Annotated in this window: 30 protein-coding genes and 1 rRNA gene (1 of these 31 cut by a window edge); 26 read left to right on the top strand and 5 right to left on the bottom strand. The window is 56.3% G+C overall.

Features of this window, described 5'->3' with window-relative positions:
- From FE784_RS34180 to FE784_RS34170, 3 genes are all read left to right on the top strand, one after another.
- Window positions 1-1,728 (top strand): 23S ribosomal RNA (locus tag FE784_RS34180) (it extends 1,213 nt beyond the left edge of the window).
- 323 nt (window positions 1,729-2,051) lie between these two features.
- A complete protein-coding gene (locus tag FE784_RS34175; RefSeq protein WP_139606734.1) occupies window positions 2,052-3,725 on the top strand; it encodes a ribonuclease J in 1,674 nt (557 codons plus the stop codon).
- Between the two features lie 64 nt (window positions 3,726-3,789).
- Window positions 3,790-4,689 (top strand): SDR family oxidoreductase, encoded by a 900-nt coding sequence (locus FE784_RS34170; protein WP_139606733.1) that lies wholly within the window; start codon window positions 3,790-3,792, stop codon window positions 4,687-4,689.
- A 444-nt stretch (window positions 4,690-5,133) separates the two neighbouring features.
- Here FE784_RS34170 and FE784_RS34165 read toward each other — a convergent pair whose 3' ends face one another.
- On the bottom strand, window positions 5,134-8,346 hold the full coding sequence (locus FE784_RS34165) for an ATP-binding protein (RefSeq protein WP_139606732.1): 3,213 nt from the start codon (window positions 8,344-8,346) through the stop codon (window positions 5,134-5,136).
- A complete protein-coding gene (locus FE784_RS34160; protein ID WP_139606731.1) occupies window positions 8,336-9,007 on the bottom strand; it encodes a response regulator transcription factor in 672 nt (223 codons plus the stop codon). Before FE784_RS34160 ends, FE784_RS34165 begins: the two co-directional genes overlap by 11 nt.
- Before the next feature lie 213 nt (window positions 9,008-9,220).
- Between FE784_RS34160 and FE784_RS34155 the strand changes: the two genes are divergently transcribed.
- Entirely contained in the window at window positions 9,221-12,877 is a 3,657-nt protein-coding gene (locus FE784_RS34155) for a glycoside hydrolase family 44 protein (RefSeq protein WP_139606730.1), read from the top strand.
- Between the two features lie 110 nt (window positions 12,878-12,987).
- Here the strand turns inward: FE784_RS34155 and FE784_RS34150 are convergent, their stop codons facing one another.
- Entirely contained in the window at window positions 12,988-13,875 is an 888-nt protein-coding gene (locus tag FE784_RS34150; protein ID WP_246132315.1) for an AraC family transcriptional regulator, read from the bottom strand.
- Window positions 13,876-14,067: 192 nt separating this feature from the next.
- On the opposite strand from FE784_RS34150, the gene FE784_RS34145 reads away from it, so the two are divergent.
- From FE784_RS34145 to FE784_RS34115, 7 genes are all read left to right on the top strand, one after another.
- Window positions 14,068-14,877: a sugar phosphate isomerase/epimerase family protein gene (locus FE784_RS34145; protein ID WP_139606729.1), complete on the top strand. Its 810-nt coding sequence runs from the start codon at window positions 14,068-14,070 to the stop codon at window positions 14,875-14,877.
- A gap of 129 nt (window positions 14,878-15,006) precedes the next feature.
- Complete coding sequence (locus FE784_RS34140; protein WP_139606739.1) at window positions 15,007-16,350, top strand: LLM class flavin-dependent oxidoreductase; 1,344 nt, start codon at window positions 15,007-15,009, stop codon at window positions 16,348-16,350.
- A 39-nt stretch (window positions 16,351-16,389) separates the two neighbouring features.
- Entirely contained in the window at window positions 16,390-17,694 is a 1,305-nt protein-coding gene (locus FE784_RS34135) for an ABC transporter substrate-binding protein (protein WP_139606728.1), read from the top strand.
- Between the two features lie 13 nt (window positions 17,695-17,707).
- Window positions 17,708-18,727, top strand: a complete 1,020-nt coding sequence (locus FE784_RS34130; protein WP_176706713.1) for a Gfo/Idh/MocA family protein — start codon at window positions 17,708-17,710, stop codon at window positions 18,725-18,727.
- Window positions 18,728-18,757: 30 nt separating this feature from the next.
- On the top strand, window positions 18,758-19,636 hold the full coding sequence (locus tag FE784_RS34125) for a sugar phosphate isomerase/epimerase family protein (protein WP_139606726.1): 879 nt from the start codon (window positions 18,758-18,760) through the stop codon (window positions 19,634-19,636).
- A complete protein-coding gene (locus tag FE784_RS34120) occupies window positions 19,633-20,664 on the top strand; it encodes a Gfo/Idh/MocA family protein (protein WP_139606725.1) in 1,032 nt (343 codons plus the stop codon). Before FE784_RS34125 ends, FE784_RS34120 begins: the two co-directional genes overlap by 4 nt.
- 240 nt (window positions 20,665-20,904) lie before the next feature.
- Window positions 20,905-21,522: a 3-keto-disaccharide hydrolase gene (locus FE784_RS34115; protein WP_139606724.1), complete on the top strand. Its 618-nt coding sequence runs from the start codon at window positions 20,905-20,907 to the stop codon at window positions 21,520-21,522.
- A 203-nt stretch (window positions 21,523-21,725) separates the two neighbouring features.
- On the opposite strand, the gene FE784_RS34110 is transcribed toward FE784_RS34115, so the two are convergent.
- Window positions 21,726-23,324 carry an AraC family transcriptional regulator gene (locus FE784_RS34110; protein ID WP_176706712.1) on the bottom strand — a complete coding sequence of 533 codons (1,599 nt, stop codon included), beginning with the start codon at window positions 23,322-23,324 and terminating at the stop codon, window positions 21,726-21,728.
- Window positions 23,325-23,518: 194 nt separating this feature from the next.
- Between FE784_RS34110 and FE784_RS34105 the strand changes: the two genes are divergently transcribed.
- The 5 genes from FE784_RS34105 to FE784_RS34085 all read left to right on the top strand — a co-directional run bounded on the left by FE784_RS34105 (window position 23,519) and on the right by FE784_RS34085 (window position 28,701).
- Window positions 23,519-24,553 (top strand): ABC transporter substrate-binding protein, encoded by a 1,035-nt coding sequence (locus tag FE784_RS34105; protein WP_176706711.1) that lies wholly within the window; start codon window positions 23,519-23,521, stop codon window positions 24,551-24,553.
- A gap of 32 nt (window positions 24,554-24,585) precedes the next feature.
- Window positions 24,586-25,599, top strand: a complete 1,014-nt coding sequence (locus tag FE784_RS34100) for a FecCD family ABC transporter permease (RefSeq protein WP_425465582.1) — start codon at window positions 24,586-24,588, stop codon at window positions 25,597-25,599.
- Window positions 25,599-26,642, top strand: coding sequence for a FecCD family ABC transporter permease (locus tag FE784_RS34095; protein WP_139606737.1), 1,044 nt, complete (start codon window positions 25,599-25,601; stop codon window positions 26,640-26,642). The genes FE784_RS34100 and FE784_RS34095 overlap by 1 nt, the downstream gene beginning before the upstream one ends.
- Window positions 26,643-26,714: 72 nt before the next feature.
- Entirely contained in the window at window positions 26,715-27,287 is a 573-nt protein-coding gene (locus FE784_RS34090) for a nitroreductase family protein (RefSeq protein ID WP_139606721.1), read from the top strand.
- Window positions 27,288-27,657: 370 nt separating this feature from the next.
- Complete coding sequence (locus FE784_RS34085) at window positions 27,658-28,701, top strand: Gfo/Idh/MocA family protein (RefSeq protein WP_139606720.1); 1,044 nt, start codon at window positions 27,658-27,660, stop codon at window positions 28,699-28,701.
- Here the strand turns inward: FE784_RS34085 and FE784_RS34080 are convergent.
- Window positions 28,651-28,941, bottom strand: coding sequence for a hypothetical protein (locus FE784_RS34080; RefSeq protein ID WP_246132313.1), 291 nt, complete (start codon window positions 28,939-28,941; stop codon window positions 28,651-28,653). The two genes, FE784_RS34085 and FE784_RS34080, sit on opposite strands and share 51 nt — an antisense overlap.
- Before the next feature lie 343 nt (window positions 28,942-29,284).
- Between FE784_RS34080 and FE784_RS34075 the strand changes: the two genes are divergently transcribed.
- The 10 genes from FE784_RS34075 (at window position 29,285) to FE784_RS34030 (ending at window position 46,183) form a co-directional block, all read left to right on the top strand.
- Window positions 29,285-29,764: a hypothetical protein gene (locus FE784_RS34075; protein WP_139606719.1), complete on the top strand. Its 480-nt coding sequence runs from the start codon at window positions 29,285-29,287 to the stop codon at window positions 29,762-29,764.
- Window positions 29,765-29,898: 134 nt separating this feature from the next.
- Complete coding sequence (locus tag FE784_RS34070; RefSeq protein ID WP_425465583.1) at window positions 29,899-31,527, top strand: ABC transporter substrate-binding protein; 1,629 nt, start codon at window positions 29,899-29,901, stop codon at window positions 31,525-31,527.
- 270 nt (window positions 31,528-31,797) lie between these two features.
- Window positions 31,798-32,592, top strand: coding sequence for an alpha/beta hydrolase (locus tag FE784_RS34065; RefSeq protein WP_176706714.1), 795 nt, complete (start codon window positions 31,798-31,800; stop codon window positions 32,590-32,592).
- 21 nt (window positions 32,593-32,613) lie between these two features.
- Window positions 32,614-33,399, top strand: coding sequence for a 2,3-dihydro-2,3-dihydroxybenzoate dehydrogenase (locus tag FE784_RS34060; protein ID WP_139606717.1), 786 nt, complete (start codon window positions 32,614-32,616; stop codon window positions 33,397-33,399).
- A gap of 21 nt (window positions 33,400-33,420) precedes the next feature.
- Window positions 33,421-34,656 carry an isochorismate synthase DhbC gene (gene dhbC / locus FE784_RS34055; protein WP_218103861.1) on the top strand — a complete coding sequence of 412 codons (1,236 nt, stop codon included), beginning with the start codon at window positions 33,421-33,423 and terminating at the stop codon, window positions 34,654-34,656.
- A gap of 29 nt (window positions 34,657-34,685) precedes the next feature.
- On the top strand, window positions 34,686-36,311 hold the full coding sequence (locus tag FE784_RS34050) for a (2,3-dihydroxybenzoyl)adenylate synthase (protein WP_139606715.1): 1,626 nt from the start codon (window positions 34,686-34,688) through the stop codon (window positions 36,309-36,311).
- A 47-nt stretch (window positions 36,312-36,358) separates the two neighbouring features.
- A complete protein-coding gene (locus FE784_RS34045; RefSeq protein WP_139606714.1) occupies window positions 36,359-37,300 on the top strand; it encodes an isochorismatase in 942 nt (313 codons plus the stop codon).
- Window positions 37,301-37,312: 12 nt separating this feature from the next.
- Window positions 37,313-44,524 (top strand): amino acid adenylation domain-containing protein, encoded by a 7,212-nt coding sequence (locus tag FE784_RS34040; protein WP_139606713.1) that lies wholly within the window; start codon window positions 37,313-37,315, stop codon window positions 44,522-44,524.
- On the top strand, window positions 44,508-44,732 hold the full coding sequence (locus FE784_RS34035) for an MbtH family protein (protein WP_139606712.1): 225 nt from the start codon (window positions 44,508-44,510) through the stop codon (window positions 44,730-44,732). Before FE784_RS34040 ends, FE784_RS34035 begins: the two co-directional genes overlap by 17 nt.
- Complete coding sequence (locus FE784_RS34030; RefSeq protein ID WP_139606711.1) at window positions 44,729-46,183, top strand: MDR family MFS transporter; 1,455 nt, start codon at window positions 44,729-44,731, stop codon at window positions 46,181-46,183. Before FE784_RS34035 ends, FE784_RS34030 begins: the two co-directional genes overlap by 4 nt.
- Window positions 46,184-46,282 lie beyond the last annotated feature (99 nt).

Raw genomic sequence — 46,282 nt, 5'->3', positions numbered from 1 at the left:
AGCTATGACTGGCACAACTTTGGTTGTGCTTGGGTAGGGGAGCGTTGTGTATACCTTGAAGCCAGACCGGAAGGACTGGTGGAGCGTACACAAGTGAGAATGCCGGTATGAGTAACGAAAAGATCAGTGAGAATCTGATCCGCCGAAAACCTAAGGGTTCCTGAGGAAGGCTCGTCCGCTCAGGGTAAGTCGGGACCTAAGGCGAGGCCGAAAGGCGTAGTCGAAGGACAACAGGTTGACATTCCTGTACCACCGTAAGCCGTTACGAGCAATGGGGTGACGCAGAAGGGTAGTGACGCAGACTGATGGATGTCTGTCCAAGCAGTAAGGCTGGTGCGTAGGCAAATCCGCGCATCGCAAGGCTGAGCTGTGATGGGGAGGGAACATTGCAGTACCGAAGGTCATGATCTCAAGCTGCCGAGAAAAGCCTCTAGCCAGGCGAAGGTGCCCGTACCGCAAACCGACACAGGTGGGTGGGCTGAGAATGCTAAGGCGCGCGGAAGAACTCTCGTTAAGGAACTCGGCAAAATGACCCCGTAACTTCGGGAGAAGGGGTGCCTCGGTAGGGTGAATAGCCCGAGGGGGCCGCAGTGAAAAGGCCCAAGCGACTGTTTAGCAAAAACACAGGTCTGTGCGAAGCCGCAAGGCGAAGTATACGGGCTGACGCCTGCCCGGTGCTGGAAGGTTAAGGGGAGCGGTTAGGGGCAACCCGAAGCTGTGAACCGAAGCCCCAGTAAACGGCGGCCGTAACTATAACGGTCCTAAGGTAGCGAAATTCCTTGTCAGGTAAATTCTGACCCGCACGAATGGCGTAACGACTTGGGCGCTGTCTCAACGAGAGATCCGGTGAAATTTTAGTACCTGTGAAGATGCAGGTTACCCGCGACGTGACGGAAAGACCCCATGGAGCTTTACTGCAGCTTGATATTGGACTTTGGTACGATCTGTACAGGATAGGTGGGAGCCAGAGAAGTCGGAGCGCCAGCTTCGACGGAGGCGCCGTTGGGATACCACCCTGATCGTATCGGAGTTCTAACCTGCTACCGTAACCCGGTAGAGGGACCGTGTCAGGTGGGCAGTTTGACTGGGGCGGTCGCCTCCTAAAGCGTAACGGAGGCGCCCCAAGGTTCCCTCAGAATGGTTGGAAATCATTCGAAGAGTGCAAAGGCATAAGGGAGCTTGACTGCAAGACCCACAAGTCGAGCAGGGACGAAAGTCGGGCTTAGTGATCCGGTGGTACCGAATGGAAGGGCCATCGCTCAACGGATAAAAGCTACCCTGGGGATAACAGGCTTATCTCCCCCAAGAGTCCACATCGACGGGGAGGTTTGGCACCTCGATGTCGGCTCATCGCATCCTGGGGCTGAAGTAGGTCCCAAGGGTTGGGCTGTTCGCCCATTAAAGCGGTACGCGAGCTGGGTTCAGAACGTCGTGAGACAGTTCGGTCCCTATCTGTCGTGGGCGTAGGAAATTTGAGAGGAGCTGTCCTTAGTACGAGAGGACCGGGATGGACGTACCGCTGGTGTACCAGTTGTCTCGCCAGAGGCATAGCTGGGTAGCTACGTACGGAAGGGATAAGCGCTGAAAGCATCTAAGCGTGAAGCCCCCCTCAAGATGAGATTTCCCAATTCGTAAGACCCCTGGTAGACGACCAGGTTGATAGGTTCGAGGTGGAAGCGCGGCAACGCGTGCAGCTGACGAATACTAATCGGTCGAGGGCTTATCCAAACGCCCAAGAAAGTGAAGCATAGGCTGTCGAAGCGTAGGCAGAATACTTTCTCGGGGCCCGGTAAAGACCCTTATCGGGTAAACTCGATTCCGCTTTACACTCGATTCGTTTCGCATCCAGTTTTCAGGGAATAACAATTCCCCTTTAGGGGGGCGTTATAACCAAAGAAGACGTATTTCATCTTATGGATGAAGTACGTCTTCTTTGGTTATTCGTACAACATGCGGGCTGGGCGGATTTGACTCGACAGGTCCGAATTCATATTTCATCTGCAATGTGGAAACCTAATCGATACAGAAAACCGATACGGAGGAGATGGAGCATGAGTTCGGTCCACAACAAGCTATCCATATTCGCATTGGGTGGCGTAGGCGAAATCGGGAAGAACATGTACGTACTCCAATATGAAGACGATATTATCGTCATTGATTGCGGATCTAAGTTTCCGGATGAGGATCTGCCAGGCATCGATCTTATCGTGCCGGATATTACTTATTTGTTGGAAAACCGCGACAAAGTACGAGCGCTTATTCTCACACACGGTCATGAGGATCATATTGGCGGTCTGCCTTATATTTATAAACAGCTTCGCATGCCGATTTACGGAACAAAGCTCACTTTAGGGCTCGTAGAAGGCAAGCTGAGAGAGGCCAATTTGCTAAAGGAGGCCGAGCTTACCGTCATCACTCCGGAATCGGATATTCAGCTGGGTACGGTCTCGGTATCGTTTTTCAAAACGAATCATAGCATTCCCGATTGTCTGGGCATCGTTTTTCAAACGAACGAAGGGACTGTCGTGCATACCGGTGACTTCAAGTTCGATTTGACTCCGGTTAGCGAGGAAGCCGCTGACTTGCATCGTATGGCGGAAATAGGTAAAAACGGAGTACTGGCTTTATTATCGGAAAGCACGAACGCGGAACGGGTCGGGTTTACCCCTTCCGAGCGTAAAGTAGGGGTTCACCTTGAAGAAATTATGCGAAAAGCCCGTCAAAAAGTGTTCATCGCCACATTCGCTTCGAATGTACATCGACTGCAGCAGGTCATAGATGCAGCCGACAGCATGAATCGTAAAGTTGCATTAATCGGAAGAAGCATGGTGAATGTAGTAACGATCGCCAAGGAGCTCGGGTATCTTCAAGCCCGGGAAGAAATTTTCATTGAGCCGGGTGATGTGCATAAGTATCCGGCCGATCGAGTAGCCGTTCTATGTACGGGAAGCCAAGGGGAACCGATGGCCGCTTTATCGCGGTTAGCCCGCAATAACCATAGACAAGTAGAGGTGCTGCGCGGCGATACGGTCGTCATTTCCGCGACCCCGATTCCCGGGAACGAAAGGAATTTGTCCCGAACGGTCGACGACTTGTTTAAGCTCGGGGCGAATGTGATCTATGGCCCCGGTTCTGCGACGGGAGTCCATGTCTCGGGACACGGCAGTCAAGAGGAGTTGAAGCTGATGCTTCATCTGATGCGTCCGAAATATTTTATCCCGATACATGGCGAATATCGGATGCTGCACCAGCATCGATTGTTGGCGGAAGCAGTCGGAGTAGATCAAGATCATATATTCATTGTTGAGAACGGAGATGTAGTCGCTTTTCAGAATGGAGAAGCGCGATTGGCCGGAAAGGTTCCGTCAGGAAGGACGCTTGTGGATGGGTTGGGGATCGGCGATATCGGCAACATCGTACTGCGGGACCGCAGATCGTTGTCACAGGACGGCATCCTTATAGTGATCATTACGATCAACAAATCGCATGGAACGATATTGTCGGGGCCGGACATGGTATCGCGAGGGTTCGTATACATTCGCGAGTCCGAAGGGCTGTTGGAGCAGGCGAACGAAGTAGTCGTTGCGAGTATTGCCAAATTTCAAGAAGACAACATGAAGCAATGGAGACTGCTGAAACAGTTGGTTAAAGAAAACCTCGGTAAATTTCTGTACGAGCGGACAAAAAGAAGACCGATGATCTTGCCGATCATAGTGGAGGTTTAAGCGTAACGTTTCCGGCCTGGGTGAATATCATGCCTTATGCGATTTCATCGTGGGAGGAAAAGGCATGTATCCTGTATACCCTTATTATGGCATGGAAACGACTTGCAAGGAGACCCCGGTCTCCTTTCCGGCCCAGCATCAGGATCGACAGCCGGGCTTCGAGTACCTCATGGTACCGCAGCCGATATCGGACAATCCGGCTTATGTCGGGAGCGGCAAGCTGATGAATAAAGTGGCAGTCATTACGGGAGGCGATAGCGGAATCGGGCGTGCAGTCGCCATAGCGTTTGCCAAGGAAGGCGCGGATGTCGCTATCCCGTATTTGGACGAACATGCAGATGCGGAAGCTACCCGCAACATGGTTGAAGGCTATGGTCGTCGCTGTCTGCTCTTGCCTGGAGATTTGCGGGAGGAAGAGTGGTGCCGCGAAGTTATTTGCAAGACGGTGGCCCATTACGGAAAACTCGATGTGCTTGTAATTAACCAAGGCGTCCAGTTCCCTCAGACGAGCATTCGGAATATTTCCCGCCGGCAGTTGGAGGATACGTTCCGTACGAATATTTTTCCGAACTTCTTCCTGACCCAAGAAGCGTTAAACCACCTGAAGCCGGGGAGCTCGATCATTAGTACGGCTTCCGTCACCGCCTATGCGGGTGCTCCTTTGCTAATCGATTATTCTTCGACGAAGGGTGCCATCGTCTCTTTTACGCGGTCGTTGTCGCTTCAGCTGGTCGAATGCGGAATTCGGGTCAACGCAGTTGCCCCTGGTCCGATCTGGACCCCTTTGCAGCCGTCAAGCTATACGGCCGAGTATATTAAAACGTTGGGTGTGAATACCCCTATGCGCCGTGCCGGTCAGCCGTTCGAGCTTGCTCCGACCTACGTATATTTGGCTTCAGACGATTCTGGGTACGTAACGGGTCAAGTGCTGCACGTGAATGGGGGAACGATGACCGAGACATAATGGACAAAATGGCCAGCGGCGCCGCAAGTCCGATCCCATTAAATATTCAATTGAACGGCCGCATGATAGGATAGGCGAAGGCCGATTGCCTCTGCTGGAGCCATGCGGGACCGCGAATCCAAAAAATAGCGGAATTGTAGTATGCTATTGTCCCGAGCACTCGTGCTGATGGCAACATAGCGGAAAACCGTTCCGCTATTCCGTGATTCACGATCATATTTACCCCGAAAAATCGAGATACCGGAAGTCTGTTCCGTTATTTTCAGACGAATGACGGAATTCGGGACAATAGCGGAATATAGTTCCTTTATTTAAGAAACACTTTGCACCCGCTCCATCAAGGAGCCTCCGGGCTGCATGCGGGTTCTACTGTCGCAGAAAAAAACCTTGTCCGGGAAATTATCCGCTTATCCCGAGCAAGGTTTTTCTGCGTTTTCATGTCTTTCAACCTTGAAAGTTACCGGCGTATTCCGGTACAGGCAATGTGACGGAGAGCTTGCAGCCGCTCGCGGGGGAGTCCGGCCGGATCTCGACTGTCCCTCCGAGCAAATGAACACGCTCCATCATCGCAGTCAAGCCGAAGCCGGGCTTTGCATCCGCGAAAGGGATGCCGTCGTTGACCAGCATCAAGCGGATTTCCGCATCCGTGGCAGTCAGCCCGAATCGAAACTTTTGACACCGGCCGTGACGGATACCGTTGGTCAAGCCTTCCTGAAGAGCGTGATACAGCACTCGCCGGGTCAAGCCGTTCATATCAGGCAGGTTGCCGATTGTTGTATCGACAGACACGCCCGTCGAGTCTTCCGTCTCGCGGATCAGCTCCTTCATGGCCGGAACGAGCTCGAATGCAGCTCCTTCGTCCTTCAACAACCGAACGGACACGCGGATATCGTTCAAGCCTTTGCGGACGAGCTGCTGAGCGTTCTCCAGCTTCTCTTTCGATCTCGCGATATCCCTCTCGGCCAGCTTGTACGCCGCCTCCAGCTGCACGATTGCCGCGGTCATCGTATGGCCGACTACGTCGTGAATTTCGTGGGCGATCCGGTTGCGTTCCTCCATAACGGACAGTTCGGCCAGAGCCGCAGCCGTTTCCCGCACCGAGCCGGCCAATAACCGGTTCGTGTCTTCCAGCTCTTTTGTCCGCTTTTCCACAAGCTGCTCGAGGGAGCGGTGAAATTGGAGCAGGCGCAACTGGATCGCTACCCGGGCAAATAGCTCGCGCTGGGCGAACGGCTTCGGCAAGTAATCGTTCGCGCCGGCGTCGAAGCCTTCCTCCAGGTCCGCAACCCGGTTGCGCGCGGACATGAGAATAACGGGCAGCTCGTTCCCGTTCCATTTGCCGCGTATTCGACGGCATACTTCGTAACCGGTCATTTTGGGCATCATCACGTCCAACAGGACAAGATCGGGACGGATGCCCGATTCGAGCAGAGCGAGCGCCTCGAAGCCGTCCTTCGCTTGCAGCAGCCGGCAACTCGCGTTCTGCAAGTAATTCAGCAGCACCCGGATATTGACCGGCTCGTCGTCGACGATCAACAACAGCGGGATATCGCCGCCAGCTGCTTCACCGGTCTTTCCGACCAAGAAGTCCAGCTCCTCGGGCGCGATTCCGTCCCGCTCATCGAGAGAGTCCTCCGTCACGAATTTGGCAATCTCGGCATAACGGGCATCCGGAGAGTTTGACGGCTGCTCTTCGGTATGGGGGAGAAGAACAGATATGACGGTGCCGCGGCCGACCTCCGAGCTCGCCTCGATCGTTCCTCCCTGAAGCTCCACCAATCTTTTCGTAATGGACAAACCCAACCCCGTACCGCCTTCCGCGCCGTCGCTGGCTGCAAATGGTTCATATATCGAATCCAGCTTGTCCCGTGCCATGCCGTTGCCTGTGTCCTCCACGGCGATGCGAACGAAGGAGCGATCGCGGGTTGCCCGGACGAGCACGCTGCCGGACTCCGTATATTTGACCGCATTGCCGATCAGATTGTATAAAATTTGCTCGAACCGGCCGGAATCGGCCCAAACGGAGGCGCATTCATCCGGAATACGGAGCGACATGCGCAATCCTTTGCGGTCGGCGGCAGGAGAGAGCACAGCCAAAACAACTCCGGCGATACGGCGCACATCGACGGCTTCCGGCTGCAGCCGAACATCGAAATGCTTCAGCCGGTACAGATCCAAAATATCGTTGACGAGCCGCAAAAGCCGGTTGGAACTGGACAGGACGAGCTGCAGATTATCGCGCATCCGCTCATCGACCGGTCCGGCGGCGCCTTCCAGCATCGAACCGGTCAGACCGGCGATCCCGTGCAGCGGAGTACGCAGCTCATGCGATGTCGTACGCAGAAAGTCGTCCTTCAGCCGGTCCATGCGGACGAGCGTCTCGTGCTGTGCTGCCAGCTCGCCCGCATATTTTTGCGATTGGCGATATACGTCCAGAAACCGCTGAACGAGCACCATCGCAAGGCATCCCATAAATAACAGCAGGCCGAACGGAAGACTTTTCGTAAGCTTGACGTACAATGAGGGGTACAGCCTGGCGATAGTCTCGGACATCATCGGATAAGCGATTAATACAATATGGTTCAGAAACGACAGGACAAGAACGCCATACCCGAGCAGCAGCCATTTGACCGACGGGGAACGATTGCTCCGGCATTGACGAATCAAATTGATCGTCACGACCAGAAAGACCGGAACGATGCAGTACGGCAAGTAGTCCACCAGCAATTTTCGATACAGCCCGGCGTCCGCCGCAGCCGCAGCCGCGGTTGCGAGCGAGTAGGCCGACCAGAAGCCGATAACGGCTTTTTGGAGACGGCTATGCATGCTTCCCAGCGCCTCGGCATAAAAGCCGGCAAAACCCAGAATACCGAGCGGAATCGCCATATCCCGCCAGTAGTACACCCCATGCAGCGACTCGAACCACATCGGCGTAGATCTCAGCCAATATAGACCCAGACCGGAGGACGAAGCGAACAGGGCGAACCATATATAAAGGCGCTCCTTCGGCCTCCGGACGATCAGCAGGCAGGCGATGGCGGCGGCCAGCAGCAACGGGACGGAGCATAACAGAAGCAGCGCATCGGATTGCATCTGGGAAGCCAGCATGACCGACCGTTCGCCGATCAAATTCCAGGTGCGGGGGAGACTGGAATGTTCCCACGGCAATCGAAGCATCAACTGCTTCCCGGCGTCCTGTTCCTGAAGACGCACCGGATTGAAGGGGATGGCCTGATTGATATAACGTTCGAGTCCGTCGACGTTGAAGGCGTACACGCTTTTGCCGTCCAAGAACAGCTCCATGCCCTTGACGCCCCAGACGAACAAATAGGGGTCGCGCCATGGAATGGAGTCCGGCATCGTCTTGCGAAGCCAGAGCGTTCCCTCGTATTCGGGCAAGCTGGCGAAGGCTTTGTTATCGAGCGGCTCCCATCGGTCGGTATCGGACGGCCGATCTCCGCGAAACTGCTCCCAACCGATCGCGAGAGTATTCATTTTCCAATCCTGATCGGGAATGAACGGACTATTCTCGTCCCGGTCGTCAATTCCGGGAATTCCGGCAAGGACGAAGACGAAGGCCGCGAGAAGGAGCAGCAACGGAACGACGACGTTTTTTACCCGGCTTACCGCTTTTCGGACAACCGCTTTAGGTAGCATCCCGGAGAAGCAGCTCCTTAAGCCTGGCGATCGCGGCTTGCCGGTCGCTCGTACCGATTTTGCTGTAAATGACGCTTATATAGTTGCGGACGGTGCCTTCGCTCATAAACAAAGCGCCGGATATTTGCTTGTTCGAATGCCCCTCGAGCATGAGCATGATCATTTTGCGTTCGCGCTCGGTCAGCTTCAATCCTTGTTTCCTCAATTCTTCCTCATTGAAAGAGTCGGAGCTTTGTTCGGAGAAGACGTATAGACGGGAAGCGAGCTTGGCGGCGATGGCGGCCGGCATGATCAAGTCGCCCCGGACCGCGTCGCGCAGCGTCTGGACAATTTTGTCGGCCGGCATGTCTTTGAGTAGAAATCCGTTCGCTCCTCCCGCCATCGCGTTCACGATAAATTTGTCCTCGGCGAACGTAGTCAGCATCAGCACAATCGTGTCCGGGTAGTCTTTCTTGATTTTCTTCATGCTCTCGATGCCGTCCATGACCGGCATTTTAATATCCATAAGAACGAGGTCGGGGCGGTGAGCGATTACGGCCTCCAGCGCCTCCAGACCGTTCTCGGCGACGGCGACGACGGACATGTCCGTCTCGAGGTTCAATATCGTTTGCAGGCCTTCCCGCAGAAGCGTCTGGTCATCGGCTATTAGGATGCTGATCATGAGACGAAAAACCTTCTTTCGTATAGGTCGTAGTCCAGTTCATTATAACTCATTCCATCTGTATAAATCGTCGGTTTTATTAGCGTCTTCCCCATAATGACAAAAGTGGTGACAGACCGTCACTAGTCGTAAAGTCCCGCCCCTTATACGATTATCGGGTAGGTTTGCCTATGGCGAACCGTATACTGTGGAGGGAGCGGGAGTAAAGTGGGAATGACGAAACGGACAAAACGCGTCAAGCCGCTGCGGTTGACTGCGCTGGCGCTGACCGGAGCGATATTGGCGACGCAAATCGCGATTGCGGCGCCTGCGGTCGCCGCCGGAGACGGAGGAACGCTGACCGTCTATGACGATGCATTGTCCCCCGAATTTGCCAATTATGGCTGGGCGGACACCGAGCTGGCGGAGACGCGGATCGTGCATGGAGGCGGCAAGTCGGTCCGGATGGACCCCGATGGCGGAAAGGCGTTGTATTTCTATAAAGACCGGATCCTGAACGCGGACGATTACGATACGTTCCGGTTCTGGATTCACGGCGGATCGACCGGCGGGCAGAAGCTGAAGCTCGTTTTGACGCTGGGCGGTCAGGAGGTAGCGGCGCGGGAAGTGGGCGCTTTGCTGCCGGGCGGAGTGAAGTCCGGTCAATGGTCGGAAGTGACTGTGAAGCTGAAGGATATCGGAGTAAACGGGCTTCTGGACGGTATTCAGCTATGGGGAGACGGCGAACAGGAGCCGGTATATCTCGACGATATCGCGTTCCTGAAAGGGCAGGGCGGCCAGCAGCCCGGGGGTCAGCAACCAGGCGGACAACAGCCTGGAGGACAACAGCCCGGAGGGCAGCAGCCGGGCAACCAACAACCGCAGCTTGTCGGCTTGAGCTTCGGCGAGCAGGCGGCGACGGTCAAAGAGGGCGAGCAACGGCAGGAACGGTTGACGGCCGCGTTGTCCGACGGATCAAGCCGCGATGTGACGGCAGAATCGGTCTGGTCGTCCGCCGATGAAACGGTAGCCCGCGTATTGGCTGGGCTCGTGACCGGTGCGAAGGCGGGATTGACGACGATCCGTGCCGTATACGGCGGCTCGGAGGCGGTTTTGCCGGTAGAAGTCGTACCGGCCGTTCCATCCCAAGGCATTCCGATCGAGCCGGTTGACGGCATCTATGTATTCGACGACGCCTTGAACGGGCAGTTCACCGATTACAGCTGGGCCCAGCGCAGCCTGCAGGAGTCGTATACGATCCGCTCGGGCAGCCGCTCGATCCGTTTCGAGCCGGACAACGACAACGGGCTGTATCTGTACAGCAGTTGGGGCATTACGACGAAAGACTACGAGAAGCTGCAAATTTGGATAAACGGCGGCCCGGCAGGCGGACAGAAGGTCAAGCTCGTCTTTATGGCGGGCGGTCAGCCGGTGTCCGAAAGGTTGCTGGGCGATCTGATTCCTGGAGGCATCCCGTCGGGCGGCTGGTCGAAGATCGAGCTGATGCTCGCCGATCTGGGGCTTCCGAACGGCTTGTTCGACGGCATTTTGCTCGCGGGTGCGAACGCCGGAGATCAAGCGCCCATATATCTCGACGATATCGCGCTCGTGAAAAAATATGTGGCTCCACCGGCCATCGTGGAAGTCCGGATGAACACCCACCAGCTCGTGCTGCTGCCGGGAGAGACGTTCAGGCTGGATGCCGAAGCGTTTCTGGATAATGGAGTTACGGATATTGTATCGAATAAAGCGGAGTGGCAGTCCGATCGTCCGGATATCGTGCGGATCGACGGAGGGCTGGCGACGGCTAAGGCGGCGGGTATTGCCAAAATTACCGCGTCCTACAAAAATCATACGGCATCCGCTTACGTGCAAGTCGCGCAAATCGGTCAGGAGCCCGTATACGAGGACGGCTTGACCGCCGGCTATTTCAACCGCAGCTGGCACGAGAAAGATTTGGCCAATACGGAGCAGGTCCACAAAGGAACACGATCCGTGAAGTTCGAGCCGGACGGCTGGGACGGCGTATGGTTCGGCAGCCAGACCAAGCGCGAAATCGCCGACTATTACGGCATCGAGTTTTGGATCCATGGCGGGACGACGGGCGGACAGAAGCTGATGGTACACGCCTACGATAACTATACGCCGCTTGGTGCGGTCAATTTGGCCGATTATGCGCCGGAAGGCAAGCTTCCGGCGGGGCAATGGACCCGCATAGTGGTCAATTTCGCCGACATGGGCTTGTCGGAAGGTCGCTTCGACGGCATCATTTTCCAAGCGGCCACCGAAGACAACCAGGCTGCCGTATATATCGACGACGTCTTCCTGCTGCGCAATTTGCAGGCGGGACGGCTGCCGCAGCCGGAGCTTCCGACCGTGCAGGTCGGTATCGACACGTCGGCGGAACGGCGCGTGGTCAATCCGGACATTTACGGCATCAACTTCAACGATATGCATCCGAACGATTCTTCTCTGGCTTTCCCGGTTCAACGGTGGGGCGGCAATAATACGACGCGCTACAACTGGGAGCTGGACGTGGCCAACCGCGCATCGGACTGGTATTTTATCAATTATCCGTACGAGAACGACCGTCCAGAGCAGCTTCCGCACGGTTCCACGTCCGACCGTTTCGTGGATGGAGTGCTGGCTCAAAACGGGAAGGTGCTGCTTACCGTGCCGACGATCGGTTGGACGCCGAAGGCAAGGGCGATCGACTATGGATTTTCCCAACAAAAGTACGGCCCGCAGCAAAGCAGGGCGGACGAACGCCGCGACGCCGGCAATGGCGTGCGGCCGGACGGCACGCTGATCGAGAACAACGATCCGTTGGATACGTCCAAGCGGATCGGACCAGACTTCGTCACCCGCTGGATGGACCATCTCAAAGGGCGTACGTCCGATAGGGTTAACGACTATGCGCTCGACAACGAGCCGGAAATATGGCACGTCACGCATCGCGACGTTCATCCGAATGCGCCGACGTATGACGAGATTTGGGGCTTTACGGAGCAATACGGCAGCGCGATCAAGGCGAAGGACCCCAACTCGAACATCTACGGTCCGACATCGTGGGGCTGGTGCGCGTATTTCTACTCTTCCGCCGATAACTGCGCGGACGGTCCCGACCGGCAGGCGCACGGCGGCAAGCCGTTCCTGGAATGGTACCTCCAGAAGATCAGCGAGTACAAGAAATCGAAGGGCGTACAGCTGGTCGATTATCTGGACATTCATTTCTATCCGCAGGAAAATGTCGTGACGTCCGGCGAGGAAGGTCCGGCAGCCGCCAAGCGCCGCTTCCAGTCGCTGAAGTCGTTGTACGACCCGAACTTCGTCGACCAATCGTGGATTCAGGAGCCGATCCGGCTTATTCCGCGAATGAAAGAGATGATCGAGCAGCATATGCCGGGCATGAAGCTTGCCATAACCGAATACAACTTCGGCAACGGCGACGGCATCACCGCAGGCTTGGCGCAAGCGGAGGCGCTGGCGATATTCGGACGCGAAGGCGTCGATCTCGCTACCCGCTTCGGCGCCATGAAGGCCGGTACCTATATCGAGGACGCGTTCAAGCTGTACTTGGATTATGACGGTCGCGGCTCGAAGGTGAGCGGCACGAGCGTCAGCACGAATTCGAGCAATGAAAACGCCGTCGGCGCTTACACGATCGAAGGCGCGGATGGTCGACTGTATGTGCTCTTGTTCAATAAAGACACGGTAGTCCGCAAAGCCGAGGTGAAGTCCGACGAAGCCATGAGCGGCTCGGCGCAGCTTTACCGCTTCGACTCGAAGACGCATGTGGCTCCGGCGGGCACCGCAACGGCAGGCCAGGGCGGCGCGATTGCCGTACAGCTGCCGGCCCGCTCGGCAACGCTCGTAGTATGGAATCCGTGATCGGAAACGATCCGGATGCAACTCTATAACGGCATCAATCCCCCATTCCTTATGTTCGAGGAGTGGGGGATTTTCTTTCGTGCATATCCGAGATTTGCATTCCAAGAGGACTAATGGCCGTTATCGTCGACTTGGGGACTGCCGCAAGCCAACGATTTGCGGAATTCGCCCGGGGAGATCCCGTTGAGCTTTTTGAACGCCCTGGAAAACGAGAACAAATCCGGGTACCCGACGGACAGCGCGATTTCGGTAAGCGTGCAGGAGGTTTGTCCGAGCATTTTCCGCGCCGCGCTCATCTTGAGGCTTTGCAAATATTTGCTCGGCGACGTCCCGTAAGCCGATTGGAACGTCCGACTGAAATGGGCGCGATCCACTCCGACGAAGGAAGCGACCTTCTCGATCGTAATCCCTTCCGCATAGTGCATCTCCAAATAATCGACGCCTTTCGCAAGCCAGCTGACGGAAGGTCCACCGGCCGAGCTCTCGGTTTTCGCCGCCGGGTCCGCCAGCGACTCGAAGAGCTGGAACAAGATTCCCAGCTTGGCGAAGTCCGAGGCGTTATGACCATTAGCTTGAACTAAGCCGAAGAATCGGGTCAATAGCTCCCGCACCCCGGGACGCACGGCATTCGGAGCATACGGGGCTGCGGGACGAATATTCAGCCGTTCCAAAATCGGCAGCGCCTTTTTGCCGTCAAAGGCGATCCAGGCCATTTTCAGAGGCTGACTAACCGACGTGAAATATTCGTGAGACCGGTTCGGGAATAGGCAGAACATATCGTTTTGGCTCAAGCCGTAGCTTTTGCTGTCTTGAATAAAGGTGCCTGCGCCTTCCAAAACGAAGTGGAGGCTGTAATAGGGAGTCGTTCTCGGTCCGACGTGATAATGCGGCTTTGCAACGTTTTGTCCGAGACGAATCGGCCAAACGGCATTCGACTTCTCGATGACGGACGGGGTAAAAAAATATCGTTCCACATATTCCATAGGGTCGTCCTGCACGGCGTCCACTCCTTATGCAAGCAGTATAAGGGACACGGTGCGGCGAGTACAACAAGAAATTCGCGATTGCCTATCACAAAATGACAAATAAAGTCGAACACATAATGATATGGACGGAGGCGGGACAACCCTGCTATAGTTTATATATCCGATAAAACACAGTGTAATTATGGGATATGGGGTGGCGATAACATGAAATTTTTGTTCTCGACCGAGTTTGCCTCCCGGGAGGAGGCGCTTGCTCTGCTTCCCATCATTCGGCAAGCGGGCTTCGACGGGGTCGAGCCGACGTTTTTGCCGGACGGATTTCCTTCCGTCCGTTCATTTCGCGAGGATGCGGCCGAGTTCAGACTGCTGGCCGAAGCCGAAGGACTGGTTATTCCGAGCATGAGGGGAGGACCGCTGTTTTGGCCGAGGTTCGGTGCGACGGATCCGGATAAGCGGCAAGAGGCGGTTGCTCTCGCGGATAAGGCCGCGGAGACGGTCCGACTGTTGGGGGGGCAAGTGCTGCTGCTCGTTCCGGGAAGATGGGAGCCGGATCAGCTGTATGCCGATCTGTATGCGAATGCTCTCGATACGGCGGTACGTTCGGCCGACGTTGCTTTCCGACACGGCATTACGATAGGGCTGGAAAACGTGGACAACCAGTTTTTGCTCAGCCCGTCCGAATGGCGCCAATTTCTCGATCGGGTGAACCGCCCGGAACTCCGTTTGTATTACGATATCGGCAATACGGTATATTCCCGGCTCGGACATCCCGCGCAATGGATCCGCGAGCTGGGCATAGAGCGTATTTGCCGCATACACGTAAAGGATGCGACGCGCCAAGGTCAAATCGTGCCGCTTCGCTCGGGCGAGGTAAATTGGGCGGAGGCGGCCCGCGGGTTGGCGGATATCGGTTACGACGATTGGATCGGGGCGGAGCTTCCTCTTCCTCCGGCTTCACCGCTGGCTTTTCTGATACAAACCCGTTCGGCGCTGAAAGAAATATGGGGCGAGTGACTTGCGCAGGTAAGAAATCGTTTCAAAAGACAAAAGGATAACGGATGTCAACCATTCCAATGGGACATAGAACCGCCATACGGCGAGCCTATGTCTTTTTTGCATAACGGGAGGTAAACGATGAATCAAATGAATTCGGATCGCGGACGACAGCTTCATCTGGGCGTATTCCTCGACGCCGCGGGGCACTACGCCAGCGCTTGGCGTCATCCGGCGACGCCGACGGACATGTTTTTCCGGTTGGATTACTACAAACGATTGGCCCTCGCGGCTGAACGAGGAAAGTTCGATATGGTATTTTTCTCCGACCGGTACGGCATTCCCGACCGGTACGGCGACAGCTTCCGCGCGACCGTTCGATCGTTGCATTCGGCGCGTCTCGATCCATTTACGCTGATCACCGCTTTGGCGGGTGTGACCGAACGGGTCGGCTTGACCGCCACCGTGTCGACGAGCTTCAGCGAACCGTTCCATGTGGCGCGTCAATTTGCATCGTTGGACTTGCTCAGCGGCGGACGCGCGGCATGGAACGTGGTAACGTCCACAAGCGATAACGAAGCGCGCAATTTTGGCGAAGAGCGGATACCGGATCACGATAGCCGTTACGAGCGGGCGAGAGAATTTCTGGACGTCGCGAACGGTCTATGGGACAGCTGGGAGGAGGACGCCCTCGTATTCGACAAAGAAGCGGGAGTGTATGCGGATGGCGACAAAGTTCATTACCTGCATCATCGAGGCCGTCATTTCGGAGTACGCGGACCGCTGGACGTACCGCGCTCGCCGCAAGGCCGTCCGGTTCTCGTGCAGGCGGGCTCGTCGGACACCGGACGGGATTTTGCCGCACGCGTCGCCGAAGTCATCTTTACGGCGCAGCCGTCGCTGGATGGAGCCCGCTCCTTCTACGCGGATATGAAAACCCGTGCAGCCGCTTACGGCCGTTCGCCCGATTCGAACAAGGTCATGCCGGGGCTTATGCCGATCGTGGCCGGGACTGAGGCGGAGGCCCGGGAGACGGAGGCGCTGCTGGCGGAGTTTGCGGATCCGTTGGCCGGCCTGGCGATATTGTCCGATCAAATCAATTACGACTTGTCCGTTCACCCGCTGGACGGTCCGGTTCCCGAGCTTCTCGAGGCGACGGGCATGCAGAGCCGGCTTAAGCTGGTAGCCAAGCTCACGCAGTCCGATTCGCTCACGCTGCGGCAGCTCGGCCGGTTTTACGGGGGAAGCCGTCTGCACCGGAAAATTGTCGGGTCGCCTGTTCAGATTGCCGACTTTTTGCAGGAGTGGTTTGTGAAGGGGGCGTGCGACGGCTTTAACATCATGCCGCCGTATTTGCCGGACGGTCTGGACAAGTTTGTGGAGCTGGTCGTTCCCGAATTGCAAAACCGGGGCTTGTTCCGTGAGGAATACGAGGGACGCACGCTCCGCGATCATCTGGGATTGCCGCGGCCCGCAAGCCGATCCCGTTCTTGAATACGCAGCAAGATTCATCAAAACTTGGAGGGATACAAAATGAGAATACCGAAAGTCGCGATCGGCTCCACCCTGATTGGCCTGCTCCTGTTGACCGGCTGCGGCGGCAGCGGTCCGAATAATGGGCAAGCGGATGCACCGGCGGAAAAAGCTTCGTCGCCCGTTACGATCCGGGTACTGCAATACAGCACCGATATTACGGACGCAGATTTTCAGTCGCTGTTGGCCGAGCCGGTCAAGAAGAAATATCCGCACATTACGCTCGAGCTAGTGCGTCTCGCCAAAGGAACGACGCTGCAGGATTTGGTCGCAACCGGCGAAGTGCCGGATCTGATCTATACCGGCTCTCGGCAAATCGAAAATTTCAAAAACCTCGGGATTCCGGCCGATTTGAACGAGCTGATCAAAAAAAATAAGTACGACCTGTCGGCCTTGAATACCGACGTAGTGAATATCATCAGACAGCGGGGCGAGAAGGGCGAGCTTTACGCGATGCCGATCTTCTTGAACTTCTCCGCGCTGTACTACAACAAAGACATTTTCGACAAGTTCGGGGTGTCGTACCCGACGGACGGCATGACTTGGGAGGATGCGATCGCATTGGGCAAAAAAGTCGCCCGGACGGAAAACGGGGTCACATACAAGCCGTTGAACCCGAATGCCTTCGTCAATTTCGGCGCGCCTTATCAGGTTAACTATGTCAATCCGGACAATCATACGGCCGTAATCAACAATGAAGCGGTGAAGAAGGCATTGACGCTGTACAAGCAAGTTGCCGATTTGCCCGGCAATAAAGATTCGGTCACGAATGCGAGGAGCCGGTTCCAGAAGGAGCAGGATTTGGCGATGCAGCCCGACTTCGCGGAAATACTCGGAGAGCTGGCCGAATCGGGTAAGACGGGCAATCCGATCAACTGGGACGTAGTCTCCTATCCGAGCTTGGCGGATGCGCCCGGACTTGGTTACGAGACGATCGCCTTCATGCTCATGCTTTCTTCATCAAGCAAGCACCCGGACGATGCCTTCGCGGCTATTCAAGCGATTACGTCGGCGGAAAATCAATTGAAGCTGACCCGAGGCGGGAAAGTTCCCGCACTCAAGGATCCGCAGCTGCTCGAATCGTTCGGCGCCGACGTCCCGGGATTAAAAGGAAAAAACTTGAAGGGCATTTTCAAAAGCAAGCCGTCCCCGAGTCCGAAGCGTTCGAAGTACGAGGATGTAGCCCGGCCCGTCTTAAACGCGTATGTGCAAAAAGTCATCAAGGACGAAATCGACATCAATTCCGCGCTGCGGCTGGCCGAAGAGGAAGCGAACAGCAAGATCAAGGCGCAAAATAATCAATAAAGGAGCTCGGAGAATGAGCAAAGCGTATCGCATAGCCGTCATCGGCACGGGAGCAATGGGAAAAAAGCATGTGGAAGGGTGGCAGCTGGCCGGTCATCGCGTCGTCTCCGTTACCGATATCAATCTGCAGTCGGCAAAGGAGGTTGCGGACAAATTCGGAGTCGGGGAAGTGTATGCCGACTACAAGGAGTCCATCGCGAGGCCGGATATCGATATCGTCTCGATCTGCCTGCCGCTGAAATTCCACGCGCCGGTTACGGTGTTCGCAGCCGGGCAAGGCAAGCACGTATTTTGCGAAAAGCCGCTCACGGGTTCTACGGAGCAGGCGAACGAGATGGTGGCAGCGATACGCGAGGCGGGAGTGCAGTTCGGCATCGGCTTCCAGCGCAGCTATGCATTGGATGCCGAGCTGTTCACGCAATACGTCCAGGAAGGGAAGCTCGGCAGACCCGTGCTGTTCAATTCCGAAAACCTGATGGAGGTCAGGCCGAAAATCGCGATGCATGATTATTACGGCAACATGGGACCGGTCATGGACGTATGCTGCCATTCCTTCTTCTTGTGGAGGACGGTGTTCCGGTCGCGGGCCAAATTCGCATACGCGAGCGGACGCATCTTCGCCAAGGATCGTCAGGAGCTTGTTTCTCTGGAAAAGCTGGCGATCGACACCGCATCGATCACCGTCGAATACGAATCCGGCGACGTTGGGGCAATGACCGTATCATGGGGACTTCCCGCCAAGACGAAGCTGCGCAGCCGGTGCCCGGACCGCGTCATCGGCCCGGAGGGGGCTGTCGAAGCGGCCGGAGGCGGCAAATGGAACGTGTTTATCGGCAGCGGCACGGAGACGGTCCAGCTCGAGAGCGGGAACTTGCACGAGAAGCAATTCGCGCAATTTGCCCGCTGCTTGGATTATGGCACACCTTATCCGATCGGTTTGCGCGAAGGGCGGGAAATTTTGGCTTTGACGGAAGCGGTGTTTAGGTCCATCGAGGCCGGCAGCTCGGTCCAAGTCGTCTACGATTTCGATTGATCGCCGATAACGGGCAAGGGAGGAACGAAAATGAACATTGCGCTATTTACGGGTGTTTTGCGCGACGCTCCGTTCGAACACGTGGCGAAGACGGCGGCGGAAATCGGGTACGATGCCCTGGAGCTGAGAGCTTTGTCCCATTTGAAGCCTGACAGCTCCATAGAGCGGGTGAAGGAAGTAAAGAGGATCGCCGAACATTACGGATTGGCCATACCGGTCATTTACTCGAACATCAACGGCCAGTACGCCAATTCGACGGAGCAGGAAGCCGAGGGGAAGCTGGAGCTGCTGAAGCGATATGCGGAATGGGCGGCCATTGTCGGAGCTCGGATGGTATGCCATGGCCCCGGAGGCCCTTCTCCGCACGAGGCGGCTCAGGAGCATTTCGACAAGGCGTCCTATTGGCTGGACCGGGCGGCGGCCATCTTGTCGGATAGCGGCGTCAAGCTTGTATTGGAAATCCATCATAAATCGCTGGTCGAGACGATCGACTCGACGCTCAGATTGCTGGATACGATCGGGCGGCCCGATGTCGGAGCGATACTCGACCCGGGAAATATGGCCATCGCGGGCGAAGATTACGGCGAAGTGGCCGTCAGGAGGCTCGGTGACCGATTGTTCCACGTACATGCCAAGGACGTATGGTTCTATACGGACCCGCAGGATGAAGCGAAAGGATATGCCGGCCGGCAATACAGAGTCGAATTGATGGGCAAAGGCCATGTCGATCACGCCCCTGCCTACCTGGCGCTTCTCCATTCGGGTTATGAGGGTTATGTCAGTTTGGAAGCGCAGGTAGCCGGCGTCGAACCGGAACGGATCGCGCGCCACGAGTATGAACAGGCCCGGCGTACTTTGCAGCGCCTTCATGTCGATAAAAATGCTTTCCGGGGAGGTGCCATCAAGTGACGGTACGATATGGACTTATCGGATATGGCGCATGGGGGAGCCACCATGCCAAGACAATTCAATCGACGCCGTCGGCGCGGCTGGTCGCCGTCGCCGCCTCGTCCGAGGCATCGGCCGATAAAGCGAAGGCCGAGCTTGGAACGGACGTGTACACGGACTACACGAAGCTGCTGGAGCGCGAAGATATCGATGTCGTAGATATTGTCGTGCCGAATTACTTGCACCACGAGATCGCGCTGAGGACGCTGAAGGCCGGAAAGCATATCCTGCTCGAGAAGCCGATGGCGCTGACCGTCGAGGAATGCCGGGACTTGATCGACGAAGCGGCAGGTCGAGGATTGACGATCCAGATCGGCTTCGAGCTCCACTTTTCTCCGCTGTGGGGAAGAGTAAAAGCTCTTATAGACGAGGGCAAGATCGGCGAGTTGAAAACGGCCCATGTGCATTTGTCCCGTTTCCCTTACCGGAACGGCTCCGGAGGCTGGCGCAAGGACGCGAAACGGGTCGGCAACTGGATTTTGGAGGAGCCTGTCCATTTCTACGATTTGGTCCGTTGGTATTTTGCGGGCCAAGAGCAGCCGGTCAGCTTGTATGCGCTTGGCAATTCCCGTGACGCCGGCACGGAAGCCGATCAGTTGTACGAAAATATTGCCACAGGCATCTCGTTCTCGAAAGGCGGATATGCCACTGTTAATCAGACGTTGGCCGCATACGGGCACTATTTGTCAGGCGAGTTTATCGGGACGAAAGGGGTGCTGAAGGCGAAATGGTCGGGCTCGTCCGATCGGATCAGGGACCCGCGGTTCCGACTCGAGTATTACGACGGGGAGCACCGGCATGAGCTGGAAGTTGTCGATAAACCGGGCGAGTTGTTCGAGCTGGAATATCAGATCGCCCAATTTACGGAAGTCATCGCGAAGGGCGAGAGGCCGATCGTCAGCGGAGAGGACGGCTTGTGGGCCGTGAAGCTGAGCTTGGCGGCCCAAGAATCGATCGTGGGCAAAAAAGTCGTTTTGTTCGATAGATAACCGGCAGTCTAAAAACCCGCCGATCCCTGCGGATTGGCGGGTTTTTATTAATGCCATTAATAAATATTTATTAACAGTACCAATTCATATTTATTTATAGCATTAATTAATAATTAAACCGCGAATGGTTTTTATTTCCTCGAGTGCAGGATATGAAGAGGCGGGAGAGAATAACTAGCTTTGGAATGTCTTTCAAGTACGAATCATTTTGCCGAAATCATATTAGCGGGAGGAATCGAAATGATCAACGCTCTGACGGAAGAAGAAACGCAAAAAGGGATTCGGCTCTTGTTCGACGGGAAAACGCTCGAAGGCTGGGTCGCTACCAAGTACCCCGAAGGCTGGCTCGTGCAAGATGGAAACCTTGTGTGCAAAGGGGAAAGCAACGGATATTTGCATACCGTCGATCAATTTGAGAACTTTATTTTTCAATTGGAATACAAGGCGGCTTCCAAAACGAACAGCGGCGTTTTTTTCAGATGGACCGACCTGGCGGATCCGGTGAATACCGGACTGGAAATGCAAATTTTGGATACGCACGATCAGGACACGATGCTCAAAAACAGCTCGGGCGCCTTGTACGATCTCGTAGCGCCTTCCTCTAACGCTGTTCGGCAAGCGGGGGAATGGAACCAAATCGAGATTCGATGCGAGCGCAATCAAATTCGGCTCAGCCTAAACGGTATAGTCGTAGTCGAAGCCGATATCGATCAATGGACTGCGGCCGGCAAAAATCCGGACGGAACCGACAATAAATACAAGTACGCCTGGCGGGACCGGCCGCGCAAAGGGCATATCGGACTGCAGGACCATGGCGGCTATATCGAATTTCGGAATATTAAAATCGTTGACTTGTAGTTCATTGTCCCGAATGTTACGAGTAATATCGCATTCCCATAATGGCCGTAGTTTTTGAAGAGCGATATCGAACCTTCAGCTGCGGCGGGCGACGCCCGGCTCGACGTTTTAAACGTCCCAGCCGGGCGTCGCGCTTCAGAGCGTTCTGCCATCCCATTCGAATCGCTGGCCCGTCACCCCGTTCCGAACCCTTCAGAATCTGTTCAACATTGCACGAGCGGGAAACCCGTCGCGTCTCCGAGCAGTTCACGGATTATTTGCATCCGCCCGTGCGGCGACCAGCTCATGGCAACCCAATTCGGGACGGAGTAAGTACAACCGCTGCTGACGGCCCGGGTCGAATGCCATTGCGGAGCCTGCCGGATCGGCCGGAACAACCGATCGTCACCGGGATCGATCGAATGCTGAATAAACAGATGATCGGTTCCCATATCCGGGAACTTGTCAAGCGCAAACTCCACTATCGCGTCGTAGGCGGGAACGCATGCTCCGGGTCTTAAACCAAGCTCCGAGTATAGCAGCAAATTGAGCGGATGGCGAACGGTTCCCTGTACGCGTATCAGCTTATGGGCGAGCTTCATTACCGTTACGGTCTCCTGGCCGAAGCGACGCCTAATCCGATTGCCTTCTTGCTCGATCGCAGCGTTCATCCGTTTTATATCTCGCTCCGCTTCATTCTCCCTGCCGACGACTTCGGCAATCCGCATATGGACCGCACGCCAGTCGGCGACCAGTTCAAACGTTACGGTAGGCGCTATTTGCTTCAATTGCTCCACATAGGGCAAATGATGCTGATCGCACAGTATTAGATCGGGCTCCGCCTGGCGAAGCTGCTCGATCCGCTCTGCCACAAGACGCCGGTGGTCCTCGACGCCGATCATTTTACTGCGGTGGCAATTTGTCGCGAAGACGGATTCCAGCCCGAGCGAATGCAGGTTGTCCTGAACGCGCATGCAGGAAGCGACAGCCACTTTCGTATGCTTGCGCTTCATGTACAGAGTAGGAGGGACGCCGGTCTCCCGCTTGAACATGCGGCTGAAGTAAAACTCGTTCGCGAAGCCGCTGGAGGCGGCTACGTCCTTGACCGAACGGTTGCGTTCCCCGAGCATTTGCTTCGCCTGGGCAATCCGGAAATCATTTAAGTATTCGAACGGAGACAATCCTTTCAGCTTCTTGAATTCGCGGGAATAAGAGGTAGGCGTGAAGCCGGCGATGCGCGACAACGTCTCCAGCTTGATTTTATCCATATAGCGGCCATGAATATAAGTGATGCTCCTCTCGATTCCGTCATCGGGTTCTGCATGCTCGGCATTACCGTTCAGCCCTGAAACGATGCAATGAAGCAGCTCTTGGAAGCGGACATTCAGCAAGAAGCCCGAGCTCGTCAATTTCCGGTACGATTCAAGGAGCTTGAATAGCTTTTCCGGCACGGGAGACGTATGATTCAGCTCGATTTTGCCCGGTGCAAGCGGAAGATAGGCCTTGTCATAATCTATCCGGGCCGGTGATTGCCCGAGCTGCGCGTCAAACGCCACGCCTTCGAGCGCGAGCAGGAAATATTCGGCATCTTCGGAATCCGACGTCGCTTCCAGCACAGTGCCCGGCGCGATGAAGAACAGTTGATCGGGTTTTGGCCGAAATAGTGTATGATCGATCCGCAGCGTCCCGGTGCCCTTCAGCATATAGCACAGCAAGGGCACCGGGACGTTCCGCGCCCGCTTCGTCCTGCCTTTCGCCAACTGCCGTATATGGATCGAAGTCAACAACAGCATGATTCGTTCGTTGGCGTTCAATCGGGTCATAAGACCGGCTCCCTTTCGTTTGGATAAGATGACCCATGTGTGATAATCATTCTCAGTAAGTATACCATACATTCGTCTGCAGCGGTTTGCAAAATTGTGTATGAAATCCGGATACAATGCTGTATGTACAAGTTTGGCTGCTCGTCCTTATAATTGATAAAGATTCTCAATATCAATCGAAGGGGACGACAACTATGAAACACATCAGTATCCTATTGTTATTTGCGCTAACCCTGCTGATCATGGCAGGCTGCGGTTCGGCTGGTCCAGCCGGTGGAAGCGGAGCCTCCGGAGCGGCAACCGTTTCGAAGGAAACGGGGGGATCCAAGGAGAGCTCCAGTCCGAACAAGGATTCGAGCGGAAGCAAGGGCGCCCAGGCGGAGAGAACGATCAAACACGCCATGGGTACGGCGACGCTGAAAAAAACGCCGGAGCGGGTCGTCTATTTATTTCAAAGCATGAACGACGTAGGCGTGGCGCTGGGCGTGAAACCCGTCGGGGCGGTCGAGTCGACGGACCAGAAGCCGTGGTTCAAGTATTTGGGAGACATGAGCGGAGTGAAAAGCTTGGGGGATGAAGGGCAGCCGAATCTTGAAGCGATTATCGCCCTCAAGCCGGATCTGATCATCGCCACCAAAACCCGTCACGAGAAAATCGTGCCGCAGCTGGAGGCAATCGCGCCAACCGTCGTTACCGAAGATTTGGCTGATTGGAAAGATAATTTGCGTCTCGCCGGCGAAGCGCTCGGCAAGCAGGAGCAGGCTGAGAGCATTATGAAAGAGTGGAATTCCCGCGTAGCGGATTTCAAGAAGAAGATGGGGACGAAGCTGGAGACGACGACCGTGTCGGTCATTCGGGTACAGCGGGACAATAGCGTCAAAGTATATTTGAAAGGCTTTCCGGGCTTGTTCATGCGGGAACTCGGGCTGGGCATACCGAAGGCGCAGCAGGTGACATTCTCCGGATCGGGTCTCGACATTACGTCCAAGGAGCATATTCCGCAATTCGATGCGGATTACATCTTCGATATCACGACCCCGCTGCCGGGACAGGAAAACGTGCCGAAGCTGCAAGAGGAGTGGACCTCGCACCCGTTATGGAAAAGCTTGAATGCGGTTAAAAACGGAAAAGTGATCAAAGCCGATCCGATCACGTGGAATTTCGGAGCCGGACCGCTTGCTGCCAAAGCGATGTTGAATGACATGTTCCGCTACTTTGGTCTGGAATAGCGCCACGGCGGCTGGAACGGGAGAGTTCGGACATGAATCGATTCAAGTTGCGCGCTAACGGTTTCAAAACGGCAGGCTTGGCGGCGTCCGCCGCGATGCTTCTGCTTTGCCTGGCGGCAAGCATCATGCTCGGGGCAACAAACTATAGCTGGGGGACAGCCTGGCAGGCGATGTTTCAATATAACGAAGCCATACCGGAGCAAATCATCATTCGGACGACCCGGGTGCCGAGGGCGCTTATTGCCGCCGCAGTAGGTGCCAGCCTGGCCGTCGCCGGCGCTCTTATGCAGGCAATGACCCGGAATCCGTTGGCTGCTCCCAGCGTCCTCGGAATCAACGCTTCCGCGACCTTTTTTCTGGTCGCGGCGGCGTTGGTTTTCTCCGTGGACGGGCTGTATCCGCTGCTATCGGTTTCGTTTCTGGGCGCATCGGTCGGAGCGGTGTTGGTGTACGCTCTCGGGGCGGTCGGCCGGGACGGGCTGACACCGCTGAAAATCATTTTGGCCGGATCGGCGATTACCGCCCTATTCTCGTCTTTTACCCAAACGCTGCTCGTCCTTAACAAGCAGGGACTCAATACGGTATTGTTTTGGCTGACCGGTTCGATCGCCGGACGTTCTCCGGATCTGCTTATTGCCGTGTTGCCATTCATGCTGGCCGGCTGGATCGCGGCTGTCTTGTTGGCAAAAGATATGAACCTGCTCATGATGGGCGAAGAGACGGCCAAAGGAATGGGACAAAGGATCGCTTTCGTCAAAATAGCCATTGGCATTCTCATCATCGTGCTGGCTGGAGGTTCGGTATCCGTAGCCGGACCGATCGGCTTTATCGGCATCGTAATTCCGCATATAGCGAGGTTTATCACCGGTGTCGACAACCGCTGGGTTATTCCGTATTCCGCCTTACTCGGAGCGATCCTGCTCATCATTGCTGATTTGGCTGCCAGATTCGTAATGGTGCCGGAGGAAATCCCCGTCGGAGTCATGACCGCTGTCGTAGGTGCCCCGTTCTACATCTATATCGCGCGGAAGGGGATAGGCAAATGATGAACCGGTTAATGTCCTTTCATGCTCGAAACGTACGGGCGTTATTGTCTATCCGCTACAAACCGGCGGCGATCGTTTTGATGCTGTTGATCGGATGTCTGTTGACGTCTATCGTCAGTATCGGCTTGGGGGAGATGCGCATATCTCCGGTCAACGTCGTGCGCGGCGTTATCGGAATCGGCGGGGATGACTATACGCTAGTGATTCGCAAGCTGCGATTGCCCCGAGTCGCTGTAGCCCTGCTCGCCGGGGCGTCGCTCGCCGCGGCGGGAGCGATACTTCAAGGGATGATCCGCAATCCGCTCGCATCGCCCGATATTTTGGGCGTAACCGGAGGGGCGTCGGTTGCGGCTATCGCTTTTATGAACTATTTGCTGGGGACTGTAACGATCAGACTGCTGCCAGCTGCCGCGATGCTAGGTGGAATCATCGTCGCGGGCTTGCTGTACGCGTTGGCGTGGAAAAGAGGCGTGACTCCGATGAGGCTTGTGCTTGTCGGTGTCGGGGTATCGGCGCTCATGTCGGGCATGACGACGATGCTGCTGCTGTTTAATCCGAGAAACGAGGCTAGCCAAGCTTATTTCTGGCTGACGGGGTCGGTATACGGAGCGAACTGGGAGCATGTCCTTACTTTGCTCCCATGGACGGCGCTGCTTCTGCCTTGGGCGTTTATGTTGGCGAGGCAGATCAATGTGCTTCAGCTCGGCGACGAGGTTGCGACAGGCGCGGGGAGTCATGTCGAACGCAACCGTCTGCTGCTGCTGCTGATCAGCGTGGCGTTGGCCGCTTCGGCCGTCTCCGTCGCGGGCGGGATCGGATTCGTCGGTTTGATCGCGCCTCATATGGCCCGCAAGCTGGCAGGTGCGAATTTTCGCGTCATTTTGCCCGTCGCCGTCTTGCTTGGAGCCATCGTTGTCGTGTTGGCCGATTTGGCCGGAAGAGTATTGTTCTTGCCTATGGATGTACCTGCGGGCGTATTCACATCCGCAGTAGGAGCGCCGTTTTTCATTTATTTGCTGTATTCCAGACGAAATGCCCGATAAGGGAGATGCTCAAACCGTGTTTGTACCGGAAGAGCAAATCCCTATACGCATATGGCCGGGGGAGTGAAAGTGATGCACGAGGAACAAAGTTATCCGAGCTATCCGATCGCCGAGCTTATCCGCAATAGGAGAACCGTGAGGAGTTTCAGGAGCGATCCCGTTTCGCATGAGCTGCTGATGGAGCTTCTCGATATCGCGAATTGGGCTCCGACTCATGGAAGCAGAGAGCCCTGGAGATACATTCTGTACCGGGGCGCTGCTCGTTCCGCTTTCGCGGAAGCGGTAATGGGTGCCATGAGCGCCGAAGAAAAGGAGAAGTATGCCGAACAAAGGTTATACGACTACGGTCGGACTCCTCTCCATCTGATCGTAGTCATGAAGGAGGACCCGCGACAAAAGCAATGGGACGAGGATTACGGAGCCGTATGCTGCTGGATTCAAAATTTCCAGCTGGCGGCATGGGAGCGCGGGATCGGAGTCGTATGGAAAACGAATACGTACATATACGCTCCCGCTTTCCGGGAAGCGGCTGGCGTGCGCGCCGGGGAGAAGGTCGTCGGCGTTCTGCATATCGGCTACCCGGAAACGGTGCCGGTTCCTCGAGTCCGAACGTCCGCCGCATTGCGGCTCGACATACGCGAATAGCCGGCAGTTGACGAAAAACTTCGGTTGTTTTTTTGGAGGGCTGACGAAATTTTTCAAGAGTTCTGATTTTTATATATTAATTAGGATAACAATCTGATTCATATAACGTCATTGACAGCTGCGAAAAATTGATGGTATATAATAATATAGATAAAATATCGATCAATAAGTCGATAGTTTTACTCGTCGATTCAATTTAATGAATCATATTGATGATTTTTTGTATTATAATGAATCAGAATGCTGAGAAAACCGGAAGAACCGGCGAACCGATATTGCGACGCCTTGCCGAGGCTCCGGCCGGTGCAGGCCGACCCGAATCGGGGAAGAGATGAGAGAGACATCATATCGTGAAAGGGAGAGAGCATACATGGGGAAATCGTATTCGGTCGCCGTGATCGGCGCAGGTCAAATTGTAAATGTTCATTTGGAAGCGATACGACAATCGGAACGAAGCCGCTTAACGGCGATCGTCGATCTTATGGAATCGAGAGCGGAGGATTTGGCGGCCGAGTTTGGAGCTAAAGCGTATACGGATTATCGCGAAATGGTGCTAAATGAAAAGCCGGATATCGTCATTATCAATTTGCCGCATTATTTGCATAAATCTACGGCAATCTGGTGCGCCGAGCAAGGCTGCCACGTATTGCTGGAGAAGCCGATGGCGTTGAATGTCCAAGAATGCAAGGAGATTAACGAAGCCGCCAAACGGAACGGCGTATTGCTTGCCGTCGGACATATGCAGCAGTTTTTTGCGGAGCACGTCGCGGCGAAAGAGATATTATCGTCCGGCGAGCTCGGCGAGCTGGTCATGATTAACGATCGGCGGTACGGCGGGTATTTCAGAGAGAGCAGACCGGGATGGTTTCTCGACAAAGAGAAATCGGGGGGCGGAGTCATCATTAATTTGGGGAGTCATTCCATCGATCGGATTCAATGGTTGACGGGGAGCCGCATCGCCAAAGTGAAAGCGATATTGTCGCATTATGGGGAACAAGGAGACGTGGAAGGCAGCGGATCCTTGTTCATGGAAACAACGGGTGGAGTTCCGGTTCATCTTTCCGTATGCGGTTATACCGGAGCCCCGGCCAACGAGACGGAGCTTCTGTTCACGAAAGGCAGCCTGCGCATCCGTCAGCGTGCAGAGCTGCTGATGAGCAAGGGGGGCAGCTACGAACCGATCTCGGTCGCCAAGAAGGCGGATCCGTTCACGGAACAATGGAAGGTTCTCCTGGACGCATTGGAATACGGGAGCGAGCTGCCGATTTCCGGCGAATACGGGCAATCCGTCTTGGCGGTCGTAGAAGCGGCATACCGATCCCACGTTACGGGAACGGAGCAGAAGGTCGAGCTTGATTCGTGTTCAAACTCCGAATATCAAATATCCCAAAGTCATGTACAACACCAGAAATAACATCAGCAGCCCGTGGCCGATCGAAGCCCATACTACGACCATCGGCGCTTTTTTGGGTTCTTTGGGAAGCCCCGTCAAGGCGAGCAGCAGACCAATGGGGCTCGTAATCATTATAAGGAAAAACCAACTCCCTTGCAGCGGGTGTCCGGCCTCGAATGGAAACAGAAAACTATAGACGAGCGTCACGGACGTAACGATAAAAAGCGCAAGAGAGAGATAAGCCATTGCGGATCTAACCATAGATCGTCACCTCTTCCTAACAGTTTAATGAACAGGGAACAATAGTAAAAGTGCTAACTTTGCATAGTACCGGCATTGAATTGGAATTTAGGCTTAGATTCATCATATCGATAAGAGCGGCTCCCCGCTGACGGACAACCGTTCGGGGGCTTGGCCATTTAAACGTATCAGTCGGAGAGCACAGCCCGTCTACGGACGGGGATGTGCTTTTTGGCGTTTGCCGGAGAGGAGTTGTTCGCGGATAAGAACACAAATAAGGGGGCAAGTACGAAATCTATAAGATGCGGAGTATCCGATTCCCGCAGGAGAAGGCTCCTACAACCGGAGGAAAGGAAGAATTATAGTGAACCAGCGTATCATAACGGAAGAAGACATGATTCGGGAAGCAGAGCTGTTTCAGAACATTTATCCCATTTTCGCCGAGGAAATGGACCGGGTGGAGGCGATCCGCGGAAGGCTGAACGATTTCCAGATCATGATCGCCGCTTCGCGGGCCAAGGACGCTATGGGGATACTCAGCTGGGAACGCCGTCAAATCGTAAACGCCATTTTCGAAAGCTATATGGAAAAGTACAGCCGGTACGGACGGCAAGAGGCGGACGAATGGGTAATCGAATCGTTCGGCTGCCGCCCTTCGCCGAGGCTGGCGTTCGGAGACAAGCGTATCGCCGGCAATCGGGAAACGGACGAAATGACCGGGTTAAAGATCGAAGGGCTGTCCAGGTTCATTCTGGAGAAGGAAGCCGAGCTGCTCCAGCTTTATCGCGAGCTGTTCGAGCTGATGGAGCTGGAAAACCCGAAGAAACCCGATCATGAAGCCTAGTCGAATAGTTCGTCATCAAGCTGACCTTCACCCGGGTTGGCTTATTTCGCGAAATGACGGTTTCCGCTTGACCGTCGTTCGCGCAATGTGCTAACTTTGATATGATAATGATTATCATTTTCATAAAAAGCGAGGTGTTTACTTTGTCCCAAACGCTTCAGGATAAACCTGTGCCCGCTTTTTTGGACGACCTTTGGTTTAAGCTTCGAAGCGTCGACATGCTTCGGGACGGCAAGATGGAGCAGCAGCTCATCGAATCGCATGCCCTGATCGTCGTAAAATCCGGGGCAGGCCTATTGACAGCGGATATTCGCGAGAGCCGGTTGAGGCAAGAGGCCGTATTCATCGCGTTGCCGGGGCAAACGATGGGCGTATCGCCGGAAGCGGCTGCAGAATTGGAATTGTACATAATCAAGTTTGACGTTTACAGGGACGACGAGCCGATCGAAGCGTTCCCGCTGAACGGCGAAATCCCGATATATGCGGAAACGCATACGTCAGGACTCTGCGAAGCGATGTATGGCTATTCACGCAGCGAGCACGCCTTGGAACGATTTCGCGGACAGTCCGCATTCCAGGAGCTGCTGTATTGGTTGATGAAGCACATCAGACCGTTGCCCGACGCAGATTCCCGATCCGCGCTGGACCGGACGAAGGCTTATATCGATACGTGCTATAACGAGAGCTTGACGATCGAGCAATTGGCCCGCATGGCGGGAATCAGCCCGAAGTACTATGTCGATTTGTTCAAGAAGACATACGGTATAAGCGCCATCGATTATGTAACGGAAGTGAGAGTCGAACGTGCCAAGCAGTTCATGTTCCGATCGGACGCCCGATTGCGGGATGTCGCCCATCAGGTCGGCTATCACGACGAGTTTTATTTCAGCCGAAAGTTCAAGAAAGAGGTCGGGGTTTCGCCAACCGTCTATATGAAAAACCGTAAACGGAAAATCGCGGCCTATACGTCGCCCGTATTGGGCCATTTGCTGGCGCTCAAAATGATACCGTACGCGGCGCCGCTCCACCCGAAATGGACGGCCTACTATTATAAAGCGTATCGGTCGGATATTCCGCTGCATCTGAGCGCCTACCGGTTCAACCGCGATTGGGAATCGAATATCGAAGCGCTTGCCCAGGCTCAACCGGACATGGTCATATGCGGCGATATTTTGCATCCGGACGAGAAGAAGAGGCTGGAGGAACAATTCCCCGTATTTTATATTCAAGGGGAGAACAACGATTGGAGGGAGCAATTGAGGCTGACGGCGCAAATCGTCGGAGTCCCGCTGGAAGCGGATTCCTGGCTTCGTTACTACGACCGGAACACAAAGTTTGCCCGGGAACGAATTGAACGCGAATGGAGGAACGATACTGTTCTGGTCTTGAGCATTTACAAGCAAAGCTATTACGTCTGCCCTACCCGGGGCATGAGAGACGTGTTATATGAGGATTTGAAGCTGAACCGTCCGAAAGGGTACAACCCGTCCGTGTACAATCAAGCGGTTGCATTGGAGCAATTCGCCGAATTCGACGCCGACCGGATTTTGCTCAACGTATGCCAGGAGTCGGAATCGTTGAACCATTGGCGATGGCTGCAGGCCTCACCTGCGTGGCGGGACCTGAAAGCGGTCCGCAGAAATCATGTCTATGTAATCTCCTCCGACCCATGGCGGGAATATTCGGCACACGCCTGCGAACGCATGGTTGATGACTTGTTAAAGCTGCTGGACGGGGAACGACAAGCCGTCTATGCTTATTGATTCGGATTGGCAGTAAAGGTTAGAGCCTCCCTACCGATTATGGTAAGGGAGGTTTTTTTGCTTGCATCCGTACGTTTCTGGATATTGTCAAAATGGATTTCAGGATATCGTCCATGGTCGGGATGGATAGCGTGACTTATAATCAATACTGATAATCATTATCAATTAAATGTCGCATAGACGTTTACATGAGGAGGAAGCGCAGCAGTGGATCTCATTCGGAATGAACGAGCCGCAGTCTTGAACCGGAGCGAGGAACGCCGGGGGGTGATGATTCCCCGGACGGTAGAGAAGATCATGTGCTCGCGGGATGGCAAACGCGAATATCGGATCATGGTGGCCAAGCCGGCTGCGGAACCGCCGCCATCGGGGTATCCGGTCATTTATTTGCTCGATGCCAACTCCGTATTCGGAACAATGGAGGAAACGGTGCGGGTACAAGGCGGCAGACCCGAGAAAACGGGAGTCGTGCCGGCCGTTATCGTCGGCATCGGCTATCTGACGGAAGCTCCGTTCGCCTCTGCCCGCTATTACGATTTTACGATGCCTTCGGCGGTCACAGAGGCGCCCGCGAGACCGAACGGGGCCGCGTGGCCGGAGCAAGGCGGGGCGGAATCGTTTCTCGCTTTCATCGAAGAAACGGTAAAGCCCGAAATCGAAAGGGAATATACGATCGACCGCGGCAGGCAGACGATATTTGGCCATTCCTTAGGCGGACTGTTTGTATTGCAAGTGCTCTTCACGCAACCCGGGTTATTCCAATCGTACATTGCCGGCAGTCCGTCGATTCATTGGAACAAGCGGAATTTGCTGGAAGCCGAACGGAATTTCACCGCACGGTCCGATGTGGACTTCGGGAAAATCGGGCTTATGGTCGCGATAGGGGAATTGGAGAAAAGCCATAAAAGCGGAATATACGATAACGCCAAGGAGCTTGCGGAGCGGCTGTCCGGGCTTGCCGACCGGGGGCTAAGGCTTCAATTCAAATCATTCGAAGGAGAGGGACACGTATCGGTATTGCCGGCATTGGTCAGCCGGGCCGCGAGGTTTGCGTTGTCGATGTAACAGTTCGCGGGAGGCGAAGAGATGAATCATCTGGGAATTAAGGGCAAAGTCGCGTTGGTGACGGGGGCCGCCCAAGGCATCGGGGAAGCGATCGCCCGCGCTATGGCGCAATATGGCGCTCATGTGGCTGCCGTGGACAGCAATGCCGAACGACTGGACGCAGTCGTAAACGACATTCTCGCGGAGGGTGGCCGTGCCGCAGCGTTCCGGCTGGATGTGCGGGACGGCAGTTCCGTCGAAGAGATTGTGGAACGGATCGAGAAGGAGATAGGACCGATCGAAATTCTCGTTCATGCAGCCGGCATATTGCGAACGGGGCCGATAGCCTCGCTGAGCGACGAGGATTGGTCGTCGACGTTCGAAGTGAATTGCACCGGCGTATTCCGACTATCCCGATCCGTAATGAATCACATGATGCCGCGAATGAAGGGATCGATCGTAACGGTCGGCTCCAATGCGGCGGGCGTACCGCGAATGCAGATGTCCGCTTATGCCGCCTCGAAAGCGGCTGTGACGATGTTTACCAAATGCATGGGATTGGAGCTTGCCCGTTACCGTATCCGCTGCAACATCGTGTCCCCGGGCTCGACGGATACCGAGATGCAGAGGTCGTTATGGAAGGACGAGCAGGGCGCCGAGGCAATCATTGCCGGTCATACGGATTCATATCGGCTCGGCATTCCGCTCGGTAAGCTCGCTGCGGCGTCAGACATCGCGGAAGCGGTTATTTTCCTGGCTTCCGATCTGGCCAGCCATATTACGATGCACGATTTATGCGTCGACGGGGGAGCTACTTTGGGAATATGACCTATACGAAGGAGTGAGGAGATTATGCACTACGATGTTATCCCTGCGACGCCAGCCGCGCAGCTCCTTGACGATTACCGCGCCGGTACGTCTTTCTTCCTGTCTTCGCCGCAACGGACACTGCTTGCTGAAGGCACGTACGCCGTTGTACCGAGTCAGGGCGGACCTGACGAGCTGAGCCGATTGCCCGGGCGAATCGCCGATCTGATGGGCGACGCAAGACGCGCCGCGTCCGGAACACCCGTTGTTGTCGGCGCAATACCTTTTGATCGTGCCAAGCCGGCGCACCTCATTGTTCCAAATACGATCCGATGGGGGAGTCCCCAACGGTTCGATTCGCCCGAAGCTTCGGCTGGGGCTCCAACATCCCCTGATTATGTGATCCGGCCGGTTCCGGAGCCGGAACAATACGCGAGAGGGGTGGAGCGGGGAATAGCGCGAATGAAGGCGGGCGAATTGGACAAAGTGGTTCTGTCGAGAACGCTTCACCTAACCTCGGCGAGTTCGGTCGATGTCCATCAGCTGCTTCGCAGTCTTGCCCGGCATAACGTTCACGGCTATACGTTCGCCGTCGATACGAATGACGGACCTTATTACGGGAGCGGTCCGAATGCGGTATCCCGGCCTCGCATCGGCAAAACGATGATCGGGGCGAGTCCGGAGCTGCTCGTTTCGCGGAAAGGACTGCACATTTCGTCGAATCCGCTGGCGGGTTCTAGCCCGCGCAGTGCCGATCCCGTCGAAGATCGGCAACGTTCGGCCAATTTGCTTCGATCGGCCAAAGATCGTCATGAACATGCACTTGTCGTGGATGCCGTCGCAGCCGCGCTTCGACCTTACTGCGTCAAGCTGGACGTTCCGCCGGAACCGTCGCTCGTGCATACGGCCACAATGTGGCATTTGTCGAGCTTGGTCAGCGGCGAGCTCGCCGATCCGTCGATATCTTCGATGGAGCTGGCGGCCGCGCTTCATCCGACCCCGGCGGTTTGCGGCTCTCCGACACATATGGCCCGAGCGGTCATCAATGACATCGAACCGTTCGATCGCGGCTTTTACACGGGAATGGTCGGGTGGTGCGATGCGAACGGCGACGGGGAATGGATCGTTACGATCCGGTGCGCCGAGGTGGAAGGCCGCTCTCTGAGATTGTTTGCGGGAGCGGGAGTTGTCGCCGAATCGAGTGCGGAGGCCGAGCTTGCGGAAACTTCCGCGAAATTCCGCACGATGCTGATCGCGCTTGGACTCCAGCACGGATAATTTGGAATAGAGCTGAGGAGGGATGATTCATGTTGTCCGGATGCCCCGCGTGGCCCAAGGAATTTGCCGACTTGTACCGGGAGACGGGTTGCTGGAGCGGAGAATCGTTCGGAGCCATGCTCCGGAGACAGGCTGCCGAACGACCGGGATGTATCGCCGTAATTTGCGGCGAGAGACGTTGGACTTACGGCGAGCTTGATTCCAGAGCCGACACTCTTGCGGCAGGGTTGCTCGGCTTGGGAATTAAGCCAATGGACCGCGTCGTCGTGCAGTTGCCCAATGTAGCGGAATTTTTCGAGGTCATTTTCGCATTGTTCAGACTTGGGGCACTGCCGGTTTTCGCGCTTCCGTCGCACCGCAGCAGCGAGATTTCCTATTTTTGCGAGTTTGCGGAGGCGTCAGCTTATATTATACCGGACATGCACGCGGGCTTTGACTACAGGGAGTTGGCTGCTCAGGTTCGGCAAAAGGTACCGTCATTGCGGCATGTTCTTGTCTTGGGGGAACCGGGAGCATTCGCAGCGTTGCGCGATCTGCGCTCCACCCCTTGCAGCCTGCCGGAAGTAAGGTCGCATGACGTCGCCTTCCTGCAATTATCGGGCGGAAGCACCGGGCTGCCCAAGCTGATTCCGAGAACTCACGACGACTACATGTACAGCCTGCGGATCAGCGCGGAAATTTGCAAGCTGGATTCGGCTAGCGTGTACATGGCCGCACTCCCCGTTGCCCATAACTTTCCGCTCAGTTCCCCCGGTGCGCTAGGAACGTTGTATGCCGGCGGGAAAGTCGTTCTCGCTCCGAGACCGAGTCCGGACGAGGCTTTTCCGCTTATCGAGAGGGAAGGCGTTACGATTACGGCCCTGGTGCCGCCTCTCGCCATGATATGGATGGATGCGGCGCCTGCCCGCCGTCACGACTTGTCCAGTCTTCAGGTGCTGCAGGTAGGAGGAGCGAAATTTGGCGAGGAGGCGGCCCGTCGGGTGCGCCCGTCGCTCGGCTGCTCGCTGCAGCAAGTATTCGGAATGGCGGAAGGGCTGGTCAATTACACCCGACTGGACGATGACGAGTCGATTGTTCTTCATACCCAAGGCAGGCCTATGTCTCCGTACGATGAAATCCGCGTGGTCGACGACGAAGACCGCGATGTCGGGCCGGGCGAAGTAGGACATTTATTGACTCGCGGACCTTATACGATCAGAGGGTATTACAAGGCCGCCGAGCATAATGACAAGGCGTTTACGACCGACGGTTTTTACCGGACAGGAGATTTGGTAAAGGTCGATTCGGCCGGGTACTTGGTCGTAGAAGGGCGTGCCAAAGACCAGATCAACCGCGGAGGGGATAAGGTTGCGGCCGAGGAGGTCGAGAACCACCTGCTTGCGCATGAAGCCGTACACGATGCCGCCGTCGTATCCATGCCCGACGAATACCTCGGCGAGAGGGCTTGCGCTTTCATCATTGCGAGGACGGCACCCCCGACGGTCGGAGAACTGAGATCGTTTCTGCGGCAGCGCGGATTGGCGGCCTATAAAATACCGGATCGAATGGAGTTTGTCGATTCGTTTCCGCAAACCGGAGTAGGGAAAGTGAGCAAAAAGGCGCTGCGGGAGGCGATCGCCGGAAAGCTCTCCGCCGTTGCCAACAGGCATGTCTGATTGGAACCCGAAAGAGGCAGATCAAATTCAAGAATCGAGGGATGAAAATGGCCATACCCGCCATTAAGCCATATCCGATGCCTGGCGCATCCGAATTGCCGATAAATAAAGTAGCTTGGACGCCCGATCCGAAACGCGCGGTTCTGCTCATCCATGACATGCAGCAGTATTTCCTGGATCCTTTCACGGCTGGCGAATCGCCTGTCGTGGAGTTGATTGAGAACATACGGTTGCTGTATAACCGTTGCTCGGAGCTCGGCATACCGGTTGTTTACACGGCCCAACCTGGCGGTCAAACTCCTGAGCAGCGTGCATTGCTGCAGGATTTCTGGGGTCCGGGAATCAACGACGGACCTTATCAGAAGCAAATCGTAAGCGAGCTGACCCCGGCGAACGCCGATATCGTGCTGACGAAATGGCGATATAGCGCGTTTCGCAAGACGAACCTGCTGGACAACTTGCAGGAGAAAGGACGGGATCAGCTTCTCATTTGCGGGGTGTACGCCCACATCGGCTGCCTGCTTACCGCTTGCGACGCCTTCATGCTGGACGTGCAGCCGTTTTTCGTAGCCGATGCGGTCGCCGATTTCTCGCTGGACAATCATAAAATGGCGTTGAAATACGCGGCGGAGCGTTGCGCGGTCACGATCCCTACGCAGCGTCTGCTCGAGGAGCTCGACCAAAGCTCCACAAAGGCGAATGATTCTGCCACGGTTTCGGCAAATGGCATGCTGACGGAGCGCATGGTTAGAGAACAAGTCGCGGAGCTGCTGCAAGAAGCGCCGTCGACTATCGGCGAAAGCGACAATTTGATCGATAGAGGTCTCGACTCGGTCAGGCTGATGAGCCTGGTGGAACGATGGCGCCGGTTCGGAGCGGAGGTGGCGTTCGTGGAGCTGGCGGAACGCCCGACGCTCAAGGACTGGTGGAAGCTGTTGTCCTTGCGCCAGCAGCTGGTGCTGCCGAACGCGGACTATTTCGCTTTATAAAGGAGGAGCCTTATGACAATCGGTAAGGATGGTCGCCGGCCTTTGTCGGGGGCGCAATCCGGGATATGGTTCGCCCATATGCTCGACAAAGAAAGTCCGATATACAACACCGGGGAATGCATCGAAATCCGCGGATCCGTTCATGAGTTATATTTCGAATCGGCGGTTCGTCAAGCCGTTATGGAGGCTGAATCGCTGCATGCCCGCTTCGGAGAGGATCAGGATGGACCTTGGCAAATGGTGGAGCCGTCATCCGATTGGCCGTTTCATTTGTTCGATGTCAGCGAAGAGACGGACCCGTCGACATCGGCGGAAGCTTGGATGAAGGAAGACTTGACCCGACCTGTCGACTTGAGCCGGGGGCCGCTTTTCACCGAAGCCCTGTTCAAGCTGGCATCCGACTCGTACGTATGGTATCAACGCATTCATCATATCGCGATCGACGGATTCGGGTTCTCGTTGATCGCACAGCGGGTGGCCAACATTTATACGGCGCTGACCGAAGGGAAGACGGTGCCGGAAGGCGCGTTCGGCTCCTTTCACCGGATTCTGGAAGAGGATGCGGCTTACCGGTCATCGGAACGGATGGAGGCCGATCGTTTATACTGGCTCGGGCGTTTTGCCGACGAACCGGACGCGGTCAGCTTGGCCGATAGAGCGCCCCGGACATCGAGAAGCTTTATTCGGCGTACCGAATACTTGCCGCCCTCGGAAGCGGATCGGCTGCAATCGGCGGCGAGCGATGCCGGTGGAGGCTGGCCGGATTTGGTGCTTGCCGCGGCCGCCGCATACGTCCACCGTCTGACGGGAGCGCAGGATATCATTCTGGGCGTGCCGATGATGGGCCGTCTCGGCTCGGTATCGCTGCGGATTCCCGGCATGGTGATGAATTTGCTGCCGCTGCGCCTGCAAGTTCGTCCGGACATGACCCTATCCGAGCTTGTCGGACAAATCGTCCGCGAAATCCGCGAAATCCGGCGGCATCAGGGCTACCGGCATGAGGAAATGCGTCGGGATTTCAAGCTGGTGGGCGACAACCGAAGACTGTTCGGACCGCAAGTCAACATTATGCCGTTCGACTACGGCTTGAGCTTTGCCGGATCGCGCGGTTATACGCGCAATTTATCGGCCGGTCCGGTCGACGATCTGTCCATCAACCTATACGACAGGGCTGACGGCAGCGGGCTGCGTATCGATATGGACGCGAATCCTGCCGTTTATGGCGAAAATGCTCTCGCAAGCCACCATATGAGATTTATCCGGTTTCTCCAAACGATCGCGAAGGCCGCTCCCGCCCAACCGATCGGCCGGATCGAGCTGCTGCTGCCCGAAGAACGGAACCGGATCGCGAACGAATGGAATTCGACCGGACGTCCGTCAACCCGATCGAGCGTTCCCGAGTGGGTCGAGGAACAGGCGGCGCGCACACCGGATGCAACTGCCGTCGTATGCGAAGGAGAGACGCTAAGTTACGCCGAGTTAAACCGAAAAGCGAACCGGCTTGCCCGCTACCTCATAGCGAATGGAGCGGGACCCGATCGGATCGTGGCGTTGGCCCTCCCACGATCCTTGGAGATGGTTGTCGGAGTGCTGGCGGTACATAAGGCCGGTGCCGCCTATTTGCCTTTGGATCCGGAGTATCCGGCGGACCGGATCGCGCTCGTGCTCGCGGATGCCCGGCCCGTATGCATCATCACGACAATGCGCGTGGCCCCGGACTTGCCGGATACCGGGGTAGCCTCCCGTATTATTTTAGACGAGACCGATGTGGTCGGCGAGTTGGAGAACTACTCCATGTCCAATCCGACCGATGCCGAACGTCTAGCGGCTCTGTCGACACTGCACCCGGCTTACGTCATTTATACATCCGGTTCGACCGGAAGACCGAAAGGGGTCGTCATACCGTTCCACGCCCTGCTCAATTTCCTGGCGGCGATGGAGGAGCAGTTTGAGCTTGGTCCGCACGATCGGCTGCTGGCCGTTACGACGATCGCTTTCGACATTTCCGTGCTGGAGCTGTTTCTTCCGCTCATACGGGGAGCAACGATCGTGATCGCCAAAAGAGAAACGATACAGGACCCGCCGGCGTTGGCGAAAACAATCGCGGACAAAGGTATTACGTTCATGCAAGCTACGCCGACATTATGGCATGCGCTTGTTGAAGCGGTCCCGGACATGCTCTGCGGCCTTCGCGTGCTCGTAGGGGGGGAGGCGCTCCCCGTTGCGCTGAAATCCGCCCTTCAGGATGCCGGCTGCCGCGTAACGAACTTGTACGGGCCGACGGAGACGACGATCTGGTCGACTTTGGCGCCACTTCTCGATAGGAACGGGAGCGTCCCGCCAATCGGCCGTCCGATATGGAATACGCAGGTATATGTATTGGACGCCGGGATGCAGCCGGTACCGTCCGGGGTAGTGGGCGATTTGTATATCGCCGGTGCGGGTTTGGCCCGCGGTTATATGGGACGGCCGGATTTGACGGCCGAGCGTTTCGTTGCCGATCCGTTCGGGCCGCCGGGCTCGCGGATGTACCGTACCGGAGATTTGGCCCGATGGCTCGAGGACGGTTCGCTGGATTATGCGGGACGTGCCGATCACCAGATCAAAATTCGCGGTTTCCGGATCGAGCTGGGCGAAATCGAGGCCGTGCTTGCCCGACATCCCGGCGTGTCTCAGGTTTCCGTCGTCGCCCGCGAAGATCAGCCCGGGGATAAAAGACTCGTCGCCTATATCGTCCCTGCAGCCGATTCCGTACCGGGCCAGTCCGAGCTGCGGCAACATGCGGCAGCCAGTCTGCCGGACTACATGGTTCCCTCGGCTATCGTATCGCTTGATGCTCTTCCGCTCACTCCCAACGGTAAAATAGACCGCAAGGCGCTTCCGGCACCCGACCAAGCTTCGGCAAATACGGCCCGGGGACCGAGGACCCCGCAGGAAGAAATATTGTGCGATTTGTTCGCCGACATTTTGGGCTTGCCCAAAGTCGGTATCGATGACGGCTTTTTCGAGCTGGGCGGTCACTCCTTATTGGCCGGCCGACTAATGATCCGTATTCGAGACGCTCTTGGCGTCGAGCTGGGCATTGCCGCTCTTTTCGACGCTCCCACCGTCGCCGCTTTGGCGAAACGGCTAGATCAGGCGCAGCATGCGCGACCGGCCGTACGACCGGTCGCGAGAACGGAGGAGGTTCCGCTTTCTTTTGCCCAGCGCCGGCTATGGTTTCTGCATTGCTTGGAAGGACCGAGCCCGACTTACAATATTCCGCTTGTGGCGCGTTTGACCGGCAAGCTGGACCGTGGGGCGCTGGATGCGGCGATTCGCGATGTAGTCGTCCGGCACGAGTCATTGCGTACCGTATTTCCGAAATCGTCGGGGACGGCCCGACAGCTCGTTCTGAATGAGGCCGATGTCCGAACCGGGCTTCTTGCAGTAGACGGCAATGAAACGGATTACCGCTCGGAATTGGCCTCGGCCGTGCGCTATTGTTTCGATCTTGCTTCCGAACCGGCCGTTCGTTTCACGCTATTCTCGAATGGGCCGGACGAGCACGTGCTGCTTGTGCTGCTGCATCATATTATCGGGGATGGATGGTCGCTGAATCCTCTTGCGCGCGATCTTGCCTCCGCCTATACGGCCAGAAGCAAGGGCGGTATTCCGACCTGGTCGCCGCTGCCGGTTCAATATGCCGACTATGCGCATTGGCAGCATGCGCTTCTGGGAAGCGAGAACGATCCGGATAGCCTGATCGCCAAACAGCTCGACTATTGGACCCGGACATTGGGGGGGCTGCCGGAACAGCTGGAGCTGCCTGCCGATCGTCCGCGGCCCTCGGAGTCGAGCCATCTCGGAGGAACGCTGGACGTGCGGATCGAACCGGAGCTGCACAGCCGTCTTCTGGCGCTTGCCCGGGAAAGCAAAACGAGTCTGTTCATGGTGCTGCAGGCCGGTCTCGCCGCTTTGCTGACGAGGCTCGGAGCCGGTACCGACATCCCGATCGGGAGCCCGGTCGCCGGACGATGCGACGACGCTTTGGACGAGCTTGTCGGATTGTTTGTCAATACGCTGGTGTTGCGTACCGACACGTCAGGGGATCCGAGCTTCAAAGAGCTGCTCGGCAGGGTCCGAAAGACCGATCTCGATGCCTATGAGCATCAGGATCTGCCCTTCGAGCGTCTGGTCGAGGTGTTGAATCCGGTACGCTCGCGGGCCAGACATCCGTTATTCCAAGTCATGCTTGCCTTCCAGAATACGCCCGATCCCGAGCTGGAGCTGCCCGGAATCGATTCCGCTCTTCATATCAGCAGCGTGGGCTCCTCAAAGTTCGACCTTACCTTGGAGCTTCGCGAACGTCGCGCCGCCGATGGAGCCCCAGGCGGCATCGAAGGCTTGATGGAATACAGCGCCGATCTGTTCGACCGCGATACGGTAGAGTCGATTGCGGCGAGACTGCTAAAGCTGCTGGATGCGGCTGCATCCGATCCGGACGCACCGATCGGTCGGTTGGACGTGCTCGGTTCGGAGGAGCGGAAGCGTATTGCTGCGGAATGGAACGAGGGCGATGAGGCATGGCCGGAATCGACTGTGCCCGAGTTGTTCGAAGCACAGGTTATCGACAGCCCCGATGCGATTGCCATTGCATGCGAAGGCCGATCGCTTCGCTACGATGAGCTGAACGCGCACTCGAACCGGCTGGCCCGATTGCTGATAGAGAAGGGCATAGGGCCGGGGCAGTTCGTGGCGCTGGCGCTGCCGAGGTCGCTCGACATGGTCGTCGCGCTGGTGGCCGTACTCAAGGCGGGTGCCGCATATGTGCCGCTTGATCCGGACTATCCGGCCGAACGAATCGCTTTCATGCTGGCCGATACCCGACCCGCATGCGTCATTACGAGCTCTTTGTCCGCCACGGTTCTGCCGGTTGGTTGCGAAGCTCCCCGTGTCGTGTTGGGCGAGCAGGACATGGCGGAGACGCTGCTGCGTTATCCGGATACCGATCCGGACCAGACCGAGAGAGTTCGGAGCCTTTGCCCTCACGACGCTGCCTATGTAATCTATACGTCCGGTTCTACCGGACTACCGAAAGGAGTCGTCGTCCCTCATCAAAATGTCGTACGGCTGTTCTCGGCTACCGAGCGATGGTTCCGTTTCGGCGCCGACGACGTGTGGACTTTGTTTCATTCCTATGCATTCGATTTCTCGGTATGGGAAATTTGGGGTCCGCTTCTGCATGGCGGACGACTCGTAGTCGTGCCCCATGCCGTCAGCCGATCTCCGGAACGGTTTTTGCAATTGATGGCAGACGAGGGCGTCACGGTACTGAATCAGACCCCGTCGGCGTTTTACCAGCTGATGCAGGCGGACCGGGAGCATCCCGACGTCGGCCGCTCGTTGCGTTTGCGATTCGTCATATTCGGCGGGGAGGCGCTGGAGCTCAGCCGTCTGGACGACTGGTACGACCGGCATCCGGACAACGCTCCGACGCTGATCAACATGTACGGCATTACCGAGACGACGGTTCATGTCAGCTACCACGCACTCGATCGGCAGATGGTCGGTCTGAAGAGCGGCAGTCTGATCGGCCGGGCAATACCAGACTTGCGTATTTATGTGCTGGACGATTATTTGCAGCCGGCACCGTCGGGAGTAGTAGGTGAAATGTACGTAGCCGGCGCTGGCCTGGCGCGAGGTTATCTCGGTCGCCCCGGACTGACCGCGGAGCGTTTCGTCGCCGACCCGTTCGGTCCGCCGGGGACTAGGATGTATCGTACGGGAGATCTCGCCAGAAGGCTGGCGGACGGCTCGCTGGACTATATCGGCCGCGCGGACCATCAGATCAAGATCCGCGGGTTCCGTATCGAGCTTGGCGAGATCGAGGCCGTGCTGACGCGGCATGGCGACGTTTCCCAGGCCGCCGTCGTAGTCCGAGAGGACCGGCCGGGGGACAAGCGGCTCGCGGCTTACGTGGTCCCGGCCGCACAAGCCGTTCCCGATCCGGCGGAGCTGCGCAGGCATGCATCCGGCAGCTTGCCCGAATATATGGTGCCGTCTGCTATCGTCGCGCTTACCGAGCTTCCGTTGACGCCAAACGGCAAGCTGGACCGCAAGGCGCTGCCGGCTCCCGATTTTGCTTCGGCGGCGGAAGGGAGAGGTCCGCGAAATCCGCGCGAGGAAATATTGTGCGACTTGTTTGCCGACATCCTCGGCGTGCCGCGAGTCGGTATCGACGACGGATTTTTCGATCTGGGCGGACATTCCTTGTTGGCCGTCAGATTGATGAGCGGTATCCGTGACGCTTTGGGCGTCGATCTCGGTATCGGCAATTTATTCGAGGCTCCTACTGTCGCGGGGCTGGCCGAAAGGCTCGAGATGGGTACCAGCCACAGCGCGTTGGACGTTCTTCTGCCGCTGCGGCCTTCCGGCGGCAAGCCGCCGCTGTTCTGCGTGCATCCGGCCGGCGGGCTAAGCTGGTGTTACGCGGGGCTGATGAAATCGTTGGGCGCCGATTATCCGATATACGGCTTGCAGGCTCGCGGCATCGCGCGGCGGGACAATCTGCCCGTTACGCTTGAGGAGATGGCTGCAGATTACATCGGACAGATTCGCAGCGTGCAGCCTGAAGGACCTTATTATGTGCTGGGCTGGTCGTTGGGAGGAAACGTCGCCCACGCGATTGCGGTACAACTGCAGCGGGAAGGCGAGGAAATCGCGCTTCTCGTCATGCTTGACGCTTATCCGAGCCATTTCCTGCCTTTGCGGGACGGACCCGACGAGCGGGAGGCATTGATCGCATTGCTCGCATTGGGCGGATACGATCCGGACAGCATGGGCGACGCGCCATTGACGCTTTCCAGCGCCGTAGACATCCTCCGACGCGACGGCAGCGCATTGGCGAGTCTCGACGAAGCTACGATTTTGAATTTAAAAGAAACGTACGCAAACTCCGTACGCCTATTGGGCGCGTTCATGCCCGGACGATTCCGCGGCGATCTCCTTTTTTTCAGATCGACGGTCATTCCGGATTGGTTCGACCCGATTGAGCCGGAAACATGGACTCCATATATCGACGGAAGGATCGAGCGGCTTGATATGGAATGCAGGCATAAAGACTTGTGCCAGCCCGGGCCTTTATCCGAGATCGGGCAAGTACTGGCAGCCAAGCTGCAAGCAATGAGCAAACGAGCCGATTCACCCAACGGGAGGGAATTCATCTATGGCAAATCCTTTTGAGATTTCGGATGGAAGCTATTATGTGCTGATTAATGCCGAGGGACAATATTCCATATGGCCTTCCTTCGTGGAAGTGCCGGCCGGCTGGACCATTTTCTACGGGCTGGAAACCCGGCAGTCCTGCCTCGATTATATCAATGCTCATTGGAACGACATGCGGCCGAACAGTCTGATCGCCGCCACCGCGGCAGAAAGGGAGAGGAAATGAGGGTTCGGCCGAACCCGAAGGCAGTCGTATGCATCGTGTACGTGGCGGCCATGTTTATGGCGGCCATGGACGCTACGATCGTGAATGTGGCGTTGCGGACGATCGGCAGCGACCTTCAAGTTCCACCCTCCGCCATGGGTACGCTGAATATAGGGTACTTGGTAAGCCTTGCCGTGTTCCTGCCGCTATCCGGGTGGCTTGGAGACAGGTGGGGGACGAAGCGCGTTTTCTTGATCGCGCTCGGGATCTTTACCGGGGCCTCGGCACTGTGCGGGCTAGCGGATAGCGTAGCGTCTCTTACCGTTTGCCGAGTCATTCAAGGCGCCGGAGGCGGTCTGCTTACGCCGGTCGGAATGGCGATGTTGTTCAGGACTTTCGCGCCGCAGGAAAGGGCCAAACTTTCACGGACACTCGTGCTGCCTATAGCCGTAGCTCCGGCGCTCGGTCCCATCGTCGGCGGGGTGATCGTGGATGCGATATCTTGGCGATGGATATTTTACTTCAATCTTCCCGTAGGCATCGCGGCTTTGCTGTTCGGAATGGCGTACTTGAAGGAGCATGTCGAGCCCGAGGCCGGAAAGTTTGACGCGCTCGGCTTCTGGTTGTCCGCGCCGGGCTTTGCCATGGCTATGTATGCGCTGAGTCAAGGAGCGATCAGGGGATGGAGCTCGCCGGAAATTATCGGCACCGGACTATGCGGAGCGGTCTTATTGACGATGCTGGTCCGCACGGAACTGCGGGTAAGCGAACCGATGCTGAACCTGCGTCTGCTGGGCGATCGGCTGTTTCGGACGATGGGCTTGATTTCTTTATGTTCGGCAGCGGGATTGCTCGGCATGCTATACGTTTTTCCGCTCATGTATCAAGACGTCTTGAAGGCGTCGGCATTGGAGACCGGTCTGACGACCTTCCCGGAAGCGCTCGGCTTGATGGTAGCCTCCCAAATCGTGCCATGGTCATACCAGAGAATCGGCCCGCGTCGACTCATCGCGATAGCGCTCTTGTGCGCCGCGTTCATTTTCGTTATGTTGAGCATGGTCGGACAGGAAAGCAGTCCTTGGTACATCCGATCGCTATTGTTCGGCGTCGGCTTATTTCTGGGACATGCGGTCGGAGCGGTGCAAGTCGCTTGCTTCGTCAACATTCCGCCGGCTTCGATGGGACGGGCTTCGACCTTGTTCACCGTCCAGAACCGGCTCGGTTCCGCAATCGGAGTCGCAGTGTTGGCCGGACTGCTGGCAGCATTCGGTACGTTCGCGTCCGACTCGGCAGTCACAGTCCAGGCCAATGCCGGCGCATATCGGGCCGCATTGCTCGGAGCCGCCGCGTTTCTGGCGGTGGCGCTGCTATTCGCGCTGCGAATTCGGGATACCGATGCAGCAGCCACGATGCGCAAACGAATCCCGGTCAAAACCCCGGACATAGAGCCGGCTGCGACAGCGGGCAAATAAGCGGGATCGCCAAAGTGGATCCGCCTCTTGCGATTGTAAAGGACCGGCAGCATGGGGCTGAAGTTGCCCCTGTCAAGTAGACATTGAAGAAGAACCGTC

Source organism: Paenibacillus hemerocallicola, from assembly GCF_006265175.1.
Taxonomy (GTDB): domain Bacteria; phylum Bacillota; class Bacilli; order Paenibacillales; family NBRC-103111; genus Paenibacillus_AB; species Paenibacillus_AB hemerocallicola.
The sequence above is the reverse complement of the archived record's forward strand: the minus strand, read 5'-3'. Positions and strand labels throughout refer to the sequence as shown.

What these genes read in the sequence shown, in the direction of transcription:
- FE784_RS34100 (WP_425465582.1), top strand. Translation starts at nt 24,586, where the DNA reads ATGAATCGATTCAAGTTGCGCGCTAACGGTTTCAAAACGGCAGGCTTG.
- FE784_RS34105 (WP_176706711.1), top strand. Translation starts at nt 23,519, where the DNA reads ATGAAACACATCAGTATCCTATTGTTATTTGCGCTAACCCTGCTGATC.
- FE784_RS34080 (WP_246132313.1), bottom strand. Translation starts at nt 28,941, where the DNA reads ATGGTTAGATCCGCAATGGCTTATCTCTCTCTTGCGCTTTTTATCGTT.
- FE784_RS34115 (WP_139606724.1), top strand. Translation starts at nt 20,905, where the DNA reads ATGATCAACGCTCTGACGGAAGAAGAAACGCAAAAAGGGATTCGGCTC.
- FE784_RS34160 (WP_139606731.1), bottom strand. Translation starts at nt 9,007, where the DNA reads ATGATCAGCATCCTAATAGCCGATGACCAGACGCTTCTGCGGGAAGGC.
- FE784_RS34095 (WP_139606737.1), top strand. Translation starts at nt 25,599, where the DNA reads ATGAACCGGTTAATGTCCTTTCATGCTCGAAACGTACGGGCGTTATTG.
- FE784_RS34030 (WP_139606711.1), top strand. Translation starts at nt 44,729, where the DNA reads ATGAGGGTTCGGCCGAACCCGAAGGCAGTCGTATGCATCGTGTACGTG.
- FE784_RS34165 (WP_139606732.1), bottom strand. Translation starts at nt 8,346, where the DNA reads ATGCTACCTAAAGCGGTTGTCCGAAAAGCGGTAAGCCGGGTAAAAAAC.
- FE784_RS34065 (WP_176706714.1), top strand. Translation starts at nt 31,798, where the DNA reads ATGATTCCCCGGACGGTAGAGAAGATCATGTGCTCGCGGGATGGCAAA.
- FE784_RS34090 (WP_139606721.1), top strand. Translation starts at nt 26,715, where the DNA reads ATGCACGAGGAACAAAGTTATCCGAGCTATCCGATCGCCGAGCTTATC.
- FE784_RS34145 (WP_139606729.1), top strand. Translation starts at nt 14,068, where the DNA reads ATGAAATTTTTGTTCTCGACCGAGTTTGCCTCCCGGGAGGAGGCGCTT.
- FE784_RS34060 (WP_139606717.1), top strand. Translation starts at nt 32,614, where the DNA reads ATGAATCATCTGGGAATTAAGGGCAAAGTCGCGTTGGTGACGGGGGCC.
- FE784_RS34040 (WP_139606713.1), top strand. Translation starts at nt 37,313, where the DNA reads ATGACAATCGGTAAGGATGGTCGCCGGCCTTTGTCGGGGGCGCAATCC.
- FE784_RS34035 (WP_139606712.1), top strand. Translation starts at nt 44,508, where the DNA reads ATGGCAAATCCTTTTGAGATTTCGGATGGAAGCTATTATGTGCTGATT.
- FE784_RS34045 (WP_139606714.1), top strand. Translation starts at nt 36,359, where the DNA reads ATGGCCATACCCGCCATTAAGCCATATCCGATGCCTGGCGCATCCGAA.
- FE784_RS34155 (WP_139606730.1), top strand. Translation starts at nt 9,221, where the DNA reads ATGACGAAACGGACAAAACGCGTCAAGCCGCTGCGGTTGACTGCGCTG.
- FE784_RS34050 (WP_139606715.1), top strand. Translation starts at nt 34,686, where the DNA reads ATGTTGTCCGGATGCCCCGCGTGGCCCAAGGAATTTGCCGACTTGTAC.
- FE784_RS34175 (WP_139606734.1), top strand. Translation starts at nt 2,052, where the DNA reads ATGAGTTCGGTCCACAACAAGCTATCCATATTCGCATTGGGTGGCGTA.
- FE784_RS34135 (WP_139606728.1), top strand. Translation starts at nt 16,390, where the DNA reads ATGAGAATACCGAAAGTCGCGATCGGCTCCACCCTGATTGGCCTGCTC.
- FE784_RS34125 (WP_139606726.1), top strand. Translation starts at nt 18,758, where the DNA reads ATGAACATTGCGCTATTTACGGGTGTTTTGCGCGACGCTCCGTTCGAA.
- FE784_RS34130 (WP_176706713.1), top strand. Translation starts at nt 17,708, where the DNA reads ATGAGCAAAGCGTATCGCATAGCCGTCATCGGCACGGGAGCAATGGGA.
- FE784_RS34085 (WP_139606720.1), top strand. Translation starts at nt 27,658, where the DNA reads ATGGGGAAATCGTATTCGGTCGCCGTGATCGGCGCAGGTCAAATTGTA.
- FE784_RS34110 (WP_176706712.1), bottom strand. Translation starts at nt 23,324, where the DNA reads ATGACCCGATTGAACGCCAACGAACGAATCATGCTGTTGTTGACTTCG.
- FE784_RS34140 (WP_139606739.1), top strand. Translation starts at nt 15,007, where the DNA reads ATGAATTCGGATCGCGGACGACAGCTTCATCTGGGCGTATTCCTCGAC.
- FE784_RS34170 (WP_139606733.1), top strand. Translation starts at nt 3,790, where the DNA reads ATGTATCCTGTATACCCTTATTATGGCATGGAAACGACTTGCAAGGAG.